The sequence below is a fragment of the Thioalkalivibrio sp. AKL8 genome, assembly GCF_000380525.1.
Classification (GTDB): Bacteria; Pseudomonadota; Gammaproteobacteria; order Ectothiorhodospirales; family Ectothiorhodospiraceae; genus Thioalkalivibrio; species Thioalkalivibrio versutus.
In genome coordinates this window covers 54,421-111,051 of record NZ_AQYF01000005.1, presented here as the reverse complement: position 1 = coordinate 111,051, position 56,631 = coordinate 54,421, and the positions used below count along the sequence as shown (strand labels likewise).

General features: G+C 66.3%; 56 protein-coding genes and 1 riboswitch (2 of these 57 cut by a window edge). Of the genes, 32 read left to right on the top strand and 24 right to left on the bottom strand.

Annotation, left to right across the window (positions count from 1 at the left end; translation table 11 throughout):
• Together G335_RS0103540 and G335_RS0103535 are read right to left on the bottom strand one after the other, a co-directional pair.
• Positions 1-455: the start of a serine/threonine-protein kinase gene (locus tag G335_RS0103540; protein ID WP_018168821.1), read on the bottom strand. Its footprint begins 1,267 nt before the window's first position; only the first 455 of its 1,722 coding nucleotides appear in the window; its start codon is at positions 453-455; its stop codon lies beyond the left edge, outside the window.
• Between the two features lie 19 nt (positions 456-474).
• A complete protein-coding gene (locus G335_RS0103535) occupies positions 475-957 on the bottom strand; it encodes an FHA domain-containing protein (RefSeq protein WP_018168820.1) in 483 nt (160 codons plus the stop codon).
• Between the two features lie 212 nt (positions 958-1,169).
• Between G335_RS0103535 and G335_RS0103530 the strand changes: the two genes are divergently transcribed.
• Both G335_RS0103530 and G335_RS0103525 read left to right on the top strand, forming a co-directional pair.
• Positions 1,170-1,541 carry a DUF5362 family protein gene (locus G335_RS0103530; RefSeq protein ID WP_018144985.1) on the top strand — a complete coding sequence of 124 codons (372 nt, stop codon included), beginning with the start codon at positions 1,170-1,172 and terminating at the stop codon, positions 1,539-1,541.
• A 112-nt stretch (positions 1,542-1,653) separates the two neighbouring features.
• Entirely contained in the window at positions 1,654-2,751 is a 1,098-nt protein-coding gene (locus G335_RS0103525; protein ID WP_018168819.1) for a diguanylate cyclase, read from the top strand.
• A gap of 311 nt (positions 2,752-3,062) precedes the next feature.
• Here G335_RS0103525 and thiC read toward each other — a convergent pair whose 3' ends face one another.
• Positions 3,063-4,952, bottom strand: coding sequence for a phosphomethylpyrimidine synthase ThiC (gene thiC, locus G335_RS0103520; RefSeq protein ID WP_018168818.1), 1,890 nt, complete (start codon positions 4,950-4,952; stop codon positions 3,063-3,065).
• 81 nt (positions 4,953-5,033) lie between these two features.
• Positions 5,034-5,131: riboswitch (TPP riboswitch) on the bottom strand.
• Between the two features lie 101 nt (positions 5,132-5,232).
• On the opposite strand from thiC, the gene G335_RS0103515 reads away from it, so the two are divergent.
• On the top strand, positions 5,233-5,913 hold the full coding sequence (locus G335_RS0103515) for a TIGR00153 family protein (protein ID WP_018168817.1): 681 nt from the start codon (positions 5,233-5,235) through the stop codon (positions 5,911-5,913).
• 34 nt (positions 5,914-5,947) lie between these two features.
• On the top strand, positions 5,948-7,207 hold the full coding sequence (locus G335_RS0103510) for an inorganic phosphate transporter (protein WP_018168816.1): 1,260 nt from the start codon (positions 5,948-5,950) through the stop codon (positions 7,205-7,207).
• Between the two features lie 52 nt (positions 7,208-7,259).
• Here G335_RS0103510 and G335_RS0103505 read toward each other — a convergent pair whose 3' ends face one another.
• Positions 7,260-8,768 (bottom strand): YdiU family protein, encoded by a 1,509-nt coding sequence (locus G335_RS0103505; protein ID WP_018168815.1) that lies wholly within the window; start codon positions 8,766-8,768, stop codon positions 7,260-7,262.
• Between the two features lie 145 nt (positions 8,769-8,913).
• On the opposite strand from G335_RS0103505, the gene G335_RS0103500 reads away from it, so the two are divergent.
• Positions 8,914-9,417, top strand: coding sequence for a hypothetical protein (locus G335_RS0103500; RefSeq protein ID WP_018649594.1), 504 nt, complete (start codon positions 8,914-8,916; stop codon positions 9,415-9,417).
• Between the two features lie 67 nt (positions 9,418-9,484).
• Here G335_RS0103500 and argH read toward each other — a convergent pair whose 3' ends face one another.
• A complete protein-coding gene (argH, locus tag G335_RS0103495; RefSeq protein ID WP_018175931.1) occupies positions 9,485-10,933 on the bottom strand; it encodes an argininosuccinate lyase in 1,449 nt (482 codons plus the stop codon).
• 113 nt (positions 10,934-11,046) lie between these two features.
• On the opposite strand from argH, the gene G335_RS0103490 reads away from it, so the two are divergent.
• From G335_RS0103490 to G335_RS0103475, 4 genes are all read left to right on the top strand, one after another.
• Positions 11,047-12,078 carry a sensor histidine kinase gene (locus G335_RS0103490; protein ID WP_018168812.1) on the top strand — a complete coding sequence of 344 codons (1,032 nt, stop codon included), beginning with the start codon at positions 11,047-11,049 and terminating at the stop codon, positions 12,076-12,078.
• Positions 12,075-12,797 (top strand): LytTR family DNA-binding domain-containing protein, encoded by a 723-nt coding sequence (locus G335_RS0103485; RefSeq protein ID WP_018175930.1) that lies wholly within the window; start codon positions 12,075-12,077, stop codon positions 12,795-12,797. Before G335_RS0103490 ends, G335_RS0103485 begins: the two co-directional genes overlap by 4 nt.
• 103 nt (positions 12,798-12,900) lie before the next feature.
• Complete coding sequence (gene hemC, locus G335_RS0103480) at positions 12,901-13,845, top strand: hydroxymethylbilane synthase (protein WP_081623046.1); 945 nt, start codon at positions 12,901-12,903, stop codon at positions 13,843-13,845.
• Positions 13,846-13,849: 4 nt separating this feature from the next.
• Positions 13,850-14,680 (top strand): uroporphyrinogen-III synthase, encoded by an 831-nt coding sequence (locus G335_RS0103475; RefSeq protein WP_018168809.1) that lies wholly within the window; start codon positions 13,850-13,852, stop codon positions 14,678-14,680.
• A 269-nt stretch (positions 14,681-14,949) separates the two neighbouring features.
• Here G335_RS0103475 and G335_RS0103470 read toward each other — a convergent pair whose 3' ends face one another.
• From G335_RS0103470 to dnaA, 10 genes are all read right to left on the bottom strand, one after another.
• A complete protein-coding gene (locus G335_RS0103470; protein ID WP_018168808.1) occupies positions 14,950-15,978 on the bottom strand; it encodes a CDP-6-deoxy-delta-3,4-glucoseen reductase in 1,029 nt (342 codons plus the stop codon).
• A 90-nt stretch (positions 15,979-16,068) separates the two neighbouring features.
• The gene (locus tag G335_RS0103465) at positions 16,069-17,055 is read right to left on the bottom strand and encodes an alpha/beta fold hydrolase (RefSeq protein WP_018168807.1); all 987 of its coding nucleotides are present in this window, start codon (positions 17,053-17,055) and stop codon (positions 16,069-16,071) included.
• A 3-nt stretch (positions 17,056-17,058) separates the two neighbouring features.
• Positions 17,059-18,522, bottom strand: coding sequence for a 4-hydroxy-3-polyprenylbenzoate decarboxylase (gene ubiD / locus G335_RS0103460; RefSeq protein ID WP_018175928.1), 1,464 nt, complete (start codon positions 18,520-18,522; stop codon positions 17,059-17,061).
• A gap of 45 nt (positions 18,523-18,567) precedes the next feature.
• A complete protein-coding gene (xth, locus tag G335_RS0103455; protein WP_018168805.1) occupies positions 18,568-19,335 on the bottom strand; it encodes an exodeoxyribonuclease III in 768 nt (255 codons plus the stop codon).
• Positions 19,332-21,383 carry a M3 family metallopeptidase gene (locus G335_RS0103450; protein ID WP_018175927.1) on the bottom strand — a complete coding sequence of 684 codons (2,052 nt, stop codon included), beginning with the start codon at positions 21,381-21,383 and terminating at the stop codon, positions 19,332-19,334. Before G335_RS0103450 ends, xth begins: the two co-directional genes overlap by 4 nt.
• A 93-nt stretch (positions 21,384-21,476) precedes the next feature.
• Positions 21,477-21,995, bottom strand: a complete 519-nt coding sequence (locus G335_RS0103445) for a hypothetical protein (protein WP_018168803.1) — start codon at positions 21,993-21,995, stop codon at positions 21,477-21,479.
• A gap of 39 nt (positions 21,996-22,034) precedes the next feature.
• Positions 22,035-24,464: a DNA topoisomerase (ATP-hydrolyzing) subunit B gene (gene gyrB, locus G335_RS0103440; protein WP_018168802.1), complete on the bottom strand. Its 2,430-nt coding sequence runs from the start codon at positions 24,462-24,464 to the stop codon at positions 22,035-22,037.
• 115 nt (positions 24,465-24,579) lie between these two features.
• The gene (gene recF / locus G335_RS0103435) at positions 24,580-25,662 is read right to left on the bottom strand and encodes a DNA replication/repair protein RecF (protein WP_026312995.1); all 1,083 of its coding nucleotides are present in this window, start codon (positions 25,660-25,662) and stop codon (positions 24,580-24,582) included.
• A 13-nt stretch (positions 25,663-25,675) separates the two neighbouring features.
• Positions 25,676-26,779, bottom strand: coding sequence for a DNA polymerase III subunit beta (gene dnaN / locus G335_RS0103430; protein ID WP_018175925.1), 1,104 nt, complete (start codon positions 26,777-26,779; stop codon positions 25,676-25,678).
• A gap of 242 nt (positions 26,780-27,021) precedes the next feature.
• Positions 27,022-28,395 carry a chromosomal replication initiator protein DnaA gene (dnaA, locus tag G335_RS0103425; RefSeq protein ID WP_018168799.1) on the bottom strand — a complete coding sequence of 458 codons (1,374 nt, stop codon included), beginning with the start codon at positions 28,393-28,395 and terminating at the stop codon, positions 27,022-27,024.
• Positions 28,396-28,550: 155 nt separating this feature from the next.
• On the opposite strand from dnaA, the gene rpmH reads away from it, so the two are divergent.
• From rpmH to G335_RS0103325, 21 genes are all read left to right on the top strand, one after another.
• Complete coding sequence (rpmH, locus tag G335_RS13735) at positions 28,551-28,685, top strand: 50S ribosomal protein L34 (protein ID WP_018141118.1); 135 nt, start codon at positions 28,551-28,553, stop codon at positions 28,683-28,685.
• A gap of 22 nt (positions 28,686-28,707) precedes the next feature.
• Positions 28,708-29,061 carry a ribonuclease P protein component gene (gene rnpA / locus G335_RS0103415; RefSeq protein ID WP_026312994.1) on the top strand — a complete coding sequence of 118 codons (354 nt, stop codon included), beginning with the start codon at positions 28,708-28,710 and terminating at the stop codon, positions 29,059-29,061.
• Positions 29,058-29,315, top strand: coding sequence for a membrane protein insertion efficiency factor YidD (gene yidD, locus G335_RS13730; protein ID WP_047251849.1), 258 nt, complete (start codon positions 29,058-29,060; stop codon positions 29,313-29,315). The genes rnpA and yidD overlap by 4 nt, the downstream gene beginning before the upstream one ends.
• Positions 29,316-29,323: 8 nt before the next feature.
• A complete protein-coding gene (gene yidC / locus G335_RS0103410) occupies positions 29,324-31,024 on the top strand; it encodes a membrane protein insertase YidC (protein ID WP_038084433.1) in 1,701 nt (566 codons plus the stop codon).
• Positions 31,025-31,030: 6 nt separating this feature from the next.
• On the top strand, positions 31,031-32,347 hold the full coding sequence (gene mnmE / locus G335_RS0103405; protein ID WP_018175923.1) for a tRNA uridine-5-carboxymethylaminomethyl(34) synthesis GTPase MnmE: 1,317 nt from the start codon (positions 31,031-31,033) through the stop codon (positions 32,345-32,347).
• Positions 32,348-32,685: 338 nt separating this feature from the next.
• On the top strand, positions 32,686-34,560 hold the full coding sequence (mnmG, locus tag G335_RS0103400) for a tRNA uridine-5-carboxymethylaminomethyl(34) synthesis enzyme MnmG (RefSeq protein ID WP_018175922.1): 1,875 nt from the start codon (positions 32,686-32,688) through the stop codon (positions 34,558-34,560).
• Positions 34,550-35,179, top strand: coding sequence for a 16S rRNA (guanine(527)-N(7))-methyltransferase RsmG (gene rsmG / locus G335_RS0103395; protein WP_018175921.1), 630 nt, complete (start codon positions 34,550-34,552; stop codon positions 35,177-35,179). Before mnmG ends, rsmG begins: the two co-directional genes overlap by 11 nt.
• Positions 35,176-35,931: a ParA family protein gene (locus G335_RS0103390; protein ID WP_018168793.1), complete on the top strand. Its 756-nt coding sequence runs from the start codon at positions 35,176-35,178 to the stop codon at positions 35,929-35,931. Before rsmG ends, G335_RS0103390 begins: the two co-directional genes overlap by 4 nt.
• A 47-nt stretch (positions 35,932-35,978) precedes the next feature.
• A complete protein-coding gene (locus G335_RS0103385) occupies positions 35,979-36,821 on the top strand; it encodes a ParB/RepB/Spo0J family partition protein (protein WP_018168792.1) in 843 nt (280 codons plus the stop codon).
• 109 nt (positions 36,822-36,930) lie between these two features.
• Positions 36,931-37,317, top strand: coding sequence for an ATP synthase subunit I (locus G335_RS0103380; protein ID WP_018144955.1), 387 nt, complete (start codon positions 36,931-36,933; stop codon positions 37,315-37,317).
• Between the two features lie 31 nt (positions 37,318-37,348).
• On the top strand, positions 37,349-38,191 hold the full coding sequence (gene atpB, locus G335_RS0103375) for a F0F1 ATP synthase subunit A (RefSeq protein ID WP_026287973.1): 843 nt from the start codon (positions 37,349-37,351) through the stop codon (positions 38,189-38,191).
• Between the two features lie 53 nt (positions 38,192-38,244).
• Positions 38,245-38,481, top strand: a complete 237-nt coding sequence (gene atpE / locus G335_RS0103370) for a F0F1 ATP synthase subunit C (RefSeq protein ID WP_012983953.1) — start codon at positions 38,245-38,247, stop codon at positions 38,479-38,481.
• A 54-nt stretch (positions 38,482-38,535) separates the two neighbouring features.
• Positions 38,536-39,006 carry a F0F1 ATP synthase subunit B gene (locus G335_RS0103365; protein WP_018144953.1) on the top strand — a complete coding sequence of 157 codons (471 nt, stop codon included), beginning with the start codon at positions 38,536-38,538 and terminating at the stop codon, positions 39,004-39,006.
• 9 nt (positions 39,007-39,015) lie between these two features.
• A complete protein-coding gene (locus tag G335_RS0103360) occupies positions 39,016-39,552 on the top strand; it encodes a F0F1 ATP synthase subunit delta (RefSeq protein WP_018144952.1) in 537 nt (178 codons plus the stop codon).
• Between the two features lie 13 nt (positions 39,553-39,565).
• Positions 39,566-41,107 carry a F0F1 ATP synthase subunit alpha gene (gene atpA, locus G335_RS0103355; RefSeq protein WP_018168790.1) on the top strand — a complete coding sequence of 514 codons (1,542 nt, stop codon included), beginning with the start codon at positions 39,566-39,568 and terminating at the stop codon, positions 41,105-41,107.
• A gap of 12 nt (positions 41,108-41,119) precedes the next feature.
• On the top strand, positions 41,120-41,980 hold the full coding sequence (atpG, locus tag G335_RS0103350; protein WP_018168789.1) for a F0F1 ATP synthase subunit gamma: 861 nt from the start codon (positions 41,120-41,122) through the stop codon (positions 41,978-41,980).
• A gap of 58 nt (positions 41,981-42,038) precedes the next feature.
• Entirely contained in the window at positions 42,039-43,415 is a 1,377-nt protein-coding gene (gene atpD / locus G335_RS0103345) for a F0F1 ATP synthase subunit beta (RefSeq protein ID WP_018144949.1), read from the top strand.
• Positions 43,416-43,428: 13 nt separating this feature from the next.
• Complete coding sequence (locus G335_RS0103340) at positions 43,429-43,848, top strand: F0F1 ATP synthase subunit epsilon (protein ID WP_018144948.1); 420 nt, start codon at positions 43,429-43,431, stop codon at positions 43,846-43,848.
• Between the two features lie 127 nt (positions 43,849-43,975).
• A complete protein-coding gene (glmU, locus tag G335_RS0103335; RefSeq protein WP_018175920.1) occupies positions 43,976-45,310 on the top strand; it encodes a bifunctional UDP-N-acetylglucosamine diphosphorylase/glucosamine-1-phosphate N-acetyltransferase GlmU in 1,335 nt (444 codons plus the stop codon).
• Positions 45,311-45,313: 3 nt separating this feature from the next.
• Complete coding sequence (gene glmS, locus G335_RS0103330) at positions 45,314-47,164, top strand: glutamine--fructose-6-phosphate transaminase (isomerizing) (RefSeq protein WP_018168787.1); 1,851 nt, start codon at positions 45,314-45,316, stop codon at positions 47,162-47,164.
• Between the two features lie 103 nt (positions 47,165-47,267).
• Positions 47,268-47,564 carry a hypothetical protein gene (locus tag G335_RS0103325; protein WP_018144945.1) on the top strand — a complete coding sequence of 99 codons (297 nt, stop codon included), beginning with the start codon at positions 47,268-47,270 and terminating at the stop codon, positions 47,562-47,564.
• Between the two features lie 306 nt (positions 47,565-47,870).
• Here G335_RS0103325 and dtd read toward each other — a convergent pair whose 3' ends face one another.
• The 3 genes from dtd to G335_RS0103310 form a co-directional block, all read right to left on the bottom strand.
• Complete coding sequence (gene dtd, locus G335_RS0103320) at positions 47,871-48,317, bottom strand: D-aminoacyl-tRNA deacylase (protein WP_018144944.1); 447 nt, start codon at positions 48,315-48,317, stop codon at positions 47,871-47,873.
• Complete coding sequence (gene pip, locus G335_RS0103315) at positions 48,314-49,300, bottom strand: prolyl aminopeptidase (protein ID WP_018175919.1); 987 nt, start codon at positions 49,298-49,300, stop codon at positions 48,314-48,316. Before pip ends, dtd begins: the two co-directional genes overlap by 4 nt.
• 88 nt (positions 49,301-49,388) lie before the next feature.
• Positions 49,389-49,697: a hypothetical protein gene (locus G335_RS0103310; protein ID WP_018175918.1), complete on the bottom strand. Its 309-nt coding sequence runs from the start codon at positions 49,695-49,697 to the stop codon at positions 49,389-49,391.
• A 229-nt stretch (positions 49,698-49,926) separates the two neighbouring features.
• On the opposite strand from G335_RS0103310, the gene G335_RS0103305 reads away from it, so the two are divergent.
• Together G335_RS0103305 and G335_RS0103300 are read left to right on the top strand one after the other, a co-directional pair.
• Entirely contained in the window at positions 49,927-50,739 is an 813-nt protein-coding gene (locus tag G335_RS0103305) for a tRNA 2-thiocytidine(32) synthetase TtcA (protein WP_018175917.1), read from the top strand.
• Complete coding sequence (locus G335_RS0103300; RefSeq protein WP_018175916.1) at positions 50,714-51,625, top strand: lysophospholipid acyltransferase family protein; 912 nt, start codon at positions 50,714-50,716, stop codon at positions 51,623-51,625. Before G335_RS0103305 ends, G335_RS0103300 begins: the two co-directional genes overlap by 26 nt.
• A 51-nt stretch (positions 51,626-51,676) precedes the next feature.
• On the opposite strand, the gene hslU is transcribed toward G335_RS0103300, so the two are convergent.
• From hslU to G335_RS0103270, 6 genes are all read right to left on the bottom strand, one after another.
• Complete coding sequence (hslU, locus tag G335_RS0103295) at positions 51,677-53,011, bottom strand: ATP-dependent protease ATPase subunit HslU (protein WP_018168782.1); 1,335 nt, start codon at positions 53,009-53,011, stop codon at positions 51,677-51,679.
• Positions 53,012-53,052: 41 nt separating this feature from the next.
• On the bottom strand, positions 53,053-53,595 hold the full coding sequence (gene hslV / locus G335_RS0103290; RefSeq protein WP_018168781.1) for an ATP-dependent protease subunit HslV: 543 nt from the start codon (positions 53,593-53,595) through the stop codon (positions 53,053-53,055).
• A 93-nt stretch (positions 53,596-53,688) separates the two neighbouring features.
• The gene (gene xerC, locus G335_RS0103285) at positions 53,689-54,612 is read right to left on the bottom strand and encodes a tyrosine recombinase XerC (protein WP_018175915.1); all 924 of its coding nucleotides are present in this window, start codon (positions 54,610-54,612) and stop codon (positions 53,689-53,691) included.
• On the bottom strand, positions 54,584-55,321 hold the full coding sequence (locus G335_RS0103280; protein WP_018144936.1) for a DUF484 family protein: 738 nt from the start codon (positions 55,319-55,321) through the stop codon (positions 54,584-54,586). The genes xerC and G335_RS0103280 overlap by 29 nt, the downstream gene beginning before the upstream one ends.
• On the bottom strand, positions 55,318-56,154 hold the full coding sequence (gene dapF / locus G335_RS0103275) for a diaminopimelate epimerase (protein WP_018175914.1): 837 nt from the start codon (positions 56,152-56,154) through the stop codon (positions 55,318-55,320). The genes G335_RS0103280 and dapF overlap by 4 nt, the downstream gene beginning before the upstream one ends.
• Positions 56,154-56,631 carry the 3' portion of a trans-aconitate 2-methyltransferase gene (locus G335_RS0103270; protein ID WP_018168778.1) on the bottom strand. The gene runs 197 nt beyond the window's last position, so the window shows 478 of its 675 coding nt (coding positions 198-675); the start codon falls outside the window, past its right edge; its stop codon occupies positions 56,154-56,156. Before G335_RS0103270 ends, dapF begins: the two co-directional genes overlap by 1 nt.

The window sequence follows — 56,631 nt, the reverse complement described above, 5'->3', positions numbered from 1 at the left end:
ATGCCGAAGTCCATCACCTTGATGTTCGCCGTGGCGCTGGTGACGATGATGTTCTCGGGCTTGATGTCACGGTGCACGACGCCATGCCGGTGGGCATAGTCCAGGGCCTCCACCAGCTGGATGGCGATCTTCAGGACATTGCGCAGCAGCAGCGGCCGGAACTGTTCCGCGAACTCCGCGAGGGTGATGCCGTCCAGCAGCTCCATCGCGATGAACGGCTGCTGATCCGACTCGCCGACATCGAAGATGGTGACGATGCCCGGGTGGGTCAGGGTGCCGGCGGCACGCGCCTCGGCCAGGAAGCGCCGGCGGTACTCGGGCCGGCGGGCGTAGTCCGGTTGCAGGCACTTGATCGCCAGCGGACGCCGGATATCCGGGTCGTAGCCGCGATGGATGACGGCCATCGCACCGCGCCCGATCTCCTCGCCGACCCCGTAGCGTCCGATCCGCTGCATGCGCCGGCGACCCTGAGCCTCAAACCGTCTCGAGCAGGATGCGCGCGACGGCCGCCAGTACCAGGACCGCAACCGCGATGCCCAGCCAGCGCCAGCGTGACCGAGGCCCACGGCCAGGCCGGGCATCGGAACCGTCGTCGCGGCGGCGGAACACGAACTCGGCCCGCCCGAAACGGACGTGGTCGCCGTCCTTCAGCGCAGCCTCGTGCACCTTTTCGTCGTTTACCCAGGTGCCGTTGGTGGACAAGAGATTGACCACCCGGCATTCGCCGCCGTCGTTGACCAGCCAGGCATGCTGCGAGGAGACGCTGCCCTCCTGCAGTACGATGTCATTGGTAGCCTCACGCCCCACCGAGCGCTTGCCCGGTTTCAAGGTCAGGCGCTGCTGGCCGAAGGGCTCGGAGATCCCCACCAGCACCGGGTGGCCGCCGGGGGGCGCCCCCCCGCTGGCGGTGTCCGCGGCGCTTTCCTGCTCGGGCAAGGCCTGTCCCTGAAACAGCATTGTCCCCTGCGGCCCGCTGCGGCCGGCATCCCTGCGTCGTCCCTGGTCGCTCATACATCCCCCTGCTTCACGAGCCTTGCGTGGCCCTGTTTTTCGGGTTGTCACCTGCTCGAGTATGCACGGGCGGCGCGCACCAAAACAACGAATGCGTCACACCATGAAAGGGCCTGCTATGCTCCGGCCATCCGCCCATCACGACAAGGAGTCTGAACATGGAACAGGACACCACCAACGGGGCCGACCTCCGTGGACTGATCGAGCCGCTCGTTCGCGGAAAATTCTGGATGCAGTTGATCGGGGTGATGCTAATCATCTCGGGCGTGCTGACCGCCCTGTCGATCATCGGCATCATCATCGCCTGGATCCCGATCTGGGCCGGCGTGGTCCTGATGCAGGCCGCCGGCGCCTCCCAGCGCGCCTACGAAAGTGCCGATCCGGAAGCGATCAAGTACGCCCTCGGCCGCCTGCGCATCTACTTCACCATCTTTGGCGTGCTGCTGCTGATCTACCTGATCCTGATGGTCCTGGGCATGATCTTCGGCATCGGCGCCGGCCTGATGGGCGGCTTCGGCCACATGCAGTAGTCCCGGCGGGCGCCACTTTCGATTAACGTTTCGCATGGCCCGTTCGCAGGGCCGCGGCGGCGACACGTCCGGATCCGCACGCTGCGGCCTGAACGGTTATAGGAGTCAGGGTTTGGACATCATCAGGCGCCTGCGGGTCCTGGGAAACCCGTTGCACCGGGAAGACTCAGACGCTCGACGGGCTTTCGCGGCCTGGCATCGCCAGGTGCGGATCCCGCAGGCCCGCTACGTCGCGTTCCTGACGGCCCTGCTGTATTTTCTGTACGCCGTCCTCGAGCAATCGGTGGCCACCGACCTGCACACCTCGAGGCTTGTGGCCCATGCCCTGCTGGTGCCGGGATTGCTGCTGGCGGTCGGGCTGATGAGTTTCGATCAGCGCCTGCAGCCGCTGATGTGGGTGCTGCTGACCCTGGCACCAGTGGTAGCGAACGCGGCCAACCTGCATCTGAACGTTGGTTCGGCGCAGTTTCTGATATTCGCCCCCGAGATCTATCTCAGCATCATGTGGACGTTTGCGATCTCCGGACTGGCCCTGCGCCAGGCCGTGATTGCCGCAACCGCCATCATCGCGCTGGTAATCGCCGCCACCTTCCGCCAGCCGCTGGAGGCGGATCTGCTGCAGCTGCACCTGATGTGGGCCCTGGCCGCGTTCTCCTTCGGCTGCTTGAGCGCCTTCATCCTCGAGAAGGCCCACAAGCACACCTTCCTGCAACAACAGCAGCTGGCCCGTGCCGCCCGGATCGACGAACTGACCTCCTTGTGGAACCGTGCGCATATCGAGCGCCTGTTCGACGATGAACGCGCACGGGCCGAGCGCTACGGTGAACCGTTCGCGGTCATCCTGATCGACATCGATCACTTCAAGTCCGTGAATGACACCTGGGGACACAGCACCGGCGATGGGGTGCTTCGCCAGTTCGCCGGCCTGCTGCGGCAGAACCTGCGCAAGGTGGATGCCATCGGTCGGATCGGGGGCGAGGAGTTCTTCGTGCTGCTACCGCAGACGCGCGGCGAACAGGCGCTCGTCGCTGCCCGTGAGCTGCAGGCGCGAATCACCGCCTTCGACTTCGAGACGGTGGGGCGGCTGACCGCGAGCTTCGGTGTCACCGAATACCGCCCCGGCGAGGACCGGGTCGACACCTTCAATCGTGCCGACCAGGCCCTGTACGCCGCCAAGAAGAACGGCCGTAGCCGGATCGAGGTGCGCTAGGGAGACGCTGATTAATTCGCACGTCCGCGTTGGTGCCCCATTTTTTCCGAGACAAGGCGCGGTGCGCAGCGCCGTAGTCACTCTACGGTCAAGCGCCGCAACGCAGGATCGGGAAAAATGGGGCGCCAACCCCTTGAGGGCTCGGCCGCCCGTTGTTGACGAAAATGGGCCCGCTGACCGCGTTGCGGCTTGCTTATGTAGCTCGGCTACACTTCGCTCACCGCGCCTTGTCAGCGGGCAAAATCGATCGAGCGCGGACGTGCGAATTAATCAGCGTCTCCCTAGCGTCTCTAGCGTCTCTCCCGGTCGATCTACACCTCGCGGTAGAGGCGCGCACCCTTCTCGACGAACTCGACCGCCTTCTCCTGCATCCCCTTCTTCAGGGCCTCGTCTGCGGAGACGCCCTGGGCCGCGGCGTAGTCGCGCACATCCTGGGTGATCTTCATGGAGCAGAAGTTGGGGCCGCACATGGAGCAGAAGTGGGCGACCTTGTGCGCGTCCTTGGGCAGGGTCTCGTCGTGGAATTCGCGCGCGCGTTCCGGGTCCAGCGCCAGGTTGAACTGGTCCTCCCAGCGGAACTCGAAGCGCGCCTTGGACAGCGCGTTGTCCTGCAGCTGCGCGCCGGGGAAGCCCTTGGCGAGATCGGCCGCGTGGGCGGCGATCTTGTAGGTGATGATGCCGTCGCGCACGTCCTGCTTGTTGGGCAGGCCCAGATGCTCCTTCGGCGTCACGTAGCAGAGCATCGCGGTGCCATACCAGCCGATGTTGGCCGCGCCGATGCCGGAGGTGATGTGGTCATAGGCCGGGGCGATATCGGTCACCAGCGGGCCGAGGGTGTAGAACGGCGCCTCGAAGCAGTCTTCCAGCTCCTTGTCGACGTTCTCCTTCACCTTCTGCAGCGGGACGTGACCGGGGCCCTCGATCATCACCTGCACGTCGTGCGCCCAGGCCTTCTGCGTCAGCTCGCCCAGGGTCTCCAGCTCGCCGAACTGCGCGGCGTCGTTGGCGTCGGCCAGGCAGCCGGGGCGCAGCCCGTCACCGAGGGAGAACGAGACGTCGAACGCCTTCATGATCTCGCAGATCTCGTCGAAACGGGTGTAGAGGAAGTTCTCCTCGTGATGCGCCAGGCACCACTTGGCCATGATCGAGCCGCCGCGCGAGACGATGCCGGTCACCCGATCGGCGGTCAGCGGCACGTACTGCAGGCGCACGCCGGCGTGGATGGTGAAGTAGTCCACGCCCTGTTCGGCCTGCTCGATCAGGGTGTCGCGGAACAGCTCCCAGGTCAGGTCCTCGGGCTTGCCGTCGACCTTCTCCAGCGCCTGGTAGATCGGCACCGTGCCGATCGGCACCGGCGAGTTGCGCAGGATCCACTCGCGGGTCTCGTGGATGTTCTTGCCGGTGGACAGGTCCATCAGGGTGTCGCCGCCCCAGCGTGCGGACCATACGAGCTTCTCGACCTCCTCCTCGATCGAGGAGGAGACCGCCGAGTTGCCGATGTTGGTGTTGACCTTCACGCGGAAGTTGCGGCCGATGATCATCGGCTCCAGCTCCGGGTGGTTGATGTTGGCCGGAATGATCGCGCGGCCACGGGCGATTTCGTCACGCACGAACTCGGGCGTGATCGCCTCGGGGATGGATGCCCCGAAGGACTCGCCGGCGTGCTGGCGCAGCAGCTTCTTGTAGCGCGGGTCGGCGCGCAGCTCCTGCAGGCGGTTGTTCTCGCGGATGGCGACGAACTCCATCTCCGGGGTGACAACCCCCTGGCGGGCGTAGTGCATCTGCGAGACGTTCGCCCCGGACTTCGCCCGGCGCGGCGGGCGGATGTGCTCGAAGCGCAGGCTGGCCAGTTCCGGGTCGGCGGCGCGGACGCGGCCGTATTCGGAACTGGGGCCATCCTGCCATTCGGTGTCGCCGCGCTCGTCAATCCAGCCGCCGCGCAGATCCGTCAGGCCATGGCGCAGATCGATGGTCGCGTCCGGATCCGTGTACGGGCCCGAGGTGTCGTAGACCGGGATCGGCGGGTTCTCTTCCGGGGTGCCGGAGGTCAGCGTGGGGCTTTGTGCGACCTGGCGGAACGGCACGCGGATATCCGGGCGCGAACCCTGCACGAAGACCTTCTCGGAATTGGGAAACGGGCGCGTGACGTCGGCGGAGACCTGGGCGGTCTTGCGGGCGAAGGACTCGGGGATGGCGCTCATACAGTGACCTCTGCGGTGCGGGCATGGCAGCAGAGGGAACGGAACGGGCCGGACAGACTGCGAACGGAGCGCGCGCGGACTGGATCGAGCACCGAGCTTCCCTCCGCCAGCGTTAACTGGTTCAGGTTCAAGGGGACTCTCTCAGCTCGCATCGATCGCGGGCACCCCCAGCTCTGACGGATGAGTGTACCGCACCGAGGGCGTCGGCGGGACCAACAAGACCGCGCGCGCTCCGGTGTTTTGCGTTAGATTAACGCTTTGTGACAACCTTCGCGCCGCCATGTCCCCCAAGAACTTCGTCTTCGAGCTGTTTGGCCGTTCCCCGGTACGCCCGCTACAGGCGCACATGGAGAAGGTGCGCGCCTGCATCGCCGAGCTCCCGCCGTTCATGGAGGCCATGGCCCGCGACGACTGGGAGACCGCGCGGGTACAGCAGAAGAAGATTTCGAAGCTGGAACGCGAGGCGGACCGCCTGAAGAAAGACCTGCGCCTGCACCTGCCCAAGGGCATGATGCTGGCCATGTCGCGCCGCGACGTGCTCGACACCCTGCTGATCCAGGACCGCATCGCCAACATGGCGAAAGACATCGCCGGGCTGATGCTGGGCCGCCAGATGCAATTCCCCGACAACATGGGCGAGTCGCTGAAGCGCTTCCTCGACCGCAGCGTGGATGCCGTCGACCAGGCCGGCCGGGCCATCAACGAGCTGGACGAACTGGTGGAGGCAGGCTTCCGCGGCCACGAGGTCGAGGTCGTCAACGGCATCCTCACTGAGCTGGACCAGATCGAGCACGAGTCCGACGAGGCCCAGCGCGAGGTGCGCGAGATCCTGTTCGCGCAGGAGGCCGAACTACCGCCGGTCAACGTGATGTTCATGTATCGCGTGATCGACTCCATCGGCGAGCTGGCCGACCTGGCCCAGCGTGTAGGCAGCCGCCTGCAGCTGATGCTCGCCAAGTAACCACCGGCACCCAGGCACAGGCACCGAGGACGGCATGGAATACAGCACCCTGTTGCTCGGCCTTGCAGTGATCTTCGGCCTGTTCATGGCCTGGGGCATCGGCGCCAACGACGTTGCCAATGCCATGGGCACCTCGGTGGGCTCACGCGCGCTGACGATTCGCCAGGCGGTGTTTGTAGCCGCGATCTTCGTCTTCTCCGGGGCCTGGCTGGCCGGCGGCGAGGTCACCCAGACCATTCGCAGCGGGATGGTCGACTCCAGCCTGATGGCCGACAACCCCGAATTGCTCGTTTACGGGATGCTGGCGGCCCTGGCAGCCGCCGGGACCTGGCTGATGGTCGCCTCCTATTTTGGCTGGCCGGTCTCCACGACCCACTCCATCATTGGCGCCATCGTCGGCTTTGCCGTGGTCGGCCTCGGCTTCGAGGTGGTTCGCTGGGAACGTGTCGGCACCATCGCGATGTCCTGGGTGGTCTCGCCGCTCGTCGGCGGGATGATCGCCTTTGCCCTGTTCCGCAGTGTGCAGATCCTGATCCTCGATACCGTCGATCCGCTGAAGAACGCCAAGCGCTGGGCGCCGCTCTATATCTTCCTCACGGCCTTTGTCACGGCACTGGTGACGATGTTCAAGGGCCTGACCCACGTCGGCCTGGACCTCACGCCCGTGCAGGCCTATGGCTTCGCGATCCTGATCAGCGCCATCGTGGTCGTGCTCGGGATGATGGCAATCCGGCGCCTGCGCTTTGACGATCCCACCGGCGTGGGCGAGGAAGGCTCCCATTTCGCCAATGTCGAGAAGGTGTTCGGCATCCAGATGGTGGTGACCGGGTGCGCGATGGCCTTTGCCCTGGGCTCCAACGACGTCGCCAATGCCGTCGGCCCGCTGGCCGCCGTCGTGGACGTGATCCAGACCGGCGATGTGAGCACCGAGACCGTCGTGCCCATGTGGGTGCTGCTGCTGGGTGGGGTCGGGATCGTGTTCGGCCTGTTCACCTACGGCCACAAGGTGATCGCGACCGTGGGCACCGGGATCACCCAGCTCACCCCCAGCCGCGGCTATGCCGCCACCGCCGCGGCGGCGGCCACCGTGGTCCTGGCCTCCGGCACCGGCCTGCCGATCTCCACTACCCATACCCTAGTGGGCGCGATCCTCGGCGTGGGCCTGGCGCGCGGGATTGCCGCGATCAATCTGGGGCTGGTGCGCATGATCTTCCTGTCCTGGATCGTGACCCTGCCGGCCGGCGCGATCCTCGCGGTGGTCTACTTCTACATCCTGCGCGGTATCCTCGGATAAGTTGGCCTCGGTCTCCGGACGTTCCAGTCCGGGGTCCGGCCTGCACGCCCTCTCAGGACGAACAGCTTAGCTGGATCCCGCTCGCCCACTCCGGCGGCAGGTCCGCATAGGCCTCGTATTCCGGCTGCTCGGCGAACGGACGCGCCAGGATCTGCTGCAGACGCAGCACCTCGGATGCATCCCCTGCCTCGGCTTGCTCGATCGCGGCCTGGGCCAGATGGTTGCGCAGGATGTACTTGGGATTGACGGCATTCATCGCCGCGCGCCGCTCTTCAGGGGGCAGCCCCTCCCCCGCGAGCCGCGCCTGATAGCGCGACCACCAGGCCTGCCATGCGGCCCCATCCTCCAGTTCCGATTCCAGTTGCGCCCGGATCTCCGGCTGCTCCAGGTCCGGCAGCTGGCGGAAGAATCGGGTGTAATCCACGCCCTCGGCCGTCATGCGTGCGAGCAGCTCCTGGATCAACGCCTCGTCGTCCTCCTGCTCCACCTGCAGCCCGAGCTTCGCGCGCATACGCGCCAGCCAGGCCTGCCGGTACTGCGACTGGAAGCCCTGCAGCAGCGCCTTGGCGTGCTCGATCGCCGCCTCGCGAGTGGCGTCGGCGAAATGGATCACCAGGGTCTCGGCCAGGCGGATCAGGTTCCACTGCGCGATCTGCGGCTGCTGGTCGAAGGCATAGCGCCCGCCTTGGTCGGTGTGGTTGCAGATGTAGCCGGGGTCGAAGGCATCCATGAACGCGAACGGCCCGTAGTCGATGGTCAGCCCGGCCAGGCTCATGTTGTCGGTGTTCATCACGCCGTGACAAAACCCGATGGCCTGCCAGTCGGCGACCATCTCCGCGGTGCGGGCGATCACCGCCTCCAGCATCGCGGCGACGGGATCATCGGCCCCCTGGAGTTCCGGGTAGTCATGTGCCAGGGCGTAGGCGATCAACTCCTGCAGGCGGGCGCTGTAGCCGTTGTAGTGGAAGTACTCGAAATGCCCGAAGCGCAGGAAGCTCGGCGCGGCACGCAGCACGATGGCCGCCGGCTCGACACGCTCGCGGTACACCGGCAGGCTGGACCCGAACAGCGCCACCGCACGGGTGGTCGGCACGCCAAGGGCGGCCATTGCCTCGGAGACGAGATACTCGCGCACCGAGGAACGCATGACCGCACGACCGTCCGCGCCGCGCGAGAAGCGCGTCGGACCGGCGCCCTTGACCTGCAACTCCCAGGTCTCGCCCGTTGGCGTGCGAACCTCGCCCAGGAGCTTCGCGCGACCATCGCCCAGTTGCGGCACGAAGACGCCGAACTGGTGTCCCGCGTACACCGAGGCGCGCGGCTCGGCGCCCGCCAGCTCGCTACCGTGAGTGCAGGCCCCGAGCCACGGGTCGCGGCCAAGGGCCGCGGCCTCCAGGCCCAGACGCTCGCACATGGCCGGGCTGCTCGCCAGGCAGGTCGCATCCGGAAACGGGGCGGGAGCCGGGCTCTCGTGAAAGGCCTCCGGCAGACGGGCAAAGTGGTTGATCCACTCCAGTTGGCTCTCGGATGCGGCGGCGTTGACGGGGTCGGGAACCGACATGGGGCATTCTCGGCAGGTTGCGGTGTCAGGGGTTATCATGCGCGTCGCATCGACCCGGGTTCAGGAACCCACGGCGGTCGCGCGTTCATTTTCCGGCCGGATGCCCCACGGCAGCCGGCACCCCAGCATTCCGGAGGCAAGCCCCGTGTCCGAACAAGACAACCCCAAGCCGCAGAACCTGAAGACCAACGAACGCCTGGTCTGGCTCGGCTTCATGCTGTTTTTCGTGGTCGTGCTGGCGATCTACATCGCCCGCGGCAACGGGCTCGAACAGGATCTTTCGGAGGCCAACCGCGACCTGCTGCAGGCGCAGATGCAGCTGCAGCAATACACCCGCCACGAGATCCCGCGTCCGGTGGAACTGGGCCTGACCAATGCCCATCTCCAGGACCTGCAGCGTCGCGGCATGGTGCGCCCGAACGAGCGTCTCGCCGATGACCTGATGCAGCAGACCGGCCTGATCCCGCACGAGGCGCCGGAAGGCGACGCATACGCGTTCCGCCGCGACGGCATCCACGTCCTGAACCACCAGTGGGTCCTGGCGAACTTCGAGGGCGATTCGGCGCACGGCCAGCTACTGCTGGCCTACGAGGTCGTCCACGGCAACGTCCACTGGGAAGTGCTGGAGTCCACGCTGGACCGGATCTGAAGGCGGGCCAGGCGGCACACAGACGCGCCCCGCCCCCGCACAACGGGAACCGCAGCGCGGGGTGAACTCAGCGGTCGGCGCGGGCCAGCGCGGCCAGGTGCTCGCGGGCGGCCGCAGCCTGGCGGCGCACCTGTTCCGGGGCGGTCCCCCCCGTGAGGTTACGCGCGGCGGCCGAGCCCTCGGGCGTCAGCACCGTGAACACGTCCTCGCCCACCGCCGGGCTGATCGCCTGCAGGTCCGCCAGCGGCAGCTCCGCCAGATCCACCCCGCGCTCCTGCGCAATACGCACCGCTCGCCCGACGACCTCGTGGGCATCGCGAAAGGCCACACCGCGCCCGACCAGGTAGTCGGCCAGATCGGTCGCCGTGGCGAAGCCCTTGCGCGTCGCCGCCAGCGTATTCTCCCGCCGCACCTCAAGGTTCGGCACCATGTCGCCGAACGCACGCAGCGAGCCCAGCAGGGTGTCGACGGTGTCGAACAGCGGTTCCTTGTCTTCCTGATTGTCTTTGTTGTACGCCAGCGGCTGGCTCTTCATCAGGGTCAGCAGCGACATCAGGTGGCCGTAGACCCGGCCGGTCTTGCCCCGCACCAGTTCGGGTACGTCCGGATTCTTCTTTTGCGGCATGATCGAGGAGCCGGTGCAGTAGCGATCCGGCAACTCGATGAAGGCGAACTGGGCGCTGGTCCACAGCACCAGCTCCTCGGCCTGACGCGACAGGTGCATCATCAGGGTCGCGGCGGCCGCGGTGAATTCGATGGCGAAATCACGATCGGAGACCGCGTCCAGGGAGTTGCGGGTGACACTGTCGAAACCCAGCAGCTCGGCGGTGTATTCACGATCCAGCGGATACGGCGTACCGGCCAGCGCGGCGGCGCCCAGCGGCAGGATGTTCACCCGGCGCCGCGTATCACGCAGACGCTCGGCATCGCGCTCCAGCATCTCGTACCAGGCCAGCATGTGATGGCCGAAGGTGACCGGCTGGGCGGTTTGCAGATGAGTGAAGCCGGGCATCACGGTATCCGCCTCGCGCTCGGCCAGGGCCACCAGGCCATCCTGATAGCCGCGGATCAGGCGCAGGACATCGTCGATGGCCGCGCGCAGCCACAGGCGGATGTCGGTCGCGATCTGGTCGTTGCGCGAACGCCCTGTATGCAGCTTCTTGCCGACATCGCCGATGCGTTCGATCAGCCGCGCCTCGATGTTCATGTGCACGTCCTCGCGCCCGACCTGCCAGTCGAACTCGCCGGCGGCGATCTCGTCGCGGATCGCGTCCAGCCCCGCGAGGATCTCCCCGGCCTCGGCCTCTGTCAGCACCCCGACCTTGGCCAGCATGCGCGCATGCGCCTGTGAGCCCTGGATGTCCTCGCGGTACAGGCGGCGGTCGAAATCCACCGACGCGGTGAAGCGCTCGACGAAGGCATCGGTGGGCTCGGAAAAGCGCCCGCCCCACAGCTTGGCCTCGCCGGAGGCGGCGGGCGTGGCGGCTGGCTTGTCGTGCGAGGAATCCTGCGTCATGGTGCATCCTGAAGCGGGTGGGAAAGACACGGAAGTATACGGGCACAGCCGGGGAGTGAACATGGCGCGGTCCCGCGCCCGTTTGCGCACGGCAACAGGGGAGAGTGTTACGCATGGCCCAGGGGGAAACCACCAGGGACACCACCGGGGAGCTCTCGCCGCTGCCCGATTTCTGCAGTGCGGAGACGTTGCTGCGCGTGCTCATGGTGGCCGTGCTGCTGGCACTGGCCGTGGCCCTGTTGCGCGGCGGCGGCCAGGACTGGCTGTCGGCCCTGGCGCTGCACGCGCTGTTCATCTTCTGGGTGGCACTGACCAGCCTGTTGATCCTGTGCGGGCTCAAGAGATCGCTGCACCGACTGCCGCTGACCGCGCAGATCGTGCTGCCGCCCCTGGTTCCCATCGCCAACACCGCCATCGTCTATCGCCTCGCGGAGGAACTGGTGCTGGCCGACCCGGCGCTGCGCTGGCCGGTGATCGGCGTCGCCACCATCCTCAGCCTGATGGCCATGCACTACCTGTACCTGCAGGCGGCCTGGCAACGCGAAACCCGGGCCGTGGCAGCGGCCCGGGAACAGGCCATGCGCGCCCGCCTGCGCCCGCATTTTCTCTACAACAGCATGAACACCATCGCCGGGCTGTGTCGCAGTGATCCTGCGCGTGCGGAACAGATCACCCTGGACCTGGCGGATCTGTTCCGCGCCACATTCGCCACCGGTGACCGCCACTCGCTGCGTGAGGAGCTTGACCTGGTCCGCGCGTTCCTCGAGATCGAACAGACCCGTTTCGGCGAACGCCTGGTACTCGACTGGGACTGCCCCGACCACCCGGGCCTGGATCTCGATGTGCCCACGCTGATCCTGCAACCGCTGGCGGAGAACGCGATCCAGCACGGGATCGCACCCGCACGCGGCGCAGGGCGCATATGGGTGCGCTGCCGCATGGATTCCGGACGGGTCACGGTGACCATCGGCAACACCGTGGATCCACACGCACGCGGCGAGGGGACCGGCACCGCCACCGATGCGGTACGCCTGCGGCTGCAGCACGCCTTCGGCGGGCAGGTACACTTCGAGGCCGAGGCCGAGGCCGAGCGGTTCGAGGTCCGGATCCGTTTGCCGCTCGCGAACCGGGGGGAAACCACATGAACAACGCTCGACTGGAGTTATTGATTGCCGACGACGAGCCGATTGCCCGTCAACGCCTGACCGCGCTCGCCCAGGAGCTGGGGCATCGGGTGGTGGCGCAAGCTGCGCATGCCGGCGAGGTCGAGATGCAATTGCAGGACCACGCGCCGGATGCCCTGCTGCTGGATATCGACATGCCCGGGGAAACCGGGCTGGAACTCGCGCGGCGTCTGCATGCGGAAGATCCCGCGCTGACGGTAATCCTGGTCACCGCACACGACCGCTTTCCGCTGGAGGCGTTCGAGGCCGGGGTGCGCGACTACGTGCTGAAGCCGGTGCGCCGCGAACGGCTGGAACAGGCGTTGCAGCGTGCGGTGCAGCAAAAACAGGACCGGCCCGAGACCTTCCCGAACGAGGTCCACATCACCGTCGGCCGGCGCGAGGAACGCGTACCGCTGGAACAGGTGGACATCTTCATCGCGGAGGGCGGTTACGTCATGGCGCGCTCGGCACGCCTGGCCGGCTTCGTCGACGCCCGCCTGCGCGAACTGGAGGGCCTGTACGGCCCCGCCCTGTTGCGGGTGCACCGCGGCTGCCTGGCGGTGAAGGCCTCGGTCAAGGGCGTCGAAAGCCTCGGCCAGACCGACCACCGCCTGCTGTTCCACGACGACCTGGACCCCATCCCCATCAGCCGCCGCCAGCTGCCACGAGTGCGTGATTACCTGCGCAACGGGACCTGAGAGGGCCGCACACCCCTGCGGGATTCGGGGCGCGAAGCATTCGCCGTTATACTAGGCCGTTTGAACGCCCGGCCGCTCGCGCCGTGGCTCGCCCGGACAATCCATGAAGCCTGTACGCATCGCCACCCGAAAGAGCCCGCTTGCCATGTGGCAGGCCGAACACGTCGCCGCCCGTCTGCGCGCCCGTGAGCCGGAGCGCCCGGTTGAACTGGTGGGCATGACCACCCAGGGCGACCGTGTCCTGGACTCCCCGCTGGCGCGGATCGGCGGCAAGGGCCTGTTCGTGAAGGAGCTGGAGATCGCGCTGCTGGAGGACCGCGCCGACATCGCGGTGCACTCGGTGAAGGACGTGCCGATGGAGCTGCCCGAGCAGCTCGAACTGCCGGTGATCCTCGACCGCGAGGATCCACTGGACGCGTTCGTGTCCAACCAATACGCACATGTCGACGAACTGCCGCAGGGGGCCCGGGTTGGCTCCTCCAGCCTGCGCCGGCAGTGCCAGCTGCGCGCGCGGCGACCGGACCTGGAGGTCCGTGACCTGCGCGGCAACGTGAATACCCGCCTGGGCAAGCTGGATGCCGGCGAATACGACGCCATCCTGCTCGCTGCAGCCGGGCTCAAACGCCTCGGGTTCCATGAGCGGATTCGCAGCTGCCTGGAGCCGGACGTCAGCCTGCCGGCGGTTGGTCAGGGTGCCATCGCCATCGAGTGTCGCGCCGGCGATACCGCCATCGGCGCGCTGATCGCACCATTGAACGATACGGATACCGCCGACCGCGTGCGCGCCGAGCGGGCCTTCAACCGTCGCCTGGAAGGCGGCTGCCAGGTCCCACTGGCAGCCCATGCGACCCTGGCCGGGGATCAGCTGCACCTGGACGGCCTGGTCGGCGCAGTGGATGGCAGTCGCCTGTTGCGCCGCCAGGTCGAGGGGCCGCGCAGCGACGCCCAGGCCCTGGGGATCCGCCTGGCGGACATGCTGCTGGAACTCGGGGCAGGCGAACTGCTCGCGGCCGCACATCGGGAACACGGCCAGGACACGAAGGGGTAGATGCATGACCGCATCCGCAGACGACAACACGGTGGTCGACGAGGCCCAAGGCCCGCTCGCCGGCCTTGGCATCCTGGTCACCCGGCCGGCCGCCCAGGCGGAGCCGTTCTGTACCGCCTTGACGGCCGAGGGCGCGAGCGTGATCCGCTTTCCCGTGCTGGAGATCCTGGCCCCCAGTGATCCCACCAACCTGCGCGAGGTCCTGGACCGGCTGGCGGACTTCGATATCGCCGTGTTCATCAGCCCGAACGCCGTCCAGCGCGTGCTCAATCTGGCCCTGGCGGAACATTCATGGCCCACCACCACAAAGATCGCGGCGATCGGCAACCGCACGGCGCAGGAACTGAAGGGCTTCGGGCGCCCGGCGGACATCCTGCCGCCGCGACGCTTCGACAGCGAGGCCCTGCTGGCGCAGGAGGCGATGCAGGACGTGGCCGGCAAGCGCGTGGTGATCTTCCGCGGCGATGGCGGCCGCGAATTGCTGGGCGACACCCTGAAGGCCCGCGGCGCCGAGGTGACCTTTGCCGAGGCCTACCGCCGCGGGCGCCCCGAGGGCGATACCGGCGAGCTGATGTACGCCTTCTCGCGCGGGCAGATCGGCGTGATCACCATCACCAGTGGCGAGGGGCTGCGCAACTTGTACGAGATGGTCGGCAAGCTGGGGCGCATGTGGCTGCGCAAGACCCCGCTGGTGGTCGGCAGCGAACGCATCGCGGAGATCGCGCAGGAGCTGGGCTTCAAGGCCGCCGTCGAGACCGCCGAGGACCCGACCGACGCCGCCATGCTGGCCGCCGTCCACCGCCTGGCGAATCAGCTACGCGCGGATCGCGCCTAGTCATCGACCACGAAGCGCACGAAGGCTCGAAGAAATTCCAGGGCGACTGAACCCACGGAGGACACAGAGTCCACAGAGGAACGCAAAGACCCTCCAGGGCCACGACGAACGGCTATTGATTAGGCGGGGCTGGCCGATGGTCTGAGCCGCCGCGTCCAGAACCTAAGTACCGCCCTGCGCTTTTCTCCGTGTCCTCCGTGCCCTCTGTGGTGCAATCCGCCCTACTTCGTGCGCTTCGCGGTGAACAAACAACGTGGGCGCCGGCGCTGTTACTCGGCCGGGGTGGCCGGTTCGAAGCTGTCGTAGTACAGCTGCTCCGGCGGCAGACCGGCCGCTTGGAAGGCCTCGCGCGCGGCGTGGATCATCGCCGGTGGCCCGGCCATGTAGACATCAAAGCCGGACAGGTCCGGGTACTCCGACAGCACCGCATCGTGAGGCCAGCCGCTGACGGCCGCAAAGCCGGCGGCGGTCTCGGCCGGCGTATCCGACAGCACCGGCGTGAAACGGAACTGTCCGGCGTGCTCGGCGGTCATCTGCTGCAGCCAGTCCGGGGCATAGATGCCATCGGCGCCGCGGGCGCCCCAGAACAGGTGGTGCGGTCGATCCAGTCCCTCGGCGGCCAGATGGTCCAGCATGCCTTTCAACGGACCAAAACCGGTGCCCCCTCCAACGAACAGGCGCGGGCGCGGGGATTCCTCGTCGACGAAAAAGCTGCCCAGCGGCCCCTCGATACGCAGCAGCGCCTTGGGCTTGAGCTCCTCGAACACCATGGTGGAGAAACGCCCGCCCGGCATGTGCCGAACATGCAGGGACAGCTGGGCATCGTCGTGCGGTGCGTTGGCCAAGGAGTAGCTGCGGCGCTCACCCCCCTTGAGCAGGATGTCCAGATACTGCCCGGCGAGAAACTGGAGGCGCTCGGCGGCCGGGAGCTGCAGACGCAGCTCCATCACGTCGTCGGCCAGGCGGTTCAGGGCCGCCACGCGACACGGCAGGGTCTTGACCACGATGTCCCTGGCCGCGCCGATCTCTTTCACCTCGATCTCGAGGTCGTCCACCGGGACCGCCTGGCAGAACAAGGCCATGCCGTCGGCCAGTTCCGCCTCGCTGATGCCCGGTGGCTTGTTTGGCCCGTGATCGACCTCGCCCTGCAGCACCCGCCCCTTGCAGGAGCCACAGGCGCCATTGCGGCAGCCGTAGGGAAAGGCGAAGCCCTGGCGCAGGCCGGCTTCGAGGACGGTCTCGTCGTCTTCGACCTCGAATACATGGCCACTGGGCTGAATGGTGACATCGAACGCCATCGGAAACCCTCGGTCGCGGAAAGGCCGTTATTCTCGCCGCTGCCGCCCCGAACGCAAGCAACCGCAGTCCGACCGGGTCGGCGGCCTCGGCTACGGGTCGTGGCGGGGGTTGGGAGCCAATACCGCAGGCGAGCCCGCCGGATCGGTCGTAACCCGCTGCATCCAGTCGACTAGGCGGGTGGCCGTGGTCTGCCAGTCGGGGGCGTGCAGAATGAGATGCGGCCAGTCAGCGTCGGTCCAGACCTCGGCCTGGCCCTGTGGATGGGCACGGGCGGCCATGTAGACCGACTCGCGCTGGATCGTCCCGTCCTGCTCGCCCCACAGGTACACCACCGGGGCTGTGACGTGGCCGATATGATCCGTAGCGTACTGGGCCAGCCAGACCACGCCGGCATAGGTATCCATGCGCACGCGGCGAATGATGCGCGGATCCGTGGAGAAGCGTTCGACCGCGGCGGGCGCGAGGCTGTCGGAGTAGTCGGGGTCGATGGTCAGCGTGAGCCCGCCGGCGAGGACCTCGCTGGTACGCACGGCGGCATCCCAGAAACCCCGAGCGGGGATCCCGCCACGCAGGCCCGGGGCAATGGCCATAACCCCGGCGACCTCCAGTTCCGGATGAGTGGCGAGGCTCGCTAGCGCGGCGGATCCGCCCATACTCTCGCCCAGCAGGAAAACCGGTCGCCCGGGGTACTCCGCTTGCACCGCGCGGACCATTGTAGCCACGTCGCTGATCAGGGGTTCGGCACCCGGCCAGCGGCCGTGCGGCTCGCTCGTGCCATGGCCGCGCTGATCCAGCGCCTGGACACTGTAGCCGCGATCGGCCAGCCAGGGGCCCAGGGCTTCATAGGCACCGGCGTGATCGCGGAAGCTGTGCAGGGCGATCACCACGGCGACGGGTTCTGCGGCCGACCAGCGGCGGACGCGATCGGGGGCAATCGCTGCGTGCGCAGGGGCTTCCTTCACTGGGGTCCCCGCCGCGCGCACGGTTTCACGCTCCGGGGCGGCCGCACAGGCGGTCAAGGCCAGCAGCAGTACAGCCAGGAGCCCGACCGCGCCCGGGATTCGGCGGCGCGTCACGCCTCATATCCCCAGTTCATCCCAGATCTCGTCCACGCGGCGCTTGACCGCCTCGTCCATGGCGATCGGCCGGCCCCACTCGCGATCGGTCTCGCCCGGCCATTTGGAGGTCGCGTCCATGCCCATCTTCGAGCCCAGTCCGGAGACTGGGGAAGCGAAATCGAGATAGTCGATCGGGGTGTTTTCCACCAGGGTGGTGTCGCGGGCCGGGTCCATGCGGGTGGTGATGGCCCAGATCACGTCTTTCCAGTCGCGGGTATCCACGTCGTCGTCGACCACGATCACGAACTTGGTATACATGAACTGACGCAGGAAGGACCACACCCCCATCATCACGCGCTTGGCGTGCCCCGGATACTGCTTGCGCATGGAGACGACGGCCAGACGGTAGGAACAACCCTCGGGCGGCAGGTAGAAGTCCACGATCTCCGGGAACTGCTTCTGCAGGATGGGAATGAACACCTCGTTCAGGGCCACCCCGAGCACGGCGGGCTCGTCCGGCGGGCGCCCGGTGTAGGTGGAATGGTAGATCGGCTGATCGCGATGGGTGATGCGGTCGATGGTGAAGACCGGGAAGTCGTCCACCTCGTTGTAGTAACCCGTGTGGTCCCCGAACGGGCCTTCCGGCGCAGTATCCCCCGGGTGGATGTGCCCCTCGAGCACGAACTCGGCGGAGGCCGGGACCTCCAGGCCGGAACCGATGCAGCGGGTGACCTCGGTTCGACTGCCACGCAGCAGCCCGGCGAAGGCATATTCGGACAGGGTGTCCGGCACCGGGGTCACTGCGCCGAGGATGGTGGCCGGATCGGCACCCAGGGCGACCGCGATGGGAAACGGCTCGCCGGGGTGGGCCTGGCACCAGTCGCGAAAATCGAGGGCCCCGCCGCGATGGGACAGCCAGCGCATGATCACGCGATTGCGCCCAATCACCTGCTGGCGATAGATCCCGAGGTTCTGACGCGACTTCTCCGGGCCACGGGTGACCACCAGGCCCCAGGTAATCAGGGGGCCGGCGTCTTCCGGCCAGCAGGTCTGGACCGGGAGTTGGTCGAGATCAACCGCATCGCCTTCTATTACATGGCGCTGACAGGGCGCCCCGCGGATCTTCTTGGGCGCCATGTCCAGCACCTTGCGAAAGATCGGCAGCTGTTCCCAGGCCGCCTTGAGCCCCTTGGGCGGATCCGGCTGCTTCAGGAAGGCAAGCAGGCGCCCGACCTCGCGCAGGGCTTCGACAGAGTCCTCGCCCATGCCCATGGCCACCCGCTCCGGAGTACCAAACAGGTTGGCGAGCACCGGGATGTCGGAGCCGGTAGGGTTTTCGAACAACAGGGCCGGGCCGCCGGCGCGCAGGACGCGGTCGGCGATCTCGGTCATCTCCAGGTTCGGGTCCACCTCGCGGGTGATGCGGCGCAGCTCGCCGCGCTGTTCGAGGCCATCAATGAAATCGCGCAGATCCTTGTACTTCACGGGGTCTCCCTCGGGAATTGCCGGTTGGTGCGACCCGGGCCACGGTTAGGCGGAGAATTCCGCCCAGACCGGGGCATGGTCGGACGGACGCTCCCAGGCACGCGGTTCGCGGTCGATGCCCGCGGCCTGCAGACGGGCCTGCAAGGGAGCGCTGGCGAGGACCAGGTCGATGCGCAGACCCCGATTGCGACGGAAGGACGCAGCTCGATAATCGAACCAGGAATACTCCTCCGCGGGCTGCTCGAAGGCGCGGAAGGTATCCGTGAGGCCGAGATCGGTAAGCGCGGCCAGGGCCTCGCGTTCCGGCGTGGAGCAAAGGATGCGCTCGTGCCAGGCCTCGGGGTCGTGCACGTCGCGATCATCCGGGGCGATGTTGAAGTCACCGAGGACCACGAGATTCGGGTGCTGCGCAATCTCGTCGGCCAGCCAGGCGTGCAGCCGCGCCAGCCAGTCCAGCTTGTAGGCGTATTTCTCGGTACCGACGTTCTCGCCGTTCACTACATACAGGTTGACCACGCGAACCTCGCCGATGGTGGCGGCGAGGATACGGCGCTGGGCGTCCTCGAGCCCGGCCGGGTCGGTGACCACGTCGGTGGCCTCGGTGCGGGAGATGATGGCCACGCCGTTGTAGGTCTTCTGCCCGGAGAACACGACCTGATAGCCCGCATCACGGATGGCCGCGGCCGGAAAGTTCTCGTCGGTCAGCTTGGTCTCCTGCAGGGCCAGGACGTCGGTCCGCGAGCTCCCCAGCCAATCGAGGACCTGCGGCAGACGCACCTTGAGCGAATTGACGTTCCAGCTGGCGATCTTCACGCGGCTTTCTCCTCCAGGCCGCTATGACGCAACAGGGCGTCGATCTGCGGATCGCGCCCGCGGAAGGCACGGAAGGAATCCGCGGCCGGGCGCGAGGCTCCGGCCTCGAGAATCTCGCGCAGGTAGGCCGCCCCCACTTCGGACGAAAACAGACCTTCCTCTTCGAAGCGCCCGAATGCGTCAGCCGACAGGACCTCGGCCCACTTGTAGCTGTAGTACCCCGCGGCATAGCCGCCAGCGAAGATGTGGCCGAAGCCGTGGGCGAAGCGATTGAACGCCGGCGGATGGACCACCGCGATCTCCTGACGCACGGTCTCCAGGAGCCGCTGGATGTCCGCGGCCTGCGCAGGGGCGGGCCCGGCATGCAAGCGCATGTCGAAGAGGGAGAACTCGACCTGGCGCAATAGCTGTAACGCCGCGTGGAAATGGCGCGTCCCCTGCAGGCGCTGGAACAGGTCCTCGGGCATCGCCTCGCCGGTCTCGTGGTGGCGCGCGAACAGATCCAGCGCCTCGCGTTCCCAGCACCAGTTCTCCATGAACTGGCTGGGCAGTTCGACCGCATCCCATTCCACGCCGTTGATGCCGGCGATGTCGGGTTCGTCCACCCGGGTCAGCATGTGATGCAGGCCGTGACCGAACTCATGGAACAGCGTAATCACTTCGTCATGAGTGAAAAGGGCCGCCTTGCCGTCCACCGGCGGGGTGGAGTTGCAGGTCATGTAGGCGACCGGCAGCTGGGCGCGGTCCTCGGAGATGAAACGGTTGCGGCAGACATCCATCCAGGCGCCGCCGCGCTTGTTCTTGCGGGCGTAGAGATCGAAGTAAAAGCCAGCGCGTTCGGTGCCATTCGCGTCAAAGATGCGATAAAACCGGACGTCGTCGTGCCAGGTCTCGATGCTGTCGTCGGGCTCGAAGCGGACCTGGAACAGACGCTGGACCAGGCCGAACAAGCCGCTGACCGCGCGGTCAGCGGGGAAGTAGGGCTTCAACATCTCCTGGCTGAGACCCAGGCGCCGCTCGCGCATCTTCTCGGCCGCGAAGGCCATGTCCCAGGCCTCCAGGGTTCCGAGGTCGAGCTCGTCGCGGGCAAAGGCGCGCAACTCGTCCAGGTCGCGCTGGGCCTGGGGGCGCGCGCGGTGCGCCAGATCCTGGAGGAAGCCTTCGACCTGCTCGGCGCTATCGGCCATCTTGGTCGCGAGCGAGCGCTCGGCGTAGTGGCGAAAGCCCGTTAGATGCGCCTTCTCCTCCCGCAACTGGAGGATCTCGACCATGATCTCGCTGTTGTCGTGATTGCCGGCGCCGGGCCCGAGGTCAGACGCACGCGTCGTGAAGGCCTCGTAGACACGGTAACGCAGGTCGCGATCCTCGGCGTGGGTCATGACTGCGAGGTAACTGGGGATATCCAGGGTCACGACAAAGCCCGTCTGGTCGTGATCGCGAGCGTTCTGCGCGAGCATGGCCCGATCGGACTCGGAGATGCCGGCGAGCGCGGCCGCATCATCGGTCTGCCAGGTCCAGGCCTGAGTGGCGTCCAGCACGTTCTCTTCGAAACGTGCAGTCAGCTCCGAAAGGCGGGCGTTGATGGCGCGCAGGCGTTCGCGCTCGGCCTCGGGGAGATTGACGCCGCTCAGATGGAAATCACGCAGCATGTCATCCAGCACCTTGCGCCGCTGGGGCGAAAGCTGCGCGTACTCTTCACTGTCTGCCAGGCGACGGACCGCCCGGTACAGGCCCTGATGCTGCGAGACCCAACTGCCGTAATCCGACAACAGGGGAAGGCTGGCGTTGTATGCCTCGCGAATCTCGGGACCGTTCATGACCGCATTGAGGTGACCCACCGGAGACCAGACGGCATCCAGGCGCGTGTCCAGCGCCTGCAACGGCTGGATCAGCGTGGCCCAGGTTGGTTGATCCCCGGCGGCCGCGACCAGCCGATCAATCTCCGCGCGATTCTCCACCAGGACGGTTTCCACCGCGGGCAGGACATGTTGGGGCTCGATGGCACGAAAGGCGGGCAGCCGGTCGGTCTGCAGCAAGGGGTTGGACACGGTATCTCCAGGGGTCGGGCCAGCAGTGGATTATGCCATTCGGACAGAAAGCCCGGCAGGGTGTTCCCGGCAACGGGGTCGTCGGGGCGAAGCTTACGGGCTCGGCGGGCGAACGGGGTGAAAGACGGCATGGCCAGCGAGGCGGGCGAGGAGTCCGTAGGCCCACTGGCAGCGCAGCCCGGCATAGGCATCCACAGCAGCATTGTAGCGGCCGAGGGCCTCCGTAATTGCTTGGTCCAGTGCCGCTACGCGAGGGGGCAGTCGATCGGGCGAAACCGACAAATTGTTATATTTATCAAGGATTTGTGTTCGTATATGGTCCCATTCGGCGCGGATGGCGCGTTCGCCCCGGGCCAGACCAGGAAGATCACCGCAGCGTCGCGCTCGCTCCTGTTCCTGGACCAGCTGTTGGAGCGCCCGCAGGTCCAGGGGCGGATCAGCCCGGGTCGCGGAACAAGCCCGCTCCAGCAGGCCATTGCGCTGGGTGAGCAGGGTATCGAGTCGATCCCAGGCCGCGACGACGCGGCGTTCATGGACCGCAAGATGGGTGTACAGGCGAAACGCGACCAGCGCCAGAATCACCAGGACCAGGAGTGCGGCCAGGACCTGCATGGTGCCGGCGGGATTCGTCGTACCGTGGCAGCGAGTACGTCAGATATCGACGTTCTCGGCACTGAGGGCTCGCGACTCGATAAATTCGCGACGCGGCTCGACCTGATCGCCCATCAGGGTGGTGAAGATTTCGTCGGCACGGATGGCATCTTCGACCCGGACCTGGAGCAGGCGGCGGGATTCGGGGTTCATCGTGGTGTCCCAAAGCTGGTCGGGATTCATCTCGCCTAGGCCCTTGTAGCGCTGGGTTGCCAGCCCGCGGCGGCCCTCCTGCAGGAGCCATTCCATGGCTTCGGAAAAGCCCTCGATCACGTGGACGCGTTCCCCGCGCTTCATGTACGCACCTTCGTCGAGAAGGGCGTTAAGACGGGCGGACAGGTCGAGTACTGCCTGAAAATCACGCGATGCCAGGGTGTCATCGGTGATGTACTGCGACAGGGCGGCGCCGTGTTCGATGCGGTCCAGGCTCAGCTGTGCCGTGCCTTCATGCTGGGTCACCGGCCCCAGGCTGTAGCGGGTTGCACCCGCCTTGTCGCTGGATAGATTCTCCAGGATGCGGGCAAACCACGCCTGAACCGCAGCGTTAGTCACGCTTCGGGGCTCGGGGATCGCATCAGCCTCGAGCATCGCCCAAAGGATGCGCGAGTCGTACATCCGGCCCAGGCGCTGCACGGCGCGCGCGGCCTTTTGATAGCCCTTCACCAGGTCCTCGAAGGCCTCGCCGGTAATCGGAGGTGCATCCGGGCTGGGATAGAGCGCGGCGCCGTCCAGTGCGAGGGAGATCACGATCTCGCCCATTTCGGCCTCGTCGCGCACGTACTGCTCGCGCTTGCCACGCTTGATCTTGTACAGCGGCGGCTGCGCGATATATACGTGGCCGCGCTCGATCAGTTCCGGCATCTGGCGGAAGAAGAAGGTCAGAAGCAGGGTACGGATATGGGAGCCGTCCACGTCCGCGTCAGTCATGATGATAATGCGGTGATAACGCAGCTTGTCCGGATCGTACTCTTCCTTGCCAATACCGCAGCCCAGCGCCGTGATGAGCGTGCCCACCTCGGCTGAACCCAGCATACGGTCAAAGCGCGCGCGCTCGACATTCAGGATCTTGCCCTTGAGCGGCAGGATCGCCTGGAAATGGCGGTCACGACCCTGCTTGGCCGAACCGCCGGCGGAGTCACCCTCGACCAGGTAGAGCTCGGACTGAGCCGGGTCCTTCTCCTGACAGTCGGCCAGCTTGCCCGGCAGACCGGCAATATCCAGCGCTCCCTTGCGGCGGGTGACCTCACGCGCCTTGCGGGCGGCCTCGCGCGCTCGCGCGGCATCCAGCACCTTCTCGGTGATGGCCTTGGCTTCCTGCGGGTGTTCCAGCAGGAAATTGTTGAGGGCGTCCGACAGCACGCTTTCAACGATCGGCTTGACCTCGGAGGAAACCAGCTTGTCCTTGGTCTGCGACGAGAACTTGGGGTCCGGCACCTTGACCGAGAGCACGGCCGTGAGGCCTTCGCGCATGTCGTCGCCCGCCGTGGCGACCTTGGCCTTCTTGATCAGGCCCTCGTTCTCCAGGTACTGATTGATCGTGCGCGTCAGCGCGGCGCGAAAGCCCGCCATGTGCGAGCCACCGTCGCGCTGCGGAATGTTGTTGGTGTAGCAGAAGATGTTCTCCTGGTAGGAGTCATTCCACTGCAGGGCAATTTCGACTGCGTAGTCCTCGCGCATCTGGTCGGCGTAGACGACCGTGGGATGCAGCGCGGTTTTCTTCTGGTTCAGGTGTTCGACGAAGGCACGGATACCGCCTTCGAAGACAAAGGTCTCCTCGCGGTTGTCCCGGTGGTCGCGCAGCGTGATGCGCACGCCCGAGTTGAGGAACGACAGCTCCCGCAGGCGCTTGGCGAGGATCTCGTAGTGAAAATTGATGTCGGTGAAGATGGTCGGGCTGGGGCGAAACCAGATCTTCGTTCCGTTGCGCTCCGTGGTGCCGGTCACCGCCAGCGGCGCATCCGGGACGCCGAGGTGATAGATCTGTTCGTGGCGCTGACCATCCCGGTGGATCTCCAGGCGGAGCTCTTCCGACAGGGCATTCACCACCGAGACACCCACGCCGTGCAGGCCGCCGGAGACCTTGTAGGAGTTGTTGTCGAACTTCCCGCCTGCATGCAGGACAGTGAGGATGACCTCTGCGGCCGACATACCCTCTTCTTCGTGGATATCCACGGGAATGCCGCGACCGTTGTCCGTGACGGAGACCGCATTGTCCTCGTGGATCGTGACCTCAATACTGTCGCAGTGACCTGCCAGCGCCTCGTCGATCGAGTTATCGACCACCTCGAAGACCATGTGGTGCAGGCCTGTGCCGTCATCGGTGTCACCGATGTACATGCCCGGTCGCTTGCGAACGGCATCCAGGCCCTTGAGGACGCGGATCTGAGAGGAATCGTAGACGGAGGGATCTTGGGCTTCAGTTTCGGACATTCGGGTCAGTCATCCGGCCAGTTGCAGACACGCCAGTATAGCGCAAAGGCGGGGGGCACCGGTGAGGTCACGTACTGGGGTCCAGGAGGGCGACGAGACCCAAGGCCCGGGCGCATCAGGCTGGGGGTTCGGGGGTTACGCGACCATGTTTCACGTGGAACAATTGCCCTGCGGTATCCCCTGCCAGCCCAGGGATATCATCCCCCACAGCGGTCACCAGGATCTGCCAGCCCGACGCACACAACCCGGACATCAACCCCTCCACTGCCTCGCGATCCAGCTCCGACACTACATCGTCCAGCAACATCACCGGCGCCCGCCCGGTCTCGGCCTCGAGCATCCAGGCCTGCCCGCCCACGAGAGCCGTAACCAATCGCTTTTGTTCGCCCCGGGAGGCCTCGGCGGCGAGACGACCCGATAGCCGCAAATCAATGTCGGCCCGCTGCGGCCCCGCCTGCGCGAAGCCCCGTTCTTCGTCGCCCTCCCGACTACGCTCCAGCGCCTCGCTCAGGCTCCTTTCCCGGTCCCAGCCCATCCGCGGATTCAAGTTCAAATCGGCTAACCGCTCGCCGAATCCGAACTGCCGGGCGGCCTCCATAGTCGCCGCCTGCCAGGACTCCACGTAACGACGCCGCGCGTCACTGATCGCCTCGCCGAATTCCAGCCAGGGTCGCTCAAACTCGCGAGCCCCCGCGCGGTCCCCCACGCGCAAGGCGGCATTACGTTGGTCATGGGCCCGCTTCCAGCGCTGCCACTGGCCCCGGTACCCCGGGATCGCATGGAAGCACCCCCAGTCCAGCAAGCGCCTGCGCTCTTCCGGTCCACCCGTCAACAATTCGAAGGAGCCCGCATGCAGCGTACGCGCCGGCAACCACTCGGCCACCGCCGCGTGGCCTTCCATCCAGCGGCCATCAAGCCGCGACCGGCGAGTACCATCCCAGCTAATCCCCAGCCGATGGGAGCCCCCGGCCGGATCCTTCACCACTGCCCCAATCCACAACCCTTCGGCTCCGCTCCGCCCAACACGACGTAATTGCTGAGTACGGAACGAGCGCCCAGCCGCGAGGATATGCACTGCTTCGAGAATGGAGGTTTTCCCTGCACCATTCGGCCCGACCAGCCGGTTGATTCCCGGCCCCAACGTCAAGGCCTGTTCCTCAAGGTTGCGGACCCCCTGCCACCACAGCGACTCCAGCACGCAGACCCCGGAACTACAGGCGCATCGGCATCACCACGTAGCGCGCCCCGCCCGGTGGTTCCGCCTGAATCAGGATCGACGAGTTCCCGTCACGCAGCCCGATGCGAACCTGCTCGGTCTCCAGGACATTCAGCACGTCCGCCAGGTACCCAAGGTTGAACCCGATCTCCATTGGCCCCCCGTCGTACTCCGCCTCGACCGACTCCTGGGCCTCTTCACGATCGGCGTTGTGGGTCATCACCTGGCAACCGTTCTTCCCCAGGGCCATGCGTACGCCGCGATACTTGTCACTCGCCACAATCGCCACCCGGCCCAACGCCTGTTTCAGAACTTCCCGGTCGACCCGCAACGTGGAGGGAAGATCCGAGGGGATGACCCGTTCGTAGTCCGGGAAGCGCCCCTCGATCACCTTGCTGCGCAGGACCGCTTTGCCCAGTTCGAATACGACCTGGTCTTCCCCGAAGCCGATCCGGACCGTCGATTCGTCGTCGGCCAGATTTCGTCGCAACTCCGCCACGGCCTTGCGCGGGACAATGCGTTCAACCCGGCCCTCGACCGGGTGCTCGAGTTCCACCTCGGCCAGCGCCAAGCGATGCCCGTCCGTCGCGACCGCCCGCAGACTGGTCCCGCTGGCTACCAAGAGCAAACCCTGGAGGTAGTAACGCACGTCCTGCTGCGCCATCGAAAACATCGTCGCTTCCAGCAGACGTCGCAGCCGGTTCTGGGGTACATCGAGCACGACCTCCGACCCTCGCGCCTCCCAGTCGGGGAAGTCCGCGCCGGGCAGGGTCGCCAGGCTGAAGCGCGAACCGGCGAATCCCACGGTCATGCGTTCGCCTTCCACCCGAGCCCGAATCTCGCTGTCCCCTGGGGCCGCCTTCACGACGTCCAACAGCTTGCGCACCGATACGGTGACATCGCATTCGCCCGGGATGGTGCCTTCCGCACCTGCCTGCCAGGCGAGTTCGAGATCGGTGGTATCCATCCGGATCGCGCCGTTGTCATCCGGTCGCAGACGCACATTTCCGAGGATCGGCATCGTCAATCGTTTTTCGGCCGCGCCCACAATCCGTTGCAGCGCTTCGGTCATCGTCTCGCGATTGAAAGACAGTTCCATGGCGATGTCCTGTATCTAGTGTTTAGATATTTAAATAGTAGTAATAAGGGGCACGTCGACCTGTGCAGGAAACCCAGATTTCTTTTTAAATTCAGTTATTTGTCGACACTTTTTGGCTCTCGCGAACCTCTGTGAAGCCTGTTCCCAACCTGTGGACAGTTTCGCGGTCCGCGTTTTCCACCTTTCCATACCGCAGTTGCACCCAGCTTATCCACAGCTTTGCCGACCATTGGACAGCCACTTCAGCTACTGAGAGTCCGCAGAAGATTCGAGTAGTCCTCGTCCAGGCTGGCGTCCGCCTCGCGGAGTTCGGCGACCTTCCGGCAGGCATGGATTACCGTGGTGTGATCGCGACCGCCGAAGGCCTGTCCGATCTCCGGCAGGCTGTGCTGGGTCAGTTCCTTTGCCAGGGCCATCGCGATCTGCCGCGGACGGGCAATCGACCGGCTGCGCCGGCTCGACAGCAGATCGGCCACCTTCACGCGATAGTAGTCCGCGACCGTCTTCTGGATATTCTCCAGTGTAATCAGTTTGTTCTGTACCGCGAGAAGGTCGCGCAGCGCGTCCTTGGCAAACTCGACGGTGATCGGTTTCCCGGTAAAGTGCGCGTTGGCGATCACCCGCCGCAGCGAGCCTTCCAGTTCGCGGATGTTGGAACGGATCCGCTTGCCCATGAAGAATGCAACCTCGGAGGGGAGCTCGATCCCCGCCTGCTCGGCCTTGCGCTGGAGGATGGCCACCCGGGTCTCCAGTTCTGGCGGCTCGATCGCGATCGTCAGCCCCCAGCCGAAGCGAGACTTCAGGCGTTCCTCCAGCCCCTCGACCTCTTTCGGGTAGCGATCCGAGGTCAGGATGATCTGCTGCTGGCCCTCCAGCAGCGCGTTGAAGGTGTGGAAGAACTCCTCCTGGGAACGCTCCTTGCCGGCAAAGAACTGAATGTCGTCGATCAGCAGTGCGTCGGCGGAGCGGTAGTGCTGCTTGAACTCGTCGATCGCGTTGTGCTGCAGCGCCTTGATCATGTCCGCCACGAAGCGCTCGGAGTGCAGATAGATGATCCGCCCTTCGGGGTGCCGGGCCAGGATGCTGTGCCCGATGGCATGCATCAAGTGGGTCTTGCCGAGCCCGACCCCGCCATAGATGAACAACGGGTTGTAGGCCACCCCGGGGTTTTCCGCGACCTGGAGGCTGGCTGCGCGCGCGAGCTGGTTCGACTTGCCCTCGACGAAGCTGTCGAAGGTGAAGGCCGGGTTCAGGTTACTCACGGGCCCTTGGGGGCGTGGCGCAGTGCTGGCGCTCTTGTCTGCAGCACCGCGTTCGTGGCGGGACTCGCGACCACTGGGGGTCGGCGGGACCGGAATCTGCGCACCGCCAATCCCGAGTCGCACGCGGCGCCCGTCCTGCTCGCCCACCGGCTGCAGCTCGCCCACGGTCTGCTCGATCGATTCCAGCAGGTGATCGCGCACGTGCTCGAACACAAACTGGTTCGGCGCGAGCAGTCGCAGCCCGCCTTCGGACTCTTCGGCATGAAGCGGCCGCAGCCAGGTGTTGAGTTGCTGTTCGCTGACCTTCCCCTGCAGGCGATCCAGACAGGCTGTCCACAGGGCATTGGCTGACACGCGTTCGTCTCCGGGGCGACGGGGGAATTGGAAGCCACCGAGTCTACGCCGATGGGGGTACCCGGTGCCAGCGACTTGCCGACCCTCGAGATTGACTTTGCGTCCGGATGGCGCTAGTTTTCACCGCCCTTTAACCAAGCGTCACGGGAACTCTCATGAAGCGCACTTTTCAACCCAGCCGGCTCGTTCGCGCCCGCACGCATGGCTTCCGGGCCCGCATGGCCACCCGTGGTGGTCGCAAGGTCCTGAACGCCCGTCGCGCCAAGGGCCGCAAGCGCCTTTGCCCGTAGTCCGGGCGGCGCGCCGGCTCCCGTGACCGCGGCGCCAGCTAGCGAGACCTTTCCGCGCCGCGTCCGTCTGTTGACCGGTGCGGATTATCAGCGCGTCTTCAAGGACGCCCGGCGCCAGCGCGGTCGCGATCTGACCCTGCTCTATCGCCCTTCGGAATCTGGCGAGGCACGCCTGGGCCTTGCGATTGGCAAGCGGCATGTCCGCCAGGCATCGGACCGCAACCGGATCAAGCGCATCGTGCGCGAGGCCTTCCGCCGGCGGCGGGCCCACCTGCCACCGGTCGACATGATCGTGCTGGCCCGAGGCGGCGCGGCGACCATGGACCGCCGCGCCCTGCGCGCCGAGATCGACAGCCTGCTGGAACGTCTGCAATGACTCTGCCACGCAAGATTGCCCTGTTGCCCGTCCGGGCCTACCAGTACGGCATCTCGCCGTTCATGGCGCCCCATTGTCGGCATTACCCGACGTGCTCGGCCTATACCGTCGAGGCGGTCGAGACTCACGGGGTCCTGCGGGGCTTTTGGCTCGGTTTGCGCCGCATCCTGCGCTGCCATCCCTGGTCGCCCGGTGGCTATGACCCGGTCCCGCACCCGCGTTCCGATACTCCCAGCACTCGACCCTCAAAGTAGTCGCGCTCATGGATAACCTTCGCCCCCTTTTGTGGCTGACCCTGGCCTTTGTCCTGTTCCTGATGTGGCAGGCCTGGAACCAGGATTACGGCAGCACATCCCAGCCGGACACCGCCGCCGAGCGCGCCGCGGAGGACCCCGATGCCCGTCCGGAGGACGTGCCGGATGCGCCGCAATTCGAGTCGGAACCGGACACGCGGGCGGCAGACGCCCCGCAAGTGAGCACCCTGCAGGAGCCGGACCGTCAGCAGATCACCGTGCGTACCGATACCCACGAGATCCTGATTGACACCCGCGGGGGCACGCTGCTGCGCGCCGACCTGCTGCAGTATCCACGGGACCTGCAGGACGATCCGCTGGTGCCGGTCCGCCTGTTCGACCATCGCGTGCGCGGCTATGTCGCCCAGAGTGGTCTGACCCACGACCGGGTGAACGACCAGTCGATGGAGGGGCGCGCACCGTCGCACCACGCCAATTTCCAGGTCGACCAGGACCGCTTCGAGCTCGCCGACGGGCAGGAACAGCTCGAGGTCCCGCTGCGCTGGGTCTCCGACGATGGCGAAATCGAGGTCACCAAGACCTACACCTTTACCCGTGGCTCGCATCTGATCGAGCTGGACTACGAGGTCCACAACCGGTCCGATTCCACCTGGAGCGGTCGCCAGTACCGACAGCTCCGCCACGGGCCGACGCCGGATCGGGAGTCCTGGTGGCTGTACACCTTTACCGGAGCGGCCTATTTCGATGGCAGCTACCAACGCGAAAGCTTCGAATCGTTCCGCGACGACCCCATTCAGGCACGCATCCAGGGCGGCTGGATCGCGATGATTCAGCACTACTTCGTTTCCACCTGGGTCCCGGGTGAGGACGAGGTCAATGCGCTGTACGCCCGTGCCGTGCCCAGCGATCTGGGTGACGAGTATCTGATTGGCCTGCACTCCGAATCGCGCCAGATCGCAGCGGGGAGCAGCGGCGAGTTCTCCACCCGCTTGTGGGTCGGACCCAAGCTCCAGGCAGAGCTCTCCGAGATCGCCCAGGGCCTGGAGCTTACGGCCGACTACGGGATCTTCACGTTCCTGTCCAAGCCGTTGTTCTGGCTGCTGGACAAGATCCACGCCTTCGTGGGCAATTGGGGTTGGTCGATCGTCATCCTGACCATCCTGATCAAGCTGGCCTTCTTCAAGCTCTCCGCCACCAGCTACCGTTCCATGGCGCGCATGCGCAAGGTCGCGCCCAAGCTGCAGGCACTGAAGGAACGCTACAAGGACGACAAGCAGCGCATGAACCAGGCGCTGATGGACCTGTACAAGAAGGAGAAGATCAACCCGCTGGGTGGCTGTCTCCCGATCCTGGTGCAAATCCCGGTGTTCATCGCCCTGTACTGGGTGCTGCTGGAGAGTGTCGAACTGCGCCAGGCGCCCTGGTGGCTGTGGGTGCAGGATCTGTCCTCGCGCGATCCGTACTTCATTCTGCCGATCCTGATGGGCGTGTCGATGTTCGTGCAGTACAAGCTGAACCCGCCGCCGATGGACCCGGTGCAGCAGAAGATCTTCATGGCGCTGCCGTTCGTGTTCACCGTGTTCTTCGCCTTCTTCCCGGCGGGTCTGGTGCTGTACTGGTTCACCAACAACCTGTTCTCCATCGCCCAGCAGTGGTACATCACGCGCAAGATCGAGAGCGGCGAGGACCCGGACAAGCAGAAGAGCTGACGCTCCGTGACCGTGACGGACACCATCGTCGCGGTCGCCACCCCGCCGGGGGTGGGCGGTATCGGTGTGGTCCGTCTGTCGGGTCCGCAGGCCCTGCCCATCGCCCAGCGCCTGACCCGACGCGCGCAGCTCCTTCCACGCCACGCCCACTACGGCAGCTTCATTGATCCGGCGACTGGCGAGCCGCTGGACGACGGTCTGATCCTGTCCTTCCCGGGCCCGCACTCCTACACCGGCGAGGACGTGATCGAGTTGCAGGGCCACGGCAGCCCGGTCTTGCTGGAGGCGATCGTCGCCGCCGCGGTGGATCTCGGCGCGCGTCGTGCCCGACCGGGGGAGTTCACCGAGCAGGCCTTCCTCAACGGCCGACTCGACCTGGCGCAGGCGGAGGCGGTGGCCGATCTGATCCACGCCCAGACCGAGCAGGCCGCCAGGCTTGCGCGATCCAGCCTGGACGGCGCCCTGGCGACCGAACTCGAACCGGTCTCGCGCGCGATCCGCGACCTGCGTGTGGTCATCGAGGCGGAGATCGACTTCGGCGAGACCGATCTCGAGTCGGAGGCTGCCGCCGATATCGCACGCCGTGCCGACACCCTCCACACGACCATCCGCGAACTCCTCGAACGACTGCGTCCGGCGCGTTACTTTGCCCAGGGCTTGCGCCTGGCCCTGGTCGGCGCCCCGAATGTCGGCAAGTCCAGCTTGATGAACCGTTTGGCCGAGAGCGAGGTCGCGATTGTCACCGATCGCCCCGGGACCACTCGCGACGTCCTGCGTTCGCCGATTGCGATCCACGGGATACCGGTCGAACTGATCGACACCGCCGGGCTGCACGCGAGTGAGGATCCGGTGGAGAAGATCGGCATGGAGCGGGCGCGGGAGGCGGCCACCGGGGCTGACTTGATCCTGGAGCTGCGCGATCTCACGCGTCCGGATGCGGCCCCCGACTTGGCGGCCCCGGCGGAAATCCCGCGACTGACCGTCTGGAACAAGATGGACTGCGTCGCCGACTCCACCCGAGCGGACCACGGGCTCAGGATCTCTGCACGGACCGGGGCAGGAGTCGACGCGCTCAAACAGGCGATCGTCGAGCGCCTGGGCGTGAGCGAGGGTGGCCAGCAACGCTTCAGCGTGCGCGCGCGCCATCTGGACGGCCTGCGTACGACGGCCACGCATCTCGCCGCGATCGACGCCGCCGCGCCCCCGGACTTGATCGCCGAAGAGCTGCGTCTGGCCGAGCGCGCCCTGGACGCTCTCCTCGGTCGCCAGGACCACGAGGCCCTGCTGGGCGAGATCTTCGCCGGCTTCTGCATCGGCAAGTAGTCCCCGTCATTGCGAGGCCCCGAAAGGGGCCGCGGCAATCGCCCGCCGCGACCACCGGATTTCGCGGCCCGACGTCATGCCAGCTTCCGGAGATTGCTTCGCTTTGCTCGCAATGACGGGGGGCGCTGGATGCGGCCTCTGCTGCCCATCACGGCCGAAGCCGCCGCGGCGCAACGAACCAGGCGAACAGGCCGCCGCGGCACGCCCGGAAAACCATTTGGCCCGGGGGCCGCTTCGCGCTCGCGTAACTCCCTGCTAGAATTCCGATTTTCGTGCCCGGACCATAAGCGGCGCGAATTGCACTCACAGGCCGGACCGTCGGCCGGGATAGCAGGACCATGGCGAACTCCTTTGATGTCATCGTGATTGGCGGCGGGCACGCCGGCACCGAGGCTGCCTTGGCCGCGGCGCGCGGCGGTGCGCGCACACTGCTGCTGACCCACAACATCGAGACCATCGGCCAGATGAGCTGCAACCCGGCCATCGGCGGGATCGGCAAGGGCCACCTGGTCAAGGAGATCGATGCCCTGGGGGGCGTCATGGGCCGCGCAGCGGACGCCGCCGGCATCCATTTCCGCATCCTCAATCGACGCAAGGGCCCGGCCGTGCGCGCGACCCGCGCCCAGTCGGACCGGCAGCTCTACCGCCAGGCCATCCGCCAGTTCGTCGAGGCCGAGCCGAACCTGCAGATCTTTCAGCAGCCGGTGGCCGATATCACCCTGGACGGCGACCGGGTCACCGGCGTGGTCACCGAGGGCGGCATTGCATTCGACGCCCGCGCCGTGGTGCTGACCGTGGGTACCTTCCTCAATGGCCAGATGCACACCGGGCTCACCCAGCAGCCCGGCGGGCGCGCGGGCGATCCGCCGAGCACCCGCCTGGCGGCGCGCCTGCGCGAGATGGCCTTTGCCGTCGGGCGGCTCAAGACCGGCACGCCGCCGCGCATCGACGGGCGCAGCGTGGATTTCTCGCGGCTCGAGCCGCAGCCGGGCGATGACCCGCGCCCGGTCTTTTCCTTCATCGGCTCGACCGACGACCACCCGGCCCAGCGCCCCTGCCATATCGCGCGCACCAGCGAGAAGACCCACGACCTGATCCGGGCGAACCTCGACCAGGCGCCGATGTACTCCGGCCAGATCGACAGCACCGGCCCGCGCTATTGCCCCTCGATCGAGGACAAGGTGGTGCGCTTTGCCGACAAGACCAGTCACCAGGTCTTTGTCGAGCCGGAAGGCCTCACCACCCACGAGCTGTACCCCAACGGGATCTCCACCTCGTTGCCGTATGCGATCCAGGTCCCCCTGGTGCAGAGCATTGCCGGCTTCGAGAACGCGCGCATCACACGCCCCGGCTACGCGATCGAATACGACTACTTCGATCCCCGCGGCCTGCGCCCGACGCTGGCCACGCGCGAGCTCGGAAACCTGTTCTTTGCCGGCCAGATCAACGGCACCACCGGCTACGAGGAGGCTGCCGCCCAGGGTCTGGTCGCCGGGCTCAATGCCGCGCGGCTGGTGCAGGACGCCGCGCCGTGGATCCCGCAGCGCTCCGAGGCCTACATCGGTGTGCTGATCGACGACCTGGTGACCCGCGGCACCCAGGAGCCCTACCGCATGTTCACCTCGCGCGCCGAGTACCGGCTGTTGCTGCGCGAGGACAATGCCGATCTGCGCCTGACCCCGGTCGGGCGCGAGTACGGGCTGGTCGACGACGCCCGCTGGACGCGCTTCGAGACCCGTGCCGCGGCCATCGGGACCGAGATGACCCGACTCGGACAAACCCGCCCGGACCGCGACCAGCGAACCCGCCCGGCCCTGATCGACTTGCTGGGCAAGGCGCCGGATCCGGATGCCACGCTGCTCGACCTGCTGCGCCGCCCCGAGGCCGATTACGATGGCTTGATGCATGCGCTGCCCGACCTGGATGTCGGCTGCACGCCCGACGTGCGCGAGCAGGCGGAGATCCAGGCCAAGTACGCCGGCTACATCGAGCGTCAGCAGGCCGAGATCGACCGCCAGGCGAAGGCCGAGCAGACCGCCCTCCCGGACAGCCTCGACTATGCCCGGGTCCACGGGCTGTCGAACGAGATCCGGCAGAAGCTGGCGGAATTCCGCCCCCATACCCTGGCCCAGGCGCAGCGCATCCCGGGCGTGACCCCGGCCGCGCTGTCGGCGTTGGCCGTGCACCTGAAGCAGCGCGCCAGTGGCGAGTAACGACTGGCGCGCGGCCCTGGCCGCCGTGGCCGGGGACTGGGCGCTGGACCCACCGGCCATCGAGGCCCTGGCGATTTATTTGGAACAGCTCGGGCGCTGGAACCGCGTGCACAACCTGACCGCGGTGCGTGACCCCGCGCAGTGGATTCGCCGGCATATCCTCGACAGCCTGACGTTGCGCCCGTATCTTCACGGGGACCGGGTGCTGGATGTCGGGACCGGCGCCGGGCTGCCTGGTTTCGTGCTCGCGGCCACCGAGCGCGAACGCGAATTCTGCCTGCTCGACAGCGCGGCCAAGCGCATCCGCTTCCTGCGGAACGTGATCGGACTCGCCCGGCTGTCCGGGGTCGAGGCCGTGCATGTACGGATCGAGGATTTCCAGCCCTCCGCGCCCTATACCACGGTGCTGGCGCGGGCGTTCAAGGCCCCGGCCGACATGGTCTCGCGGGTCGCGCCACAGGTGGCCGACGGGGGCCGCGTGCTGGCCATGCTGGGTCAGCGCTCGGTCGTCGCCGAACCGCTCCCGGCCCCGTGGTCGTACCGAAGCGTGGACCCGGTTACCATTCCCGGCGAGACCGCCGAGCGGCACATCGCCATTATCGAGAGAGCCGACCCGTGACCGATACGCTGGCCATCACCAATCAGAAGGGCGGAGTGGGCAAGACCACTACCTGCGTGAACCTTGCCGCCTCGCTCGCCCGCCTGGGCAAGCGCGTGCTGGTGGTGGACATGGACCCGCAGGGCAACGCGACCACCGGTTCGGGCGTCGACAAGCACGCCGATGACCCAACCTCCTGCGAGGTCCTGCTGGGCCAGGCCACGGTGGCCGAGGCCGCCCACCGAGTGGAGGCCGGCTATGACCTGGTCCCGGCCAACGGCGACCTGACCGTGGCCGAGGTGCGGCTGATGGAGGCCGAGCGCCGTGAATACCGGTTGCAGGAGGCGCTGGCACCGGCCCGGGCAAACTACGACCACATCCTGGTCGATTGCCCGCCGTCGCTGAACCTTTTGACCGTCAACGGCCTGGTCGCGGCCGATGGTGTGGTGATCCCGATGCAGTGCGAGTACTACGCACTGGAGGGGTTGACCGCCCTGATGCGCACCATCGAGAGCATCCAGCGCGGTCCCAACCCCAAGCTGCGTATCTCGGGCCTGCTGCGCACGATGTTCGATCCACGCAATCGTCTTTCCGGGGATGTCTCGGCACAGCTCACCGGCCACTTCGGCGATCGCGTGTTCCGAACCGTGATCCCGCGCAACATCCGCCTGGCCGAGGCACCCAGTTTTGGCCAGCCGGCCTTGTTGTATGATGCCTCCTCGCGCGGGGCCGTGGCGTACCTGGCCCTGGCCGGCGAGATGTTGCGGCGCTGAACGCCGCCTGTTACCCCCTTACCGACTGCCTGCAGGAACGATCAACCATGGCGAAACGAGGACTGGGCCGAGGCCTGGATGCCCTGCTCTCCGGCGCCCAGGCCGGTGGTGACGACAGCGACAGTTTGGAGCAGCTCCCGATCGAGCAGATCCGGCGTGGCAAGTATCAGCCCCGGGTCCACATGGCGGAGGCGGCGCTGGCCGAGCTGGCAGACTCGATCCGAGCCCAGGGCATCGTGCAGCCGGTCGTCGTGCGGCGCCTGGACGAGGGCTATGAGCTGATCGCCGGCGAGCGCCGCTGGCGTGCCGCCCAGATCGCGGGCCTGGAGACCGTCCCGGCGGTGGTCCGCGACATCCCCGATCAGGCCGCCGCGGCGATGGCACTGATCGAGAACATCCAGCGCGAGGATCTGAACCCGCTGGAAGAGGCGCAGGCCATCCGCCGCCTGATCGGCGAATTCGAGATGACTCACCAGGCCGCGGCCGACGCGGTCGGCCGCTCGCGCACTGCGGTCACCAACCTGCTGCGCCTGCTGGAACTCCACGACACGGTGAAGGACCACGTCAACGAGGGGCGCCTGGAGATGGGCCACGCCCGCTGCCTGCTGGCGGTGCCCCTGGACGACCAGCCCGGGGTGGCCGCGACCGTGGTCAAGCGCGGGCTCTCGGTGCGCGCGACCGAGCAGCTGGTCAAGAAGATCCTCGCCGCGACCCCGGAGCCGAAGAAGGATGCCGGACCCTCGCCCGAGGTGCGGCAACTGGAGAGCCGTCTCTCCGACCAGCTGGGCGCCGCGGTCCAGGTTCGCTACAACCGCCAGGGCAAAGGCCGTCTGGTCATCGAATACAACAGCCTCGACGAGCTCGATGGCATCCTCGCCCACATCCAGTAACTCTCTGAGCGGCCTGGCCGATGGCCCCGAATGCCGTTTGACGCAGTAGAAGGGCGCTCTTATACTACGCGCACTTTTTGGGAGAGGGGTGGGTGTGCCCATCCGCTGAATGACACCGCGACGCTTCAGACACGCCTTACAATCGCTAGGTCTGCAGCTCGCCTTAACGCTGATACTGTCGGGCCTGCTTCTGGCCCTGTTCCCCCCGATCGTGGCGATCTCGGCTGCGGTGGGCGGCATCACCGCGACGCTCGGCAACGCCGTGGCCGCGGTTGTTGTGTTTCGGGCCTACCGTTCCGATCAGGTGGGCTCGCTGACCGCCCGCATGATGGGCGCCCAGATGGGACGACTGGCAATCATCGCGGTGGCATTCGGGGTGGCGTTCGCTTACCTGGACGAGCCGGACTTACTGGCGTTGTTCGGCATCTTCCTCCTGGTGCACCTGGCCCCCTTGTGGTGGCTGCACCGGGTTTCTGATCAAGCAATGACGAGATAACTGCATGGCTTCAGAAAGCGGACTGCCCACGATGGAAGAGCACATTGCTCACCATCTGACGAATCTTACCTTCGGACTCCACCCCGAGAAGGGGATGAGCTTCGCCACCACCAGCACCGAAGCCGCCGAAATGGGCTTCTGGGCGATCCACGTCGACTCCATGCTGTGGTCGATCGCACTCGGGCTGCTGTTCATCCTCACGTTCCGTGCCGCGGCCAAGAAGGTCACCGCCGGCGTCCCGGGCGGCTGGCAGAATTTCGTCGAAATGATGATGGACTTTGTGAACGACAACGTCCGTGGCTCGTTCAAGCACAAGAACGACATGGTCGCGCCGCTCGCGCTGACCATCTTCGTCTGGATATTCCTGCTCAACCTGATGGACCTCGTGCCGGTCGACCTGATCCCGCACATCGCCTATCTGCTGGGTATCCCGTACTTCAAGATCGTGCCGACTACGGATATCAACGTGACCGCGGGCCTGGCGCTCGGTGTGTTCATCCTGATCATCTACTACTCGCTCAAGATCAAGGGCCCGGTGGGTTTCATCAAGGAACTGACGGGCATCCCGTTCCAGACCAACATCGTGTACATCAAGCCGTTTTTCTGGGTGATCAACTTCGTCCTGGAGTTTATCAACCTGCTGGCCAAGCCGGCCTCGCTCGCCCTGCGACTGTTCGGCAACCTGTACGCCGCGGAGATGATCTTCATCCTGATCGGTGTCATGTACTCTGCGGGCCTGATCCTGGGTCTGGCCGGTGGTGTGCTGCACGTGGGCTGGGCGATCTTCCACATCCTCGTGGTGCCGCTGCAGGCCTTCATCTTCATGGTGCTGACCGTCGTCTACATCGACATGGCGTACAGCGAAGACCACTGATTTCGACTTCCCTACTCAACTGACTGTTTCAACACTCGACTGGAGATACAAAAATGGAAATGGCTAACGCTCTGATCGTCCTGGCTGGCTCGCTGCTTCTGGGTCTGGCCGCTGTCGGCGCCGCCATCGGCGTGGGTACCCTCGGTGGTCGCTTCCTGGAAGGCGCCGCGCGTCAGCCGGAACTGATCCCGATGCTGCGCACCCAGTTCTTCATCGTGATGGGTCTGACCGACGCCGTGCCGATGATCGGCGTGGGTATCGGCCTGTACGTCCTGTTCGCCCTGGGTTAATAAGGCTGAGCGAGTCCCGAGGTCCCCTCCACTCGTCCAACCTGAGGTAGCAGGATGAATATCAATCTGACCATCATTGGCCAGCTGCTCGCGTTCAGCGTCTTCGTGTGGTTCACGATGCGCTACGTCTGGCCGCCCATGTCCGCCGCCCTGGAAGAACGTCGCAAGAAAATTGCCGACGGCCTGGCAGCCGCGGAACGTGGCGAGAAAGAGCAGGAGCTCGCCCAGGAGCGTGCGACCGAGGTCCTCAAGGAGGCCAAGCAGCAGGCCAACGAGATCGTGGCCTCTGCGCAGAAGCGCGCCAACGACGTGGTTGAGGAAAGCAAGTCCACGGCCCACGAAGAAGGCGAACGCATCAAGCAGGCGGCGCACGCCGAGATCGAGCAGGAGATCAACCGCGCGAAGGAAGAGCTGCGCAAGCAGGTCTCCGAGCTGGCGGTTGCCGGTGCCGAGCAGATCCTGGCCAAGGAAATCGACGCCAAGGCGCACGGCGATCTGCTCAAGAAGCTCTCGGCCAAGCTGTAAGGAGACGTTATGTCAGACCTGATTTCGGTCGCCCGACCCTACGCTCGCGCAGCTTTCGAGCGGGCCCGCGAGGCCAAGGATCTCGCCGGCTGGGCCGAGCAGCTCGAATTGCTGGCGGCGATCGCCCGCGATTCGCAGATGCACAGTCTCCTCTCCAACCCGCGGGTCCCGCGGCCGGACCGGGCACAGCTCGTGCTCGACGTGGCCGGTGACAAGGTGGGGCCCGAGGCGGGGAACCTCGTTCGCCTGCTGGCCGAAAACGGCCGGCTGCCCGCCCTCCCCGCCGTGAGCGATGCCTTTGCCGAATTGAAGGCCGCGGCCGAGCACCGCGTCCATGCCGACGTGATTGCCTTTCGCAAGCTCACCCAGGCGCAGGAGAAAGAGATCCACGACGCCCTGGCCCAGGGCCTGGGCTGCGAAGTCGATCTCGAGCATTCGGTCGACAGCGCCCTTCTTGGAGGGGCCATCATCCGCGCCGGCGACCTGGTAATCGACGGCTCCGTGCGAGGCCAGCTGAACCGCCTGGCTGCCAATTTGAGTCGCTAAGAGGATATTTAACATGCAACTGAATCCCTCCGAGATCAGTGATCTGATCAAACAGCGCATCGAGAAATTCGATGCCTCGTCCGAGGCCTCCAACGAGGGCACCGTGGTCAGCGTGACCGACGGTATCGCCCGCGTCCACGGTCTCGGTGACGTCATGCAGGGCGAGATGCTCGAGTTCCCGGGCGACACCTTCGGTATGGCGCTTAACCTTGAACGCGACTCTGTGGGCGTCGTGATCCTGGGCGACTACAAGCACATCTCCGAGGGCCAGACGGTCAAGTGCACCGGCCGCATCCTCGAAGTGCCGGTTGGCGAGGCGCTGCTGGGTCGGGTAGTCGATTCCCTGGGTCGTCCGATCGACGGCAAGGGCCCGATCGAAAGCGACATCACCAGCCCGATCGAAAAGATCGCGCCCGGTGTTATCGAGCGGAAGTCGGTCGACCAGCCGCTGCAGTCCGGTATCAAGGCGATCGACGCCATGGTCCCGGTCGGTCGCGGCCAGCGCGAGCTGATCATCGGCGACCGCCAGACCGGCAAGACCGCCGTCGCGATCGATGCGATCATTAACCAGAAGGACTCCGGCGTTAAGTGCGTCTACGTCGCGGTTGGCCAGAAGGCCTCCTCGGTCGCCTCCGTGGTGTCCAAGCTGGAAGAAGCGGGCGCGATGCAGAACACCATCATCGTGGCCGCCAATGCGTCGGAGTCGGCGGCGATGCAGTTCATCGCCCCGTACGCCGGCTGCGCGATGGGCGAATACTTCCGCGATCGCGGCGAAGACGCGCTGATCGTCTACGATGACCTCACCAAACAGGCCTGGGCCTACCGTCAGGTCTCCCTGCTCCTGCGTCGTCCGCCGGGTCGTGAGGCCTACCCGGGTGATGTCTTCTACCTGCATTCGCGTCTGCTGGAGCGTGCCTCGCGTGTGAACGCCGAGTACGTTGAAGAGAAGACCAACGGTGAAGTGAAGGGCAAGACCGGTTCTCTGACCGCGTTGCCGATCATCGAGACCCAGGCGGGTGACGTCTCCGCGTTCGTTCCGACCAACGTGATCTCGATCACCGACGGTCAGATCTTCCTCGAGACCGATCTGTTTAACTCCGGTATTCGCCCGGCGATCAACGCCGGTCTGTCGGTGTCCCGAGTCGGTGGTGCCGCCCAGACCAAGATCATCAAGAAGCTGGGTGGCGGCGTGCGTCTGGCGCTGGCGCAATATCGTGAGCTGGCGGCGTTCTCGCAGTTTGCCTCCGATCTGGACGAACTGACCCGCAAGCAGCTGGATCGCGGTAAGCGCGTGACCGAGCTGATGAAGCAGGGTCAGTACCAGCCGATGTCCATCGGCGAGATGGCCTTTTCGCTGTACGCCGCGAACGAGGGCTTCCTCGACGACGTCGAGGCCGACAAGATCGTGAGCTTCGAGAAGGAACTGATCGCCTACGCGCGTTCCTCCCAGAAGGAGCTCCTGGACGAAATCAACAGCACTGGCGACTACAACGACTCCATTCAGGAAAAGCTGAAAAGCGCCCTGGAAGAGTTCAAGGCCAAGCACAGCTGGTAACGGGAGCACGCAATGGCGGGCACTAAGGAGATCCGGACGCAGATCAAGAGTATCAAGAATACTCAGAAGATCACCAAGGCGATGGAAATGGTCGCCGCGTCCAAGATGCGCAAGGCCCAGGACCGCATGCAGGAGTCCCGGCCTTACGCACAGAAGATCCACGACGTGATCGGTCACGTCGCGATGGCGAATGCGGAGTACAAGCATCCGTTCATGGTGGAACGCGAGGTCAAGCGCGTCGCGCTGATCATCGTGTCGACCGACCGTGGTCTTTGCGGCGGGTTGAACACCAACCTGTTCAAGAAGGCCGTGATCGAGATGCGTCGCTACCGCGACGAGGGCGTCGAGGTCGATCTGTGCGTGATCGGGAGCAAGGCGCTGCAGTTCTTCAAGCGCCTGGGCGGCAACATCGTGGCCGAGTCCAAGGATCTCGGGGACCGTCCGCACATCAATGACCTGATCGGTTCGATCAAGGTCGTGCTGGACAACTTCCGCGACGGCAAGGTCGATCGCGTGGTGCTGCTCGAGAACAAGTTCGTCAACACCATGACGCAGCAGGCCCAGGCCACGCAGTTGCTGCCGACGGCGCCTAGCCGCGACGAATCGCTCAAGCACCACTGGGATTACATCTACGAGCCCGACACGCATCCGGTGATGGATACGCTGCTCGAGCGCTATGTCGAGTCCCTGATCTATCAGGCGGTGGTCGAGAACGTGGCCTGCGAGATGGCCGCACGGATGGTCGCGATGAAGTCGGCCTCCGACAACGCCGGCACGATGATCAAGGACCTGCAGCTCGTCTACAACAAGGCGCGCCAGGCTGCGATCACCCAGGAGATCTCCGAGATCGTCGGCGGCGCGGCTGCGGTCTAGCGCCCACCGGCACGAATCGGTCGACTCGGCACGAATTACGACTTACGAGGATGAACAAATGAGTTCTGGAAAGATTGTCGAAATCATCGGCGCCGTCGTGGACGTGGAATTCCCCCACGGCGAAGTGCCCAAGATCTACGACGCGCTGACCCTGGAAAACGGTCTGACCCTGGAAGTCCAGCAGCAGTTGGGCGACGGCGTGGTACGTACCATTGCCATGGGCACGACCGAGGGCGTGAAGCGTCAGACCGCGGTTACCGCCACGGGCAAGCCGATCTCCGTGCCGGTCGGCAAGGGGACCCTGGGTCGGGTGATGGATGTCCTCGGTCGTCCGGTGGACAACGCCGGTGATGTGGAGGCCCAGGAGACCTGGTCGATCCACCGCGCCGCCCCGACCTTTGACGAGCAGGCGGGCTCGACCGAGCTGCTGGAAACTGGCATCAAGGTCATTGACCTGCTGTGCCCCTTCGCGAAGGGCGGCAAGGTCGGCCTGTTTGGTGGGGCCGGCGTGGGCAAGACCGTTAACATGATGGAGCTGATCCGTAATATCGCGATCGAGCACTCCGGTTATTCGGTGTTTGCGGGTGTCGGGGAGCGTACTCGTGAGGGCAACGACTTCTACCACGAGATGAAGGACTCCAACGTCCTCGACAAGGTGGCCCTGGTCTATGGCCAGATGAACGAGCCGCCGGGTAACCGTCTGCGCGTAGCGCTGACCGGTCTGACCATGGCCGAGTTCTTCCGTGACGAAGGCCGTGACGTGCTGATGTTCATTGACAACATCTACCGTTACACCCTGGCCGGTACCGAGGTCTCGGCGCTGCTGGGTCGTATGCCCTCCGCGGTGGGCTACCAGCCGACCCTGGCGGAAGAGATGGGTGTGCTGCAGGAGCGAATCACCTCGACCAAGAAAGGCTCGATCACTTCCATCCAGGCCGTCTACGTGCCGGCGGATGACTTGACCGACCCGTCCCCCGCCACCACCTTCGCGCACCTGGATGCCACGGTCGTGCTGTCCCGCCAGATCGCCGAGCTGGGCATCTACCCGGCAGTGGACCCGCTGGACTCGACCTCGCGTCAGCTGGACCCGCAGATCATCGGACAGGAACACTACGACACCGCGCGCGCCGTGCAGGGTACCCTGCAGCGCTACAAGGAGCTGAAGGACATCATCGCGATCCTCGGCATGGACGAGCTGTCTGAAGATGACAAGCTGGCTGTGGCCCGTGCGCGAAAGATCCAGCGCTACCTGTCGCAGCCGTTCTTCGTTGCGGAAGTCTTCACCGGAGCCCCGGGTAAGTACGTCTCCCTGAAGGACACCATCCGGGCGTTCAAGGCCATCGTGGACGGCGAGTACGATCATCTGCCGGAGCAGGCCTTCTACATGGTCGGCACGATCGAAGAAGCTGTCGAGAAGGCCGAGAAGCTCGGCTAAGGAGCAAGGCGTTATGCCCATGAATATGCATGTGGATGTGGTCAGTGCGGAGGAGTCGATCTACTCCGGTACGGCCCTGATGATCGCCGCACCCGCCGAAGGGGGCGAGGTCGGCGTGTATGCCGGGCATACGCAGATGCTCGCCCGGCTGAATCCGGGTGAACTGCGCATCCTGGAAAAGGAAGGCGCGGAGCCGCAGCCGGTGTTCGTGTCCGGCGGCATCCTCGAGGTGCAGCCGTACCATGTGACCGTTCTGGCGGACACTGCGGTGCGCGCGAAGGATCTTGACGAGGCCGAGGCCATCGAGGCGAAGAAGCGTGCGGAGGAGGCGCTGGCCAACTCCAAGGCCGATTTCGACTACGCCAAGGCCCAGGCCGAGCTGGTCGAGGCGGCGGCGCGCCTGCAGATGATCCAGAAGCTGCGCCGGAAATAATCCGGCAAACTGCGACGGATGACTTACGCTAAGGGCCAACCATCTCGGTTGGCCCTTTATCATTGTACCCATGCCTGAATCCAAGCCCCTTCATATCGCGGTACTTGCAGCCGGCAAGGGGACGCGCATGCGTTCGCGCCGTCCGAAAGTCCTGCAAGCCCTTGCCGGCCGTCCCCTGCTGGCCCATGTCCTGGAAAGAGTTGCGGCGCTGGACGCCGCCGCCTGCCACGTGGTGGTAGGTCACGAGCAGGAGCGGGTGCGGGCGGCGTTCGCCGACTCCCCGCAAGCCTTGACCTGGGTCGACCAGGGGGAGCCTCGCGGGACCGGCCACGCGGTGTTTCGAGCCCTTGAAGCCATCCCGGACGCGGCACGTGTACTGGTGACCTATGGCGATGTGCCGCGCATTCCGATTCCCGACCTGGTGGCCTGTGCGGACGGCGATGGTGTCACGGTGCTGGCCGCCCGGGTCGTCGACCCGAGCGGCTATGGGCGCTTGATTCTGGATTCGTCGGGGCAACTTGAGCGGATCGTCGAGGACAAGGAGGCCAGTGCACGTGAACGTGCCGTGGACCTGATCAATACGGGTGTCCTTGCCGCCCCCGCGGGTGAGCTGCGCCGATGGCTGGCCGCCTGTGAACCACGGGTGACCGGACCACGCGAGTGGTACCTTACCGATGTCGTGGCGGCAGCGCGCGCCGACGGATGTGCCGTGGAGGTGGTGGAAAGCAGCGATTCCGCGGCAGTCCTCGGGGTGAACGACCGCGAGCAACTGGCAGTTCAGGAACGGCTGTACCAGGCGGCGCTTGGTGCAGGGTTGATGCGCGACGGTCTGGGCCTTGCCGACCCCGCGCGCCTGGATGTGCGCGGTGTTCTCACCTTCGGGCGCGACTGCCAGATCGATGTGAACGTCGTGATCGAGGGCACGGTGACGCTCTCGGACGATGTTTATATTGGACCCGGTTGCGTGCTGCGGGACTGCGACATCGGTTCCGGCACGCAGATCGCGGCGCATAGTGTCCTCGAGGGGGTGCGGGTTCATGCCGATGCGCGGATTGGACCGTTCGCCCGCCTGCGGCCCGGCACCGAACTGGGGACCGGGGCGCGCGTCGGCAACTTCGTCGAGATCAAGAATTCCACCCTGGGTGCCGGGGCCAAGGCGAACCACCTGACCTACGTCGGCGACGCCCAGATTGGCGCTGGCGCCAATCTGGGCGCGGGCACCATTACGTGCAACTATGACGGCGCCAACAAGCATCGCACCGAGATCGGCGAGCGCGCCTTTATCGGCTCCAATACGGCCTTGGTGGCTCCGATACGCATCGGGGACGACGCGACCGTGGGCGCAGGGTCAACCCTGTCCGACGACGTCGAGGCGGGCGCTCTCGCGCTGACTCGCGCCCGAGCCCGCACGATTCGCGACTGGCCGCGCCCGAAAAAGAGCGGTAACGACAAGGAGAAGTAATCGATGTGCGGTCTGGTTGCAGGCATTGGCGAACGAAACCTGGTCCCCGTTCTGGTCGAGGGTCTGCATCGCCTGGAATACCGGGGGTATGACTCCGCTGGCGTGGCCGTGGTCAACGACTGTGGCCTCTCGGACCTGCGTGCCATCGGCAAGGTTGCGGCCCTGGAGCAACGGATCGACGCCGCTGGGCTGGAGGGGCCGGTGGGCATCGCTCACACCCGCTGGGCGACGCACGGGGCTCCCACCGAAGAGAATGCCCATCCCCACCGTTCGCGCGACGGCCGCGTGGCCATCGTGCACAACGGCATCATCGAGAATCACGGCGACCTGCGTTCCCGGCTCGACGCCGCCGGCTGGCCCTGCGTATCCGCGACTGACAGCGAGGTGATCGCCCATCGTCTCGAGCAGGCCCTGGCACTGGGTTCGTCGCCGCTGGATGCGATGCGCAGCGCCTGTGCCGAGCTTCAAGGTGCCTACGCGATCGCGGCGGTCTTTGCGGACTTCCCCGACGAATTGATTGTTGCCCGCTCCGGGAGCCCGGTCCTGCTGGGCCTGGGCATTGGCGAGACCTTCGCCGCTTCCGACGTGCAGGCGCTGCTTCCGGTCACCCAGCGTTTCGTCGACCTGGAAGATGGAGACATTGCCCGGCTCACGCGCGACGGAGTCGAGATCCACGACGCCGCCGGAGAACGGGTTGAGCGCGGTATCCGCGAGAGTCGCTGCCAGGCGAGCATCGCGGACCGGGGCGAGTACCGCCATTTCATGCTCAAGGAGATCTACGAGCAACCCCACGCCCTGGAAGAAACCCTGTCGGGGCGCCTGGGCGAAGCCGGCATCCTCGAGAACATCCTCGGACCGGGCAGCGACGAGCGCTTGGCCGATGTCGCCGCCGTGCAGATCGTTGCCTGCGGAACGAGTTATCACGCCGGCATGGTCGCGGCCCACTGGATCGAGGAGCACCTGGGTCTTCCGGCCCGAGTCGAAGTCGCCAGTGAATATCGCTACCGGCGCCACGTCCTCGCCCCGGGCACCCTGCTGGTGGTGATCTCGCAGTCCGGCGAGACCGCCGATACCCTGGCGGTCCTACGTCAGTCCCAGGACGAGCCGTTCCTGGCGCGGCTGGCGATCTGCAACGTGCCCGAGAGCACGATGGCACGGGCGGCCGACCTGGTCCTGATGACCCATGCCGGACCCGAGATCGGCGTCGCATCCACCAAGGCGTTTACCACCCAACTGGCGGCTCTGGCCATCCTGGTCCTGCTGCTGGGTCAGGTCGCCAGCGCCGCCCGTATGCCCGCCGCCGCGCGGGCCGATGCGGTCGCGGCCCTGCGCAGTCTCCCCGATCAGGTGGCCCGTATCCTCGCGCTCGACACGCCTATTGCGCGGATCGCCGAGGGTCTTCTGGAGCGCCAGCATGCGCTGTTTCTCGGGCGTGGGGCCTATTTCCCGATTGCCCTGGAAGGCGCGCTGAAGCTGAAGGAAATCTCCTATATCCACGCCGAGGCCTACCCCTCCGGCGAGCTGAAACACGGTCCGTTGGCACTCGTGGATACCGAGATGCCGGTCGTGGCCGTCGCCCCGGACGATGCCCAGCTGGAGAAACTTTCCAGCAACCTGCAGGAGGTACGGGCCCGGGGCGGGCAGCTGATCGTCATTGGCGAATCCAACGCCGCGCGCGCGCTGGAACCCGAGGACACCTGGGTCGGTCTCCCGCAGAACGAGGCCCTCAGTCCCTGGCTGGCTCCGGTTCTGTTCACGGTCCCGCTTCAGTTGCTGGCTTACCATACGGCCGTGCTGAAGGGCACCGATGTGGATCAGCCGCGCAACCTCGCCAAATCGGTGACCGTGGAATAGTGTGCGGCGCCCCAACCGTTCATTCCATCAGGAGACGCTTGTATTCGTGCCCCGGGTTCGCTAGATTTTGGTGCGCTTGAATAACCTGTCACAGGAGCACCTTATGGATCAGCAAGAGCTCAACAACCGCTGCGTCACCCTGTTCCAGTCCCCGCGAATCCAGACCAAGCTGTGGAACCCCCGCATGTTCTGGGAAGTCGGCCGCAAGCTGAACACGAACCCGGACGAACTGACAGAGCCGAAGGTCGACCTGTGCGAGCTGGAAGTCATGCTCTCCGCCGCAGCCTACGAGCCGTCGAAATGCGCCGACAACCTGAACCAGCGCGAGGCCGGCCGCGCCGACTTCATCCGTCGCGCGGTCCAGTCCGGCCAGCGTCCGTTCCTGCGCCGCGCGGCCTGATCCACGCCCGGATCATCGCCCGCCAGGACCCGGCCTCGCGCCGGGTCTTTTCGTTTGGGGTCGCGACACCTGCTTGTTCGTCACCGAGGACACGGGGCAGACAGACATCCACTGAGGTGCACGTCATGGCAGTGGCAATGCCGGGCAATCAAATGACCGGCAAGTAGCGGTGCATCCGGCCCCGGCCAGTTCCGTGGGTCGGTCCCAAATAGAGGGTCAGGCCATGTGCGTCACCCTGGCCTTTGTCCGTGTCCTTTGTGCTTCGCCCGTCTTGAGCCTCATCGTGGGTGTCCACGAGATCGTCCCTTACTGGCCCCTGGCCTCCAGCCAGAAGGTCACCGGGCCGTCGTTGGTCAGACTGACCTGCATGTCCGCCCCGAAACGCCCGCTGGCCACGGGTTCATGGCGTTGGCCTGCCCGCCGTACCAGCCAATCGAACAGCGCTGCGCCATGCTCGGGGCTCGCCGATCCGGAAAAGCTCGGTCGCATCCCCTTGCGCGTATCGGCTGCCAGGGTGAACTGGGGCACCAGCAGCAGCCCGCCACCGGTCTCGCCCAGGCTCCGGTTCATTCGGCCCGCCGAGTCCGCGAATACCCGGTAGCCCAATAGCCGGTCGAGCATCCGTTCCGCGCTCGCCTCGGTATCGTTCGGCTCCACGGCCACCAGAGCCACCAGGCCGCTCCCGATCGCCCCGACGTCCTCCCCGTCGATGGTGACCCGCGCCGCGCTTGCGCGCTGGATCAGTGCGATCACGCCTGCCCCCGTCCAGTGCCGGGCTCGATGTGCCCGGACAGTTCCCCTGCCAGTCGGTCCGTGGCTGCGACCAGTCGGCGCACGATGCCCGGCTCCGCCGCCGAGTGGCCGGCGTCCGGTACGACCTCCAGTTGCGCCTGTGGCCAGGCCTGGTGCAGGGCCACCGCCTGATTCACCGGACACACCACGTCGTAGCGGCCGTGCACAATGGTGCCGGGAATCCCCTGCAGCCGGCCGGCATCGCGCAGCAGCTGGTCGGGTTCCAGGAACGTCTCGTGAACGAAGTAGTGGCACTCCAGCCGGGCCAGGCTCACGGCCACATCCGGCGCCTCGAAGTGCGCGATCACGTCGTGGTTCGGGATCAGACAGGAGGTGCGCCCTTCCCAGCTCGACCAGGCGCGGGCCGCGGCCTCGCGCACTGCACGGTCGTTGGCGGTCAGCCGCCGGTAGTAGGCACCTACCATGTCCGCCCGCTCGCCATCCGGGATCTGTGCCTCGTAGTCGGCCCAGGCCTCAGGAAACAACCGGTCCGCGCCCGACTGGTAAAACCATTGGATATCCTGCGGGCGGCACAGGAAGATCCCCCGTAGCACCAGGCCCAGGACCCGCTCCGGGTGTTTCTGGGCATACGCCAGCCCGAGGGTCGAGCCCCAGGACCCGCCAAATACCACCCAGCGCTCGATTCCCAGGTGCTCGCGCAGGCGCTCGATGTCCGCGACCGCGTGCCAGGTCGTGTTCGCCTCGAGGCTTGCGTGCGGGGTCGAGCGTCCGCAGCCGCGCTGGTCGAACAACACGATGCGGTAGCGTTCCGGATCGTAGAAGCGGCGGTGCCAGCTTTCGCAACCCGAGCCGGGCCCGCCATGCAGAAACACGACGGGTATCCCCTCCGGATTGCCGCATTCCTCGAAGTACAGCTCGTGGCCGTCGCCAACCTGCAGGCGCCCCATACCGTGGGGCTCGATCTCGGGATACAGCGCGTCCATGGAAGCCCTCCGGGCAAAACCCCGAGTGTCGCCAAAACGCAGCGTGGGCGAAACCCTACGGGCTCTTCCCGCAACCGCCGATCCGGCCCTACTCCGGGTCCTCGATTACCCGCCCGCGATAGACACGCCGCTGCGCAGGCCGGTGTTCTACCTGCGCCCCGTCTTCTGGTTGCGTCTTCGCGGGTGCGGGTGTTCGCAGATATCCCGTTCCCTCCAGCTGACTGCGCAGGGTCAGCGCCGCCGCTTCGACCATGCTCGACTGCGAGCGCGCAGCGTAATCAAGGATGGCCTCCATGAAGTCCGGGTCGCTGACCGACAGCCGTGCTACCGCGGGGAATTCGGCGCGCAGGTTTCGCCGAAGTTCGGCGGCCAGGCTGAGGCTCTTGCGGTCGTGCATCGGGTTCCCCGGGTGGACGTAGGTTTCTCCGTCTTCATGCAAGCGGGGTGCCACGGCGAGACGCCCGCCATTCGCCGCCCCGGTGCCCCCAGGTCGCAACCCCTGCCCTGTGCGAGAGCGACGGGTGTTCATCTCTGGTGCACGGGAGGCGCGGTGTGCACCGAAATCCTGCGCCACCATTGCGGGTTGGGCTTGCGTGCAGCCGACCGCCGGCCTATGTTGCGGGCCCATGGAGACACCCGCCGTTCCCGCCTCGATCCGCCGCCTCGCCGGGCGCGCCATCGCCGACTTCGACATGGTCCGCGAGGGCGACCGCATCCTGGTGGGCCTGTCCGGTGGCAAGGATTCGCTGACCCTGCTGTGGCTGCTGCACAACCTCGCTCGGCGGGCCCCGGTGCACTTCGAGGTGGGGGCGGTCACGATCAACCCCGAGATCGAGGGATTCGAGCCGCAGCGGCTGATGGATTACCTGGGCAGCTACGGCATCCCCTATCACTTCGTGTCCGAGCCCATCGCCGAGCTGGCCGATGCGCACATGGACAACGACTCGTTTTGCTCCTTCTGCTCGCGCATGAAGCGCGGCCTGATGTATCGCACGGCGCGCGAACACGGCTACAACGTACTGGCGCTGGGCCAGCACCTCGATGATCTCGCGGAGAGCTTCATGATGAGCGCCTTCCATGGCGGCCAGCTGCGCACCATGAAGGCCCACTACGCGATCGACGCCGGCGACCTGCGGGTCATTCGCCCGCTGGTCTACGTGCGTGAACGCCAGACCCGCGACTTTGCCGACGCCGCGGGGCTCCCGGTGATCCTCGACAACTGCCCCGCCTGCTTCGCCATGCCCACCCAGCGCGAGCATATGAAACAGCTGCTGGCGCAGGAGGAGGCGCAGCACCCCGGATTGTTCCGCAACCTGCGCACCACCCTCAAGCCCCTGATGACCGAGGGTGGCATTCCTCCGCGCGATCCACCGCCGAGCGCGTCCGCAACCACCGAATCCGCAGTGTCCGAACATGGCCCGACGTCGGCATCTGCGTGATCGCCTGATCGGGGTGGGCCTGCGCCTGCTGGCGCGCCTCCCGCTGCGCGTGAACCACGCCCTGGGCGGCGCGGTCGGGGCGCTGGTGTGGTACCTGCCCACCCGCGCGGCCCGTATCACCCACATCAATCTGGCGCTGTGCTTTCCGGAAAAGGACCCGGCGTGGCGGCGGCGGGTGGGGCGGCGCTCCCTGATGGCGATGGGCCGGGCCCTGACCGAGTCCCCCTGGCTGTGGCAGTCGCCTCCGGAGAGCCTCGAGACCCTGGCCGTCCAGCCGCCGCAGTACGCGCGCCTGCGCGAGCGCTCCGCCGGTCGGGCGTTGTTCCTGTGCGCCCCGCATCTCGGTTCCTGGGAATTCGCCGGACTGCATGCCGCTTGCCACGGACCGATGGCCACGCTGTACAGCCCGTTCAAGACCCCGGAGGTGGACCGCTGGGTGCGCGAGGCCCGTGCCTCCACCGGGGCCGAGCTGGCCCCGGCCGATCGCAGTGGCCTGCGCATCCTGCAACAGGCCCGCGACCGCGGCGAGATCATCGGCATCCTGCCGGACCAGAGCCCCAAGGGCGCCTCGGGCCAGCACGCCTCGTTTTTCGGGCGTCCGGCCCTGACCATGACCCTGCTCCCGCGCCTGCTGCGCGGGCGCGCGGATCACGTGGTATTCCTGTTTGCCGAGCGTCTGCCCGGGGGCCGGGGCTATCGCTATCACGAGGTCGTGGCCGGCCCGGAGGTGGCCGATCGCGATTTTGCCCGGGCGGCCGCGGCGATCAACCGCCACGTGGAGACCCTGGTCCGGCGCTGTCCCGAGCAGTACAACTGGGCCTACAAGCGCTTCAACCCACCGCCCGCGGGCTGGCCCGATCCCTATCGCCGGGGGGCGCCCGAGTAACCTCCCGCGCGGTAGCTCTCCGCGCATGGCCGGCCCGCTGGACGGGTCGCGTCAGAGGATGTAGCGGGACAGGTCCTCGTCTTCCGCCAGGTCGCCGAGGCGTTCGTCGACGAAGGCGCGATCCACGATCACCGGGCCTTCGACATCCGGGGCGCGGTAGGCGACGTCCTGCAGAAGGCGCTCCAGCACGGTATGCAGACGGCGGGCGCCGATATTCTCGGTGCGTGCGTTCACGTCAAAGGCGATTTCGGCCAGACGGCGCACGCCCTCTTCCTCGAAGCGCAGCTCCACGCCCTCGGTCTTCATCAGCGCGGTGTACTGCTCGGTCAGCGAGGCGGTGGGCTCGGTCAGGATGCGCACGAAGGCATCGGCCGACAGGGCGTCCAGCTCCACACGGATGGGCAGCCGGCCCTGCAGCTCCGGCACCAGGTCGGACGGCTTGGACAGGTGGAAGGCGCCGGAGGCGATGAACAGGATGTGGTCGGTGCGCACCATGCCCAGCTTGGTGGAGACGGTGGTGCCCTCGATCAGCGGCAGCAGGTCGCGCTGCACGCCCTCGCGGGAGACCTCGCCACCACCGGTCTTCTCGCTGCCCTTGGCGACCTTGTCGATCTCGTCGAGGAACACGATGCCGCTTTGTTCCACGCGTTCGATCGCCTTCAGCTTCAGTTCTTCTTCATTGACCAGGCGCGCGGCCTCTTCCTCGATCAGCAGCTTGCGCGCCTCGGCGATCTTCAGCCGCCGCGAGCGGGTCTTCTGCCCGCCGAGATTCTGGAACATCGACTGCAGCTGGCTGGCCATCTCTTCCATGCCCGGGGGCGTCATGATCTCCACGCCCTGCGGGTTCTGCGAGACCTCGATGTCGATCTCGCGTTCGTCCATGTCCCCCTCGCGCAGGCGCTTGCGCAGCTTCTGGCGGGTCTCGCTGTTGGCGTGGTCCGGCTCGGACTCGGTGAAGCCGGCATTGCGCGGGCTTGGCAGCAGGGCATCCAGGATGCGCTCCTCGGCGGCGTCCTCGGCCTTCAGGCGGTTTTCCTTGATCGCCTCGTCGCGCAGCTGCTTCACCGCGGCCTCGGCAAGATCGCGGATGATCGACTCGACATCGCGCCCGACATAACCGACTTCGGTGAACTTGGTCGCCTCGATCTTGATGAACGGGGCGTGGGCCAGCTTCGCCAGACGCCGGGCAATCTCGGTCTTGCCCACGCCGGTCGGGCCGATCATCAGGATGTTCTTGGGTGTGACCTCCGGTTGCAGCTCCGGCGGCAGCTGGCGGCGGCGCCAGCGGTTGCGCAGGGCAACGGCGACGGAGCGCTTGGCGTCGTCCTGGCCGATGATGTAGCGGTCCAGTTCCTGGACGATCTCGCGGGGGGTCATGTCGGTCATGGCAAATGGGCCTTGGTCGAATCGCTTGGCGCCGGGTCGCGTTACTCCGCGTCCAGGCTCTCCAGGGTGATGTTGTGATTGGTGTACACGCAGATATCGGCGGCGATGTTCAGGGACTTCTCCACGATATCGCGGGCTGGCAGATCCGTGTTCTGCAGCAGGGCCTGGGCGGAGGCCTGGGCGTAGGGGCCGCCGGACCCGATCGCGATCAGTGCATGCTCGGGCTCGATCACGTCGCCATTGCCGGAGATCACGAAGGAGTTTTCGCGGTCGGAGACCGCCAGCAATGCCTCCAGCTTGCGCAGGGCGCGGTCGGTACGCCAGTCCTTGGCCAGCTCGACGGCGGCGCGGGTAATGTTGCCGGAGTGTTTCTCCAGCATCCCTTCGAAGCGTTCGAACAGGGTGAAGGCATCGGCGGTGCCGCCGGCAAAACCGGCGAGGATGCGATCATGGTAGACGCGGCGCACCTTGCGCGCGTTGCCCTTCATCACGGTGTTGCCAAGGGAAACCTGGCCGTCGCCCCCGAGGGTGACGGCGCCGCCCTTGCGGACGCATACGATGGTGGTGCCGCGAAACTGTTCCACGGATCTCTCCTGTTACGGCTGAGTGTCATGGGGCACGGTGTTGGGTTGCGATGGCCCGGGATCGTTCACCTGGTGGGTGCGATCGTCGCCGAATCAGTCCCTCCGGCGGGCCCGCGGATGGGCGGCATCATACACCTGTGCCAGGTGCTGATAGTCGAGATGGGTATAGATCTGGGTGGTTTCAAGGTTGGCGTGGCCGAGAAGTTCCTGGATCGCCCGCAGATCGCCACTCGACTCCAGCAGGTGACTGGCGAAGGCATGGCGCAGACGGTGCGGGTGCAGGCGCACATCCAGCCCGGCGCGACGGCCGGCCTCGGCGACCCGGCGTTGCACCGCGCGGTTGCCGAGGCGCTGGCCTCGGCGGCTGACGAATACGGCGCGCTCGTCTGCTGTGGCCCAGTCGCCCCGGCATTTCAGCCAGGTGCGCAGCGCATCGCGCGCCACACGCCCCACCGGGACGCTGCGCTCGCGCCGGCCCTTGCCGAGCACGCGCACCAGCCCGGAATCCAGGTCAAGGTCCGTCAGATCCAGTCCGGTCAGTTCCGACAGGCGCAGCCCGGACGAATACAGCAGCTCCAGCATCGCCTGGTCGCGTGCCGCCAGATTCGGCTCGATGCCCTCCGCCGGGGTCAGTGCCCGCTGGGTCTGATCGACATCGAGATCGCGCGGCAGGGGGCGCCCGGCACGCGGGCCGCGCATGCCGGCGGCCGGATTGGCCGGCATGCGCCGCTGTTCGACCTGATAGGCGAAGAAGCCGCGCACGGCGGACAGGAAGCGCTGGATCGAGCGCGGGTGGCGGCCCTGGCGGGCCAGCTGTCCGGCGATGCGCCGCATGTCGGCTGCCTTGAGGGCATCCCAGGGGCCGTTATGCAGCCCGCGCAGGCGGGCCAGGTCGCGTCGATAGGCCTGTACGGTATGCGGCGAATGGCCGCGAATATCGCTCAAATGGGCCAGAAAGGCCGCGATATCCGCATCCTTCTCGGGTGCGTCAGGCAGCGGCGTGGGCCCGCTCGACATGGCAGCGGATCGATTCGGCCAGCAGGTCGCCGATGTGGGTGACGAAGTAGGTGCCCATGTCGGGCTCGAAACGGTCCGCGGATTCGCTGGCCAGGCCGAGTACCCCGATATGGTCGGATTCATTGCCCAACGGCATCAGGATGGCCGAACCGATCTCCTCGGCGTCGTCGAACAGCACGTCGAGCATCTCGGCCGGGACGCGACCGCATTGGGCCTTGCCGCGGCTGAACAGCGGGTCGAAGGTGGCCAGCTCGCTGGTGGTTAGCGCATGCAGGTCGTCGACCTCGCGGTGGGCCAGGCGGATGCTGACGCGTTCCGCGCCCAGCTCGTTGCGCAGGGCGTCCTGGGTCAGCGCCAGCACGGCGTCCAGGTTCTCGGCGCGCATCAGGGTCTTGGCCAGTTCGTGCAGGTGCTGGCCCATGCGCTCGTTGTCGCGGGCACGCTCGACCAGCTCGCCCATGTGCTGTTCCATGGCGCGGTGCTTCTCGCGCAGCAGGGCGACCTGGCGTTCCAGCAGGGACACCGCGCCACCGGTCGGGTGCGGCAGGCGCAGGATGTCCAGCAGCGGCAGGTGGTCCTGGAAGAAGTCGGGATGCTCGCGCAGGTAGGCCTCGACGTCGGCCGCGCTGATCGTGCGGTCTTCCGGAGCCCGGGTCTTGGGGGTCTTGGTTTTTGCCGCAGAGGCGTTGGAGGATTGCTGCCCAGTCATAGATCGATCCAGCCGTTGAATACCGTGGTGGCCGGCCCGGTCAGCCAAACCGGAGCCTCGGCCTGTCCGGTCCAGCTTAGCACAAGGGTCCCGCCCGGCAGGGTCACTTCGAGGTTGTCGTCGACCAGTCCGCGGCGTCGCAATACGGCCATCGCGGCGGCCGCGCCGCTGCCACAGGCGAGTGTCTCGCCGACCCCGCGTTCGAACACCCGCAGGTCGACATGTCCGCGGTCGCGCAGTGCGGCGAACCCGACATTGACGCGGCGCGGGAAGCTTGCGTGGCGTTCGATGATCGGGCCGATCTCGTGGACCGGTGCGCTGGCCACGTCGTCGACCAGGATCACCGCATGCGGGTTGCCCATGGAGACCGCGCCCAGGGTGATCGAGTGGCCCTGCACATCCAGCGTGTAGGCATCGGCCTCGGCCTCGGCGAGCAGCGGGATGCGCGCCGGTGCGAACTCCGGCCGCCCCATATCCACGCGCACCTGCTCGTCGTCCTCGACATGCAGCACGATGCGCCCGCCGAGGGTCTCGACCGGGATCTCGCGGGCCTCGGTCAGGCCCTGCTCGCGGACGAAGCGGGCGAAGCAGCGCGCGCCGTTGCCGCACTGCTCCACCTCGGAGCCATCGGCATTGAAGATGCGGTAGCGGAACAGCGCCTGCGCCGGATCGCCCGGTGGCTCCACCAGCAGGATCTGATCGCAGCCGATGCCGAAGTGGCGATCGGCCAGGTGACGCAGCGTTGGCTCGTCGAGCCGCACGTTCTGACGTATGCCGTCGATGACCACGAAGTCATTGCCCAGGCCGTGCATCTTGGTGAAGTCCAGGCGCATCAGGCGGTCTCCGGCAGGTGGCCGACAATGGTCATGTGGCGATCCGAGGTGATGGTCACCGTGAAGCCCTCGATCCCGGCCGCTGCCAGCTGTTCGCGTACCTCGTCGGGCGTGAAGGCGGCATGCAGGGAGTGCTCGAAGTCGTGGCGCAGCACCGGCGGCGCGTCGGCGGCGTACTCCGCGACCAGGGCCCGGACCGTCTCGGTCGTATCCGGCCGTCGCAGGTCCATGATGAACACCGCCGCGCCGGGCGCGCCGTCACGCGCAATGGTTTGCCACAGAGCGGCCGGGTCATGCAGGTGATGCAGCAGGGAGTTGCTGATGATCGTGGCATATGGCGCGCGCGGTCCGCGCGCCTCTGGCAGGCAGCCTTCGGCCAGATGCACCCGGTCCGCGGCTGGGTGCCCGGCCATCAGCGCGTCGCCGGCCGCCAGCATTGCCGGGGCGCCGTCGAGGCCGTCGACCTCGCAGTCGGGG

Excerpts from the sequence above, each read along its gene's own strand:
- G335_RS0103535 (WP_018168820.1), bottom strand. The coding sequence starts at position 957 with ATGCTGTTTCAGGGACAGGCCTTGCCCGAGCAGGAAAGCGCCGCGGAC.
- G335_RS0103530 (WP_018144985.1), top strand. The coding sequence starts at position 1,170 with ATGGAACAGGACACCACCAACGGGGCCGACCTCCGTGGACTGATCGAG.
- thiC (WP_018168818.1), bottom strand. The coding sequence starts at position 4,952 with ATGAGCGCCATCCCCGAGTCCTTCGCCCGCAAGACCGCCCAGGTCTCC.
- G335_RS0103515 (WP_018168817.1), top strand. The coding sequence starts at position 5,233 with ATGTCCCCCAAGAACTTCGTCTTCGAGCTGTTTGGCCGTTCCCCGGTA.
- G335_RS0103510 (WP_018168816.1), top strand. The coding sequence starts at position 5,948 with ATGGAATACAGCACCCTGTTGCTCGGCCTTGCAGTGATCTTCGGCCTG.
- G335_RS0103505 (WP_018168815.1), bottom strand. The coding sequence starts at position 8,768 with ATGTCGGTTCCCGACCCCGTCAACGCCGCCGCATCCGAGAGCCAACTG.
- argH (WP_018175931.1), bottom strand. The coding sequence starts at position 10,933 with ATGACGCAGGATTCCTCGCACGACAAGCCAGCCGCCACGCCCGCCGCC.
- G335_RS0103490 (WP_018168812.1), top strand. The coding sequence starts at position 11,047 with ATGGCCCAGGGGGAAACCACCAGGGACACCACCGGGGAGCTCTCGCCG.
- G335_RS0103485 (WP_018175930.1), top strand. The coding sequence starts at position 12,075 with ATGAACAACGCTCGACTGGAGTTATTGATTGCCGACGACGAGCCGATT.
- hemC (WP_081623046.1), top strand. The coding sequence starts at position 12,901 with ATGAAGCCTGTACGCATCGCCACCCGAAAGAGCCCGCTTGCCATGTGG.
- G335_RS0103475 (WP_018168809.1), top strand. The coding sequence starts at position 13,850 with ATGACCGCATCCGCAGACGACAACACGGTGGTCGACGAGGCCCAAGGC.
- G335_RS0103470 (WP_018168808.1), bottom strand. The coding sequence starts at position 15,978 with ATGGCGTTCGATGTCACCATTCAGCCCAGTGGCCATGTATTCGAGGTC.
- G335_RS0103445 (WP_018168803.1), bottom strand. The coding sequence starts at position 21,995 with ATGCAGGTCCTGGCCGCACTCCTGGTCCTGGTGATTCTGGCGCTGGTC.
- gyrB (WP_018168802.1), bottom strand. The coding sequence starts at position 24,464 with ATGTCCGAAACTGAAGCCCAAGATCCCTCCGTCTACGATTCCTCTCAG.
- dnaN (WP_018175925.1), bottom strand. The coding sequence starts at position 26,779 with ATGGAACTGTCTTTCAATCGCGAGACGATGACCGAAGCGCTGCAACGG.
- rpmH (WP_018141118.1), top strand. The coding sequence starts at position 28,551 with ATGAAGCGCACTTTTCAACCCAGCCGGCTCGTTCGCGCCCGCACGCAT.
- yidD (WP_047251849.1), top strand. The coding sequence starts at position 29,058 with ATGACTCTGCCACGCAAGATTGCCCTGTTGCCCGTCCGGGCCTACCAG.
- yidC (WP_038084433.1), top strand. The coding sequence starts at position 29,324 with ATGGATAACCTTCGCCCCCTTTTGTGGCTGACCCTGGCCTTTGTCCTG.
- mnmG (WP_018175922.1), top strand. The coding sequence starts at position 32,686 with ATGGCGAACTCCTTTGATGTCATCGTGATTGGCGGCGGGCACGCCGGC.
- G335_RS0103385 (WP_018168792.1), top strand. The coding sequence starts at position 35,979 with ATGGCGAAACGAGGACTGGGCCGAGGCCTGGATGCCCTGCTCTCCGGC.
- G335_RS0103380 (WP_018144955.1), top strand. The coding sequence starts at position 36,931 with ATGACACCGCGACGCTTCAGACACGCCTTACAATCGCTAGGTCTGCAG.
- atpB (WP_026287973.1), top strand. The coding sequence starts at position 37,349 with ATGGAAGAGCACATTGCTCACCATCTGACGAATCTTACCTTCGGACTC.
- atpE (WP_012983953.1), top strand. The coding sequence starts at position 38,245 with ATGGAAATGGCTAACGCTCTGATCGTCCTGGCTGGCTCGCTGCTTCTG.
- G335_RS0103365 (WP_018144953.1), top strand. The coding sequence starts at position 38,536 with ATGAATATCAATCTGACCATCATTGGCCAGCTGCTCGCGTTCAGCGTC.
- G335_RS0103360 (WP_018144952.1), top strand. The coding sequence starts at position 39,016 with ATGTCAGACCTGATTTCGGTCGCCCGACCCTACGCTCGCGCAGCTTTC.
- atpA (WP_018168790.1), top strand. The coding sequence starts at position 39,566 with ATGCAACTGAATCCCTCCGAGATCAGTGATCTGATCAAACAGCGCATC.
- atpG (WP_018168789.1), top strand. The coding sequence starts at position 41,120 with ATGGCGGGCACTAAGGAGATCCGGACGCAGATCAAGAGTATCAAGAAT.
- atpD (WP_018144949.1), top strand. The coding sequence starts at position 42,039 with ATGAGTTCTGGAAAGATTGTCGAAATCATCGGCGCCGTCGTGGACGTG.
- G335_RS0103340 (WP_018144948.1), top strand. The coding sequence starts at position 43,429 with ATGCCCATGAATATGCATGTGGATGTGGTCAGTGCGGAGGAGTCGATC.
- glmU (WP_018175920.1), top strand. The coding sequence starts at position 43,976 with ATGCGTTCGCGCCGTCCGAAAGTCCTGCAAGCCCTTGCCGGCCGTCCC.
- glmS (WP_018168787.1), top strand. The coding sequence starts at position 45,314 with ATGTGCGGTCTGGTTGCAGGCATTGGCGAACGAAACCTGGTCCCCGTT.
- G335_RS0103325 (WP_018144945.1), top strand. The coding sequence starts at position 47,268 with ATGGATCAGCAAGAGCTCAACAACCGCTGCGTCACCCTGTTCCAGTCC.
- pip (WP_018175919.1), bottom strand. The coding sequence starts at position 49,300 with ATGGACGCGCTGTATCCCGAGATCGAGCCCCACGGTATGGGGCGCCTG.
- G335_RS0103310 (WP_018175918.1), bottom strand. The coding sequence starts at position 49,697 with ATGCACGACCGCAAGAGCCTCAGCCTGGCCGCCGAACTTCGGCGAAAC.
- G335_RS0103305 (WP_018175917.1), top strand. The coding sequence starts at position 49,927 with ATGGAGACACCCGCCGTTCCCGCCTCGATCCGCCGCCTCGCCGGGCGC.
- G335_RS0103300 (WP_018175916.1), top strand. The coding sequence starts at position 50,714 with ATGGCCCGACGTCGGCATCTGCGTGATCGCCTGATCGGGGTGGGCCTG.
- hslU (WP_018168782.1), bottom strand. The coding sequence starts at position 53,011 with ATGACCGACATGACCCCCCGCGAGATCGTCCAGGAACTGGACCGCTAC.
- xerC (WP_018175915.1), bottom strand. The coding sequence starts at position 54,612 with ATGTCGAGCGGGCCCACGCCGCTGCCTGACGCACCCGAGAAGGATGCG.
- G335_RS0103280 (WP_018144936.1), bottom strand. The coding sequence starts at position 55,321 with ATGACTGGGCAGCAATCCTCCAACGCCTCTGCGGCAAAAACCAAGACC.
- dapF (WP_018175914.1), bottom strand. The coding sequence starts at position 56,154 with ATGCGCCTGGACTTCACCAAGATGCACGGCCTGGGCAATGACTTCGTG.